Annotated in this window: 20 protein-coding genes and 3 pseudogenes (2 of these 23 cut by a window edge); 9 read left to right on the top strand and 14 right to left on the bottom strand. The window is 68.4% G+C overall.

All coding sequences use genetic code 11. The features are described from left to right. Together ACIA5C_RS45140 and ACIA5C_RS45135 are read right to left on the bottom strand one after the other, a co-directional pair. Window positions 1-67: pseudogene (locus ACIA5C_RS45140) on the bottom strand (transposase family protein) (its annotated part extends 503 nt beyond the left edge of the window); the annotation flags it as partial. Between the two features lie 128 nt (window positions 68-195). Continuing rightward, the gene (locus ACIA5C_RS45135) at window positions 196-1,428 is read right to left on the bottom strand and encodes a cytochrome c biogenesis protein/redoxin (RefSeq protein ID WP_396066799.1); all 1,233 of its coding nucleotides are present in this window, start codon (window positions 1,426-1,428) and stop codon (window positions 196-198) included. A 297-nt stretch (window positions 1,429-1,725) separates the two neighbouring features. Between ACIA5C_RS45135 and ACIA5C_RS45130 the strand changes: the two genes are divergently transcribed. Next, on the top strand, window positions 1,726-2,577 hold the full coding sequence (locus ACIA5C_RS45130) for a hypothetical protein (RefSeq protein WP_396066797.1): 852 nt from the start codon (window positions 1,726-1,728) through the stop codon (window positions 2,575-2,577). Window positions 2,578-2,930: 353 nt separating this feature from the next. Here the strand turns inward: ACIA5C_RS45130 and ACIA5C_RS45125 are convergent, their stop codons facing one another. The 3 genes from ACIA5C_RS45125 to ACIA5C_RS45115 all read right to left on the bottom strand — a co-directional run bounded on the left by ACIA5C_RS45125 (window position 2,931) and on the right by ACIA5C_RS45115 (window position 4,928). Continuing rightward, window positions 2,931-3,119: a hypothetical protein gene (locus ACIA5C_RS45125; RefSeq protein WP_396066795.1), complete on the bottom strand. Its 189-nt coding sequence runs from the start codon at window positions 3,117-3,119 to the stop codon at window positions 2,931-2,933. 426 nt (window positions 3,120-3,545) lie between these two features. Beyond that, complete coding sequence (locus tag ACIA5C_RS45120) at window positions 3,546-3,944, bottom strand: 6-pyruvoyl trahydropterin synthase family protein (protein WP_396066793.1); 399 nt, start codon at window positions 3,942-3,944, stop codon at window positions 3,546-3,548. A gap of 12 nt (window positions 3,945-3,956) precedes the next feature. Beyond that, window positions 3,957-4,928 (bottom strand): zinc-binding alcohol dehydrogenase, encoded by a 972-nt coding sequence (locus ACIA5C_RS45115; RefSeq protein WP_396066827.1) that lies wholly within the window; start codon window positions 4,926-4,928, stop codon window positions 3,957-3,959. Between the two features lie 355 nt (window positions 4,929-5,283). On the opposite strand from ACIA5C_RS45115, the gene ACIA5C_RS45110 reads away from it, so the two are divergent. After that, window positions 5,284-6,183: a PfkB family carbohydrate kinase gene (locus ACIA5C_RS45110; protein WP_396066791.1), complete on the top strand. Its 900-nt coding sequence runs from the start codon at window positions 5,284-5,286 to the stop codon at window positions 6,181-6,183. 72 nt (window positions 6,184-6,255) lie between these two features. Here the strand turns inward: ACIA5C_RS45110 and ACIA5C_RS45105 are convergent, their stop codons facing one another. After that, entirely contained in the window at window positions 6,256-6,843 is a 588-nt protein-coding gene (locus ACIA5C_RS45105; RefSeq protein ID WP_396066789.1) for a VOC family protein, read from the bottom strand. Window positions 6,844-9,203: 2,360 nt separating this feature from the next. On the opposite strand from ACIA5C_RS45105, the pseudogene ACIA5C_RS45100 reads away from it, so the two are divergent. Together ACIA5C_RS45100 and ACIA5C_RS45095 are read left to right on the top strand one after the other, a co-directional pair. Continuing rightward, window positions 9,204-9,602: pseudogene (locus ACIA5C_RS45100) on the top strand (hypothetical protein); the annotation flags it as partial. 63 nt (window positions 9,603-9,665) lie between these two features. Further along, window positions 9,666-10,883 (top strand): cytochrome P450, encoded by a 1,218-nt coding sequence (locus ACIA5C_RS45095; RefSeq protein ID WP_396066787.1) that lies wholly within the window; start codon window positions 9,666-9,668, stop codon window positions 10,881-10,883. Between the two features lie 1,540 nt (window positions 10,884-12,423). Here ACIA5C_RS45095 and ACIA5C_RS45090 read toward each other — a convergent pair. Further along, window positions 12,424-13,419 (bottom strand): PLP-dependent cysteine synthase family protein, encoded by a 996-nt coding sequence (locus tag ACIA5C_RS45090; protein WP_396066785.1) that lies wholly within the window; start codon window positions 13,417-13,419, stop codon window positions 12,424-12,426. On the opposite strand from ACIA5C_RS45090, the pseudogene ACIA5C_RS45085 reads away from it, so the two are divergent. From ACIA5C_RS45085 to ACIA5C_RS45065, 5 genes and pseudogenes are all read left to right on the top strand, one after another. Then, window positions 13,418-13,603 (top strand): annotated as a pseudogene (locus ACIA5C_RS45085) (GntR family transcriptional regulator); the annotation flags it as partial. The gene ACIA5C_RS45090 and the pseudogene ACIA5C_RS45085 sit on opposite strands and share 2 nt — an antisense overlap. A 159-nt stretch (window positions 13,604-13,762) precedes the next feature. Next, window positions 13,763-14,479 carry a PLP-dependent aminotransferase family protein gene (locus ACIA5C_RS45080; protein ID WP_396066825.1) on the top strand — a complete coding sequence of 239 codons (717 nt, stop codon included), beginning with the start codon at window positions 13,763-13,765 and terminating at the stop codon, window positions 14,477-14,479. 977 nt (window positions 14,480-15,456) lie between these two features. Then, window positions 15,457-16,458: an alpha/beta hydrolase gene (locus ACIA5C_RS45075; protein ID WP_396066783.1), complete on the top strand. Its 1,002-nt coding sequence runs from the start codon at window positions 15,457-15,459 to the stop codon at window positions 16,456-16,458. Between the two features lie 343 nt (window positions 16,459-16,801). Next, a complete protein-coding gene (locus ACIA5C_RS45070) occupies window positions 16,802-17,491 on the top strand; it encodes a hemerythrin domain-containing protein (RefSeq protein WP_396066781.1) in 690 nt (229 codons plus the stop codon). Window positions 17,492-17,898: 407 nt separating this feature from the next. Continuing rightward, a complete protein-coding gene (locus tag ACIA5C_RS45065; RefSeq protein ID WP_396066779.1) occupies window positions 17,899-18,750 on the top strand; it encodes a MerR family transcriptional regulator in 852 nt (283 codons plus the stop codon). Here ACIA5C_RS45065 and ACIA5C_RS45060 read toward each other — a convergent pair. From ACIA5C_RS45060 to ACIA5C_RS45030, 7 genes are all read right to left on the bottom strand, one after another. After that, the gene (locus tag ACIA5C_RS45060; RefSeq protein ID WP_396066777.1) at window positions 18,731-19,441 is read right to left on the bottom strand and encodes a transposase; all 711 of its coding nucleotides are present in this window, start codon (window positions 19,439-19,441) and stop codon (window positions 18,731-18,733) included. The two genes, ACIA5C_RS45065 and ACIA5C_RS45060, sit on opposite strands and share 20 nt — an antisense overlap. 711 nt (window positions 19,442-20,152) lie before the next feature. Then, window positions 20,153-23,422 carry an AAA family ATPase gene (locus ACIA5C_RS45055; RefSeq protein WP_396066775.1) on the bottom strand — a complete coding sequence of 1,090 codons (3,270 nt, stop codon included), beginning with the start codon at window positions 23,420-23,422 and terminating at the stop codon, window positions 20,153-20,155. Next, window positions 23,419-25,155, bottom strand: coding sequence for a hypothetical protein (locus ACIA5C_RS45050; RefSeq protein ID WP_396066773.1), 1,737 nt, complete (start codon window positions 25,153-25,155; stop codon window positions 23,419-23,421). Before ACIA5C_RS45050 ends, ACIA5C_RS45055 begins: the two co-directional genes overlap by 4 nt. 289 nt (window positions 25,156-25,444) lie before the next feature. Then, complete coding sequence (locus ACIA5C_RS45045) at window positions 25,445-26,428, bottom strand: hypothetical protein (protein WP_396066771.1); 984 nt, start codon at window positions 26,426-26,428, stop codon at window positions 25,445-25,447. A 113-nt stretch (window positions 26,429-26,541) separates the two neighbouring features. After that, window positions 26,542-26,871, bottom strand: a complete 330-nt coding sequence (locus ACIA5C_RS45040) for a hypothetical protein (protein WP_396066769.1) — start codon at window positions 26,869-26,871, stop codon at window positions 26,542-26,544. Between the two features lie 17 nt (window positions 26,872-26,888). Beyond that, window positions 26,889-57,443 carry a hypothetical protein gene (locus ACIA5C_RS45035; RefSeq protein WP_396066767.1) on the bottom strand — a complete coding sequence of 10,185 codons (30,555 nt, stop codon included), beginning with the start codon at window positions 57,441-57,443 and terminating at the stop codon, window positions 26,889-26,891. Window positions 57,444-57,452: 9 nt separating this feature from the next. Beyond that, window positions 57,453-57,671, bottom strand: partial view of a hypothetical protein gene (locus ACIA5C_RS45030; RefSeq protein WP_396066765.1) — the 3' portion only. 120 nt of this gene lie beyond the right edge of the window; 219 of the gene's 339 nt are visible here — the last part of the coding sequence; its start codon lies off the right edge, out of view — the gene reads right to left on this strand; the stop codon is at window positions 57,453-57,455.

Raw genomic sequence — 57,671 nt, 5'->3', positions numbered from 1 at the left:
GGATGCGGTCGGCGAGGTGGTTCAGGGTTCGGCTGGACAACGGGATCGTGGCGGGGTGGGACAGCATGGCGAGGCTCCCGGTCGGGGCTTCGGGTCCTGGTCGACAGCTGTCCTATCTGGAGCCTCGCGTCTATCGATCACCGGGTCCGCCGCACCCGCCCTGAGCTGCAAGATCAGCCTGGAAAAGGCTCAATGTTAAGGATTTGCAAGTTTAGGAAGCAGCGAACGGATCAGGCCTTCGGTTTTGTCGTAGCCTCCCTCTCCGATCGTGATATGTCGAATGTCACCTGCGCTGTCGATCAGATACGTCGTGGGCCATGCTTCAACCCCATACTTCGACCAGTTGACGTAGCCGTTGTCCACCGCAACAGGGTAGTTGATGCCGAAGCGGGTGATGGCGTTTACAACGCCGCTGATCTCGTGTTCGAACCCGTACTCGGGCGTGTGGACACCGACTACTTCGAATCCGGCTGCCCGGTATTTGCGGTACCAGTCGTTGACGTGGGGAATGACGTTCTGGCAGTTGACGCAGTCGAACGTCCAAAAGTCGACGAGCACGACTCTGCCGCGAAGCGAGGCGAGGTCGACCGGCTGATGTGCCGGAGTGTTCAGCCACTGAGTGACATCGGCAAATGCCGGCGCCGGCCCGCAATCGCCGCTGCCGACCGCTCCGTACAAGGCTTGCTGCACGCACACAGCGAGCTGCGGGCTGGCCTGTGATCTGATCGAAGGCTCGGTGCTTACAAGCCGTTGGAATTCGTGACTGAGGGCGGCGGTGTAGTCGGGTACCGCGCGTTGTACAGCGCCGACGGCATCGAAGGCCAGGCCGACGGCGAGTGCGACGACCACGATTCCGGAGACGATCCTGATGTGGCGCTGGCGTCGCCGGAAGGCCTTGACCCGGCTGCCGATCGCCTTACCCGCCAAAGCGAAGACCAACAGGGTCACTGCGGTGCCAGATGCGAATCCTGCGGTTAGTTCAATGGTCCCGAATCCGATCGTGCCGCTCGCACCGGCCACGGTGATCGCGGCCAACACCGGCCCAGCACACGGCACATAGACCGTGCCGAGCACAAGCCCGAGCAGGAAGCCGCCTCGATCTGGGTTGACATTGCGTTGCGGGATCCGTGTGAACGGAGCCTGCAGGAACTCGCCGAAGCGGGGCACCATGAGGCCGAACCCGAGAAGCAGCAACGCGACCAGTCCGGCCCAACGAATCGTGCCCGACGGGACTGGCAGTGCGGCCAGCACTGCGGCTCCAGCTAAGGTAAGCAGGCTGAAACTGGCCACCAGGCCTGCCACAACGAGGTACGGGCGACGGTGCCCGCTGCCAGACAAGAAAATTACCGGTAACACTGGCAGAATGCAGGGTGACAAGCCGGTGATTGCACCGCCGACAAGCCCAATTAGGAGCAGGGTCAGATCCACCGGGCGGATCTCCTTTCACACCTCAATTCTGATACGACGGATAGAAGAAGCCTTGCCCTCAGAGATGTGATCGGACATACACGTTGTGCGCGGCGAGCGGTCGTCACGCAGCAGCCACGCACCGGACAAGAAAGCGGGAAACCGGCCTGCCCCTTCTCCGGCGATCCGGTCCGCACCTGGGCACATAATGCGGCGCGTGGATCACCCCGCTGTGCCAGGCCTGAAGCGCAGCACTAACCACATCCACGCCGTTCGAGGCGACGCAAAGATCGGCCTGCCCCTGGGTCGCCTCTGGCCGTGAGCGCTCTGCCGTGCTTCACCGACAGGCCGACAGGCTTCAACGTGCGCCGCGATCTGCCAAGGAGCGCGACCGCCGCCCGCAATGTGAGGTGGACCGCAGGCATGAACCGCAGAAGGGGACGCCCGTTAATAGAGTTTGTGCTTGCCATCGCGCGCTCCCGCCAGCGTCAGCTGCTGATTCTGCTGGCCGCCCAGTCGACACTGATCGTGTTGCTGTCGATCAACAGGCTCAGCCCTCTCACCGATGGTTTCGTCGCCAGCAACCAATTCCTGCGGTGGGTTGATCTGCTGAACCTCCTGCTATCGCTAGCCAGCGTCGTGCTCACCTACCTGCTGTTGCGCGCAGTACGGCAGGGTTTACAGCCGGCACGGGCGATCGCCGATCGTGTGTTCGACGCGGCCTTTGCCGTCGGTGCGTGGTTGTATGCGGCCGGGTACGGTGACCACGAAACGACGAATTACCTACATGAACGGTTCTGCCCCACGACGGCGGCCGACCTGTGCCGGATAATTGCCTTCCACGACGACACGTTCTCGCACCTGCTATTCTTCGCCGGCTTCATCATCCTGGCCATCGTGGTCATGGCGGCGCAGACGACATATCCTGACCCGCGGCCGCTTGGGATCACGGACCACATCTCGGTGCTGGTGAATGGCCTTATCTCGGCCGCCGGTGTGGTCGCCAATCTGGCATTCGAGGACATCGGCCTCGACCTTTATGTGGTCGCCGTCGTCGCGGCGACAGCGATCACCTTGCTGATTCTGCGGCCAACCCAGGTAATCCTGCGCTACTACACGATCGCTTTCGTGGCTGGCCTGTTAGTCACCGGGGCCATCAAAGCGACCTGACCCCAGGCCATGGACGCAATAGCCGGTGCCGGCGACGTATGACTGGGACCCTCGCCGACGAGGGCTGGCTATCTCCACACGCCGGGTCACCGATGCCCAGGCAACTATCACGTTGCGACGGGCCGAAGGCAGACCCTGAGAACCACCTCGTATCGCAGCAGCTTTCACAAAACGCCAGTCATTCATAACGTGACCCGCTGAGCCCGGACACTCATGTGGGACCCGTCGCACTCGGAGGCCGCAGCTGCTCTGACCCCACGTGCTCATGTTGTTCCTCCCTGATCAGAATAGCCGGTTCCGGTGCTGCTGGACCGCACTACGCTCGTCCTCGTTGCCGCAGACAAGTGGATGACTCAGTCCTGGTCAAGGCGACCGACGATGTCGTCGAACATCTCGCGGACGGTCGCGTCATCTGCATCGAACACGGCTGGTGTCGGTTCTTCCCTCCACCCCGGATACGTCGGAATCAAGCCCCAGTCATCGGCCATCCCCGCATCCGCCAAAGCGGCGATCACGCAATTTATGAACGACTTCCAGGTCATCGCAACACCTCCCTCGAACGGGCAAGCGTTGCCCTTAATTGTTACCGCTGTCGGGGCCTGTCGACCCAGGGATTCTCCCTGGGGGCGTTGACTGGTTGACCGATTCCGCCCGCTGAGTCGCGAATGCTGCGCTGCCACCGCGGCCGGCCAGGCCTCCGTGACGGGCATGACCCAGCCATACGGGTTTTCAACCGCAATTCGCTACTTGCCGCGCCGAGAAGTTCCCACATGCTTATTCGCCGGACATGCTTCGCGGGAGCCGCTTAGCACACTTTCTTCATCCGCGAGACCGTGGATTCCGGGGTCCAGACCGCGGCGAAGCCCCTCGGTGCAATCGCCTCGCATCTGCAGCGGCAGTGTGGCAGCGCCTTGCCTGCCAGTCGGTCGCCCGCACCGTTCAAGCGCAGGCGACCTTAACAAGATGGCTCAGAGGGTGCGTTCGTACGTAGCCCAGGCGATGTGCGACTCGCGCAGCGTGATAGAGATCCCAGTAATTTCGGCAGCACTCGCGCCCATGTCGCCTCCGGTGATCGCCTGCGCCAGTCGATCGGCGATCACCTTCGCCAGGTACTCGGTCGAGGTGTTGACACCTTTGAAATCCGGTTCGTCGTCGAGGTTGCGGTAGCTGAGGGCACCACAGATCGACTTCAACTTCGCACCGGCCAAGCCGATGTCAATTACGATGTTGTCGCCGTCCAACTCGGTTCGCCGGAACGTAGCGTCCACGACGAAGGTGGCTCCATGCAGCCGCTGAGCGGGACCGAAAACCTCACCCGTGAAGCTGTGGGCGACCATGAAGTGGTCGCGCACGGTGATGCTGAACATTGGGTACTCCTGTCAGTAGTCGATGACATTGCAGATGGTCTTGCTTTCCTGTCCGGCCAGTCGACTCAGGACATCGGGAAGCTCTTCGAACGCGCTATGACCGGTGATCAGCGCCTCAAATCGATCGCTCTTAAGCAGTTCAAATGCGATACGCATCCGATCGCCGTACGACCGGCGGGGCCGGCGGGCCGGCGCCACCTGACCCACCTGGCTTCCCTGGATCCGCAGGCGCCGGGAGTGGAAGAACTCGCCCAACGGCACCTCGACCCGACGATCGCCGTACCAGCTGAGTTCCACGATCGTCGCCTCGTTGCCGGCCAGCTCGAGCGCACGGGTAAGCCCGCTTGACGTGGCGCTAGCGTGAACGACTACGTCCCGGTCGCTGTCGGCCTGGTCCGGCAACGCGAACTCGACACCCAGCGCGGCCGCGGTCCGCGCCCGGTCAGGATTGACGTCGACGAGCTGCACGCGCGCCGCTGGCAGCCCTGCCAGGACGCCAGCGACCGCGCAGCCCACCATGCCAGCACCAATCACGGTGATCCTGTCACCAACCGCGGGAATCGCGTCCCACACCGCGTTAACAGCAGTCTCTACAGTGCCGGCCAACACCGCACGATGAGCCGGTACACCGGCCGGAACGACTGTCACAGCAGCAGCGGGCACGACATAGGCGCTCTGATGAGGAACGAGCGAGAAGACCGTACGTCCGATCAACTCGGCAGGTCCGGCCTCAACCAACCCGACGTTGAGATACCCGTACTTCACAGGGGCCGGGAAGTCCCCGTCCTGAAAGGGGGCACGCATCAACTGGTGCTGAGCCACCGGCACACGACCGTTGAACACCAGCGTCTCCGTGCCCCGGCTCACACCGGTGTGCAGAGTCCGAACAAAGACATCACCGGTTTGTCGGGCGGGTAGCTCCTCGGTACGGATCTCCCCACGGCCGGGCTCAGCAAGCCAAAATGCGCGTATCTGCTCCGACAAGAAAGTGTCCTCCGCTCGTATCTGACGTTCAGACAACGGCACCGACACAGCCGAAGTTCACCGATCGACCGCAGAGAACGGGGACGAGTCGCCAGGCTCAGCAGTCGTCGCACCGTGGCGCTCCGCGCAACGGTGCACAGCGGCTATCTTCCTCGCAAGGCGGCGCACCCACCGTCAGGCGGCTTGCACCGCGCTGCAGACTCTGTCACCACCGCAACCTGTTCGGCGTCGCCCTCGAGGTCACTGATCGACGAGAGCTCCGACGACAAGCAACGGCTCATGATCAAATAGCGAGGATCCACTCTGATCGAGCCAGCCCTCGGCCGGGACAGTCAAAGAACAAAGGCGGGAAAGGTTGGGCAAGCAGCAAGACGTCGTCACCGTACTGGGACGAGCAAACGTCGATCTCGTTATCCATGTCCGACGCCTGCCGTCAGCCGGTCGAGCCGCGTTCGGCTCGCCACTGACCACTACCGCCGGGGGCAAGGCCCTCAATCAAGCCGTTACCGTCGCCCGGCTCGGCGGTGTGGCACGGCTCGTCGCCAACGTAGGCGGTGACGTCTGGGGCCACCTTCTGGCCGGCGCGCTGAGTGAGGCAGGAGTTGACACCGCCGGGTTCCGACTCATCGCGAACGCCACCACGGGCGCCGCCATCATCGCAGTAACGCCGGACGGCGAGTCATACGTCTGTATGGCTCTCTCGCCCGAGACCGAACTGACACCAGCTGACGTTGCCCAGGTGCTCGCCGGGCCTGCGCCGTCCGCAATGGTGACGCAGTTGGACTTGGCGCCCGACGTGGTCCACAGCGTGCTCCAAGCCCCTCGACCGCGATTGCTCGTCGGTAACCTCGAACCACATCCCGAAATCGACCGACAACTCCTCGGCGAGTTGGACCTCTACATTGTCAATGAGGAGGAGGCCGCGGCGGTGCTGGGCGCCGAGCATGTCGAGGCCGCCGAGGCGGTAGCTGAGCTCCAGAAGCTAGGCCCTCGTGCGGTCGTCGTAACGGCTGGTGCTCGAGGCGCCTTCTACAGTCGGGGAACTGGTATCGGCGCCGTTGTTGCCGACGCCGTCGAAGTGGTCGACACCACTGGTGCCGGTGACGCCTTCCTCGGCGCACTCGTGCTCTCAATGACTCGTGGCAGCGACCTCGAAGAAGCGGTCGCCGTGGCGGTACGCGCCGGCGGCCTAGCGGCCCAACACAGCGGAGCACTGCTTCCTCCGCTATCACCAACACAGAGATTCGTAAGGTAGAACGCGATGTATCAGACCTCGAGTGCTTTGCGCCTGCTCGAAAGGGGCGCCCCTGTCGCCCAGGATGCCAGCTCAGAGAGGCAATTCAGTGCCGGCCTGCTCAGCAACTATGTAGGCTGCAATCCAGCCCGGCCAGTTGAGGTCGGGTTCTCCGGTCAGCCTTTCGTGTTCGCCGTGTGCTGTCGCGGCCCGGCGTAGCGCCGCCTCCAGGTCGCCGGTCGAGCCGAACGAATTGACAAGGGAAGAGTCGACTCTTCCCGGTAGGCGGGTTGTGACCTCCTGAAGCAGCCACAAGTTGCCGTCGGGGTCGGTGAAAGACGCACGCGAGCGATAGCTGCGCCGCTCCGGATCGAGCCCCCCGACAGGGCCGTCGGGCGTAACATGAAAGATCTCGTTGACCTCCACGCCAGCAGCAATAAGGGCGTCCCGGCTCGCCACCAGGTCCGACACGACTAAGTATTGCTTTGCGGAGCCTGGCACGGCCTCGCTAAGTCCGGTACCGAACTGCACCGAGCACCATGATCCGCTCGGTGTGAACTGGACAACCCCCGGCGGCGTAACGTCTTTCCGCCAGCCCAGCCGCTGGTAAAAATCGGTGGCGCGTCGCACGTCGGACACCGAGATGACGACCACTTCCAGCTTCATATCCATCTCCCGCATCGCAGCTCCTCTTCTCCTCGGATGTGTTCGCTCTCAGCATGTGGTTTTGGGCCCCCGATCGAGCCAGGGACACACCCTGGTCGGGCCTAGGCGGGTGCCCGGGTCAACCGAGCGGCGTCGCCCCAATCCGCAGAGCGTCCCCGTCTCGGCGGCATCAAGGCCGCGCGGCCCGTGCCCGCGGCAGTTACGCTTCGGGCTATACCGAAAAGCGCACGACATGCGATCGCCTTGGTTTGCAGCAGTTTGGCACCGCGGTGTCTGGCCACCGCTAAGTTGATGCGATCACCAAACGAACCATGCGGCTTTGCCAGCCGTTGTGCAGGCAACGGGTCCGAGCAAGTGACCTGGATAGCCAGCGGTCATTCGAGAACGGGCGAATCCCCCGAGTCGCGACAGGAACGCCGCCTGCGCATCGCTGCTGGCGATGGGTGGCGTCGGCTGCACGACCGAGATAGCCAAGGACCCAGCCTTATATGGTGGAACCGCACCTCATGAAGACGGTTGTGATTGGGGCCGGCGCGGCAGGTCGATCAATGGGCTGGCATCTGCTCCGGCAAGACGACAGCGATTTTGTGATCCTGGACGATCAAAAGGCGGCTCGGTGACCCGTGGCGAAAACGCCACGCCAGACTGCGACTCTTCTCCCGGAGGCATTCCTCGACGGGATGTCCACCGATGCCGTAACCGTCGCCACACATCTCTGCGTCCCGCAAGAGTGAGGCCCTGAAAGGCGTGTGTAGCGGAAGCCGCACGCACCATCCGCGCCCCGCGGAGCGTGAGTTGCTATCACGTAACGGCAACAGATCTGCCGCCCTCTGTTCCGGCAGCCGGCGGCTGCACAGCGGTCCGTCAAGGCAGCGATGCTGACCACAGCGGCTCTGGGTATCGCTTAAGAGGCAAGACGATAAGGCCGAAACGAGGCAATGTGGCAACGAAGAAAGACAGAGCTGCCTGAACCCCAGCCATTGGGGCTACCAACCTTCGCCCTGCGGATGGCAGAGTTGGCAGGCAGGCGGACTCATCTGTTGAGCCGCACGGGTCGCTGAACGCAAGCGCCTTCCTGTAGCCGGCACCAGAACGGCTCTCGGACGTCAATCGTACTGCTCGACCATGAGGACTATGATCCTCGGAAGAATGCCTCCGCCCCAGCTGGCAGTCTAGCCGTCAGCGGAGGTAACCCGTCCCGCCAACGCGTCCGCTGGCCCAGTCTGCGGCTAACTGTATTGACCGGCTTCGGCAGAGTTCAGATTGCGCCGCTATCGGACCTCAAGCCGATCTGCGCTGTTTTTAAGCCGAGCTGCCGCTATCAGGCTGCCTGCTTGCCCAATCGGCCGGTGCCGCGCCGGCTGGAGGGTTCGGTGGAGTCGCGTGCGTCCAGCCACTGTGGCGGGCCAGTCGGCGCGGGATCGGGACCCCCGTAGGGGACAGTTGCCGTTGCCGCGTCCCCGATCGTGCTCTCGGCGCCGCATTGCGATGTGAACGCCAGCCCGAACGCCGCGATGAGCGTCAGCGGTGCCATCCGTAGAGAACCCATGAAACTCCTTAATGTTGGAGGAGGCTTCGTCAAACCGCCGTGGCTTGGATACCCTCACCCGCTGCTTCTTGCCGACCCGGCGGGTGATGCAAGCCCCTGACGGCCTGCGCGGGCCGTTAGCGTACGTCGCGGTCTTCTCCACGCCCTTCCGCCAGCGCTGGGCGCAAGGCGGTCCAGGCCCGATTGAGCATCCCGCAGTTACCTACGAACCGACGGGACGCATGGTTCAGGTACTGATCGTTTCTCCGCTAAAGGTACGCGGCCGCGCCTGGCGTAAGAACAGGACCCGGTTGATGGACACCTCCTTTTCGGATCTGCTGGGACATCCGGTCCCTCTTTCAGCAGCCCAGGCGTCCAAGCAATTGCGGCGCATCGCTCAATCTCGACCGGCATACGTCCACCGGACCGCATGGCAGATACGTCTCACTGTGCTCCATAGAGCTGCCCCACCAGCCACCGGCCTCTTGTCCCTCACGGACTACAACGGGTCCGCACGACACAGGTTCATGCTGGTGACGGGGACCACACCTTTGGTGATCTCTCTGCGGCGCGGGCACGTTCTCCGGCTTCGCGTCCACCCGTATCTCATGTCCGCCGTCGACGGCTCTTGGCGAATCCCACGCGAACTACGCAACTCATTGAAGGGATCCACCAAGGGCCGAGGGCGTCAGCATGGTCAGCTGCAGCATCCACAACAACTGCGGCCGCCAGGAAGGGTGACCCCCAGCCGTGGCTGGTCGATGACGACCTCTAGGTCCGGATCGAGCCGCTGATCCCTAAGCAGCCCCCTTCTTCGGGCCCTGGTCGCTGACCCGTCGATGACCGCGAAGTCCTGTGCGGCATCTTGTTCGTCCTGTTCACCGACATCCGCTGGGAATGGCTCCCCCACAAACTCGGCTTCGGCTGCGGCATGACGTGCCGGCGACGGCTACGGGACTGCAACAACTCTACCGCCTGGCAACGCCCGCACGCTCTAGAGGTCGCCGAGCGCTTCCCGTCACGGCTGACGAAGGCCAGCCGTTGTTCCCGGCATTGTCATCCCCGATCCCTCGCCCTGGCTGCGAGGAGGACGGGCCCGCTGGTGACACGGACGCCGGTAGCGAGGACGCCTGAGTCACCAACAATGTCGCGGCTACCTGCTCTGCCAATTGCCGTAGCCGTACCTGCAAACCCAGGACTCCGCGGTCGTGTCCCGGTAAAGGTCCGCCTATGGGTGTCGCCGTGACTAGACCCACACCTCGAACCTGGGCTGCTTCGGACGCGTCGTTGCAGAAAGAGACTCGGAGGCATGATGTCGCACAGCCGCGAAGTATTCACCGCTGCCCCGGAGGGGATGCGACGCAGATTGTTACTCGACCTCGCCGCCAGCGGACCTGTGCACCGCGTGACACTACCCAGCGGCGCGGGGGCGTGGTTGGTCACTGGGCATACCGAAGCTCGCGCCGCGCTTATTGACCGTCGGTTGGTACGGGGAACGGGCGGTGGCGCATATGTTGAGGAACTGCCCGAGCTGGCTGCCGCGACGCGCCAGCACATGCTTCTGCAGAACCCACCGGGACACACTCGCCTGCGCAAGCTGGTGGCGGCGGCCTTCACTCGTCGGCGTGTCGAGCAGCTAGAGCCCACCGTTGAGAAAATTTCCGCGCACCTGATCGACATGACATTGACGTCCTTGCATGCCGGCGAGACGGTGGACATCGTCACCGGGTACGCATATCCCTTTTCGTTCAGGGTCCTGTGCGTTCTACTGGGGATCCCCGCAGCGGATGAGAAGGCTCTCGGTCAACTCTTCGCCACGGTTACGCAGGGCGCCGCAGCTCCAGTCAACAAGTATGGGCGTGCCGGCACTACGTTGGTGGATTATGTTCGCGGCTTGATCGCTGAGAAGCGGCGGCAGCCGGGCGACGACTTGGTGTCTTCGCTCGTCGCGGCGCAGGACGGCGATGACCGGCTGAGCCCAGACGAGCTCACCTCAATGGTGTTTCTCCTCATGGTCGCCGGCCATGAGACCACGGAAAGCATGATCGCCAATGGCTTGCTACTCCTGCTCCACCATCCGGAGCAGCTCGGCGTGCTACGCACCGACCCGGAGCGGTTGACCGGCGCGGTGGAGGAGATCCTGCGCTATGACGGTCCTGTTCAGTCGACCTTCCCAGCGGTAGCCGTCGAGAACTTCCAGCTGGGTGGGCAAGCGATCCTGGTCGGTGATGTCGTCGTTGTGTCGCCGTTGGCTGCCAGCCTCGACACGAGCAATAGCGGCCAATCCGTCGGCTTCGATGTCCATCGTGAGGTTCCTGCCCACCTGGCATTCGGGCATGGTATTCACCATTGCCTCGGCGCCCCGTTGGCTCGTATGGAGGGCCGGATCGCCTTCCGCGACCTGATCGGTTCGCTCCCTGATCTGGAGTTGACCGACGATCAGAATCTGTCGCGGAGCCCGTCGGTGTTGTTCAACGGGATCGCTGCCCTGCGAGTCCGTCTGGCTGGACAGAAGACGTGGGTATAGAAGCAGGAATCACTGCGGTCATCGGTTCTCGACAGCTCGCAGCCGGGTACCCGGTTTCCGCTGGCCTGCGCCGCTGGCACATGATTCGGCGAGGCCGCCTGTGCAGGAGATCGGGGAACTTCGCGTGCAGCTGGTCGTGTGCCTCAGCCCCGTCTCGGATCACGGTTTCTGACGACTGCCAGCAGGCGACCCCGTACGGCCTCTGTATACGGCCCATTGGTTAGGTCAGTATCGATGGATCGCATCGGCGATGAAGGAGCCTCATGACCCTAAGGAGCAGGTTGTCCCGCCCGGATCCGTTACTGCGGTTCGCGATCCGATTGGACGGCGTCATCATCATGGTGTCCGGCATTGCGTTGCTCATAGCCGCTCGATCCCTCGCCAGGACTCTCGCCGTGTCGGCCTCTGACCTGTATTTGATAGGCGCAGCGAACGTCGCCTACCTTTTCATCGCCTTCTTCCTGGCATCCTTGAGAAGGGTCGGGATTGGCGGCGTCGTGACGGCAACCGCCAATCTTGCCAGCGCAGTCGCGCTCATCAACGATCTTGCGTCCAGTCCCCCAGCCCTCGGTGTCGCCCTGGATGTCGCCGCGACCGGATATTGCCTTGCGATCGGCGGACTGCAGTTAGGCGCATTTTGCCGCTTGCCCAGGGGTCACAGTTCTCAAAGAACTCCGGCCGGGATTTCGTCCATCAGACGGGCTTTGCGGAGCAGGTCCAGACCCATGTAACGGCGACCTTCAACCGTTCGTCGGCCTGTTCGACAAGCGCCGCGCCAGCCGGGCGGATGATCCCAGCGCGTCGGGAGATCCAGACGCCGTGGGCGCGCCGCTGGATTGCTTGTTATTCTTGTGGGTTTTTTGACCAGATCTGGGCATCGTCGAGGTGCTGGGCGCGACCAACTTTCTCGGCGATCGTGTCGAGCACTCCGTTGAGCTGGGTTTCGATTACTGCGTTGTAGGGCTGATCAAAGTCCGCGCGGCCCAGGGTGGCAACCCAACGCTGCGCTCTTGAGCCTCTTGGCGAGCAGGTCGCACAGCTATAGGTCCCGCAGCGCTGCCAGCCGGTGCGGGGCGACTCCGATCCGGCGAGACTTGTCCACGCTGAACATCGGAGACGACCTGGCGCGTGGACAGCTACTTGGTCTCGAGTTGTTCGACCAGTTTCGCCACCCACTGTGTCGAGACCCGAGCGGACAGCTCGTCGCGACGACCGAGATGGGGGCCTTGTTCGCCGCGACGGGGCCGCTGCAGGAGCCGATCCGGAAAGTAGCTGCCGCACGCAATCTCGGAATCGTCAACTCCACGGCGCCGGCGCAGGTGTCTCCGCCGCGAGGCCGGTAGCCATTAGCGTTTGGTTCGTCTGTAGCTGCGCACGCCGTACTCGGTACTGCAGACGAAGTCGACCTCGGCGGCCGTCAGGACCTCGGAGAAGGCTTTACCATCGCCCGTAAATCTTGAACTCCGTTCGGCGGAAATCGCGCTTCCTCCTTCGTGATCTAGACAATCTGGAGAATCTGCGATGGCTGCCCCTGTGCACGCTAGCTGACCTTCGGATACTCCCACAGGTCAGTGGAGAGATATTTCAGACCGGAGTCAGGAATGATAGCCAGGACTGTTGCTCCCTTTAGATCCCCTTCCAGCAGATGTAGAGCCGCAGCGACGTTGGCGCCCGCTGAGAGGCCGGCGAAGATGCCTTCTCGCGCGGCAAGCAGGCGGGCGGTTGCCCTAACTTCCTCCTCCGTGACCTGGACGTAGCCGTCAACGGGAATGTCGCGCAGGTGCGCAAGATCCGCGCGCGAGAAACCACCCCCCTGGATGGGATGGTTCGGTTTGGTCACCGGGCGGCCCGCTAACACCGCCGCGCCTGCCGGTTCCACGGCGAAGCATTTGATCGACGCCTGACGCTCCTTCAGTGCTCGCGTGACGCCGGCAAGGCAGCCTCCTGTCCCGACGAAATCCACGTAAGCGTCGATACGGCCGCCTGTTTGTACCCAGATCTCTTGGGCGGTACCACGGTAGTGGGAGTCTACGTTGCTGAGGTTCGCGAATTGATCCGAGCGGAAGGCCTGCCGTTGCTGGGCGATCCGCTCGGCCTCCACCTCAACTCGGACCATGTCAGCGCCGGAGATACAGCCGGGCACCGATTCAGGCGCCTGATCGACGAGCACGACTTCGGCACCGAGCGCAGCGATCATCCGAACAGGTTCGGCCGAGCTGCCTTTGGAGAGTACGGCAGTAAACGGATGACCGGTCAGTGCGCAGGCGATGGCGAGGCTCGCACCCATGTTCCCACTAGTCGATTCAACGACGGCTTGGCCAGGCGCGAGGCGGCCTAGAATCTCGGCATCTTCGATGATGCGCTTCGCTACCCGATCTTCCTTGGAACCGCCCGGGTTGAGGTATTCGAGCTTCGCGACGATCGAGCCAGCGAGACCGTGGGTCAAGCGGGAGAGCCGCACCATCGGTGTGGCGCCGATGACGTCGATTGCCGAGCCCAGGACGGCAGAACCCATAGCGCTATCATCATAGCTCATGAGGAATGGTAGCAGCTCGAAGTCCTTAACCGACACTCTTCGACGGGAATTCGACCGCTATGTCTCAGGCGAGAGGCTGCCTTCCAGCCGAGCTCTGGTCGAGCGCTTTGGCGTGAGTCCGGTCACGGTCTCACAGGCGCTTGCCGCGCTGGCTGCCGAAGGGCTAGTCGTTACCCGACCCGGTGCTGGCGCATACCGAGCCGATAGCGGTAAAAACCGCCCAACGATTGACACATCTTGGCAGCAGATCGCCCTTACAGCTGACGAGCAACAATCCGAGCCCGCGCCCCGGGTAGTCGACGCCGCTGAGGTCGTCGCAGCTCTTGCTGTACCACTGGCTGGAGTGATCGCGTTCAACGGCGGCTATCTGCATCCGTCTTTGCAACCGGATAGGGCCCTCGGTTCCGCTCTCGGCAGGGCCGCACGACGCCCCGGCGCCTGGGAACGGCCGCCTTTAGAAGGGGTGACGACCTTACGGTCCTGGTTCGCCAGGCAAGCCGGCGAGGGCCTGACGGCCGCGAATGCGCTGATCACGGCTGGCGGACAGGCCGCTTTGAATACCGCGTTGCACGCATTGGTCGCGCCTGGCGCTCCCCTGCTCGTCGAATCGCCGACCTATCCCGGAGCCCTGGCCGCAGCCCGTGCCAGCGGGATCCGTCCCATTCCGGTACCGACCGACGATGACGGTGTCCGCGCCGATCTACTCGAGGAAGCCTTCGCAGCCACCAACGCCCGAGCTTTCTACTGCCAGCCGCTGTTCCACAACCCGACCGGCGCCGTCCTCGCCGCAGAGCGGCGCCGGCAGATCATGGAGATCTCGCACAACGCAGGTGCCTTCATCATCGAGGACGACTACGCTCGCCACCTCGGGCACGGAGGACCGGTCGCAGCACCGCTCATAGCCGATGATCCGTTTGGCGTGGTCGTACACATCAATTCCCTGACCAAGCCCAACTCACCGAGCTTGCGCGTCGCTGCACTGATCGCCCGCGGCCCAGTCATGGAGCGTCTGCGGGCCATCCAAGTCGTGACCAGTTTCTTCGTCTCCCGCCCATTGTAAGAGGCAACCCTCGACTTCGTCAGCGACCCCGCCTGGCCGCGACACCTGCGCTTGACCTCAGCCGCACTGCGCGAACGTCGCGAGACGATGGTCGATGCTGTGCGCACGAGTCTGCCGTCGCTTGTCATGCGCCCACCGGCAGGCGGCTACCAACTGTGGCTCCGCCTGCCGGAAGGTACCGACGAGACCGTGCTCACCACAGCCGCCCTACACGCCGGCGTTGCCGTGTCTGCCGGGCGGCCCTTCTTTGCCGCTGAGGCCCAAGCTGCGCACCTTCGCGTCAGCTTCGCAGACACCGCTGGACCTGCCGAGATCACCGAGGGCGTTCGCCGACTGGCCAGCGTTCTTTCCGAGCGCTCCTGACGTGCGAGAAACGTCACCAGTCCTGGTGGGGCCTCACCTGCCGCAAGGAACGACCGTGTGACTCCGCCGTGGCGGGGGTTTCAGATTCGCGAGGGCGGGCGACTACAAGCGCTACTGACGTCGTTTCGATAGCGGTACTCTGAATCTTCATGCGTCATGGTACCGGTTTAACCACCCGTGCCGCAGCACTGGGCTGCTCGCCGTCCGGCAAAGGTCCACCGGCGCAGAACGGCTCCCCGGGGCGGCAAGCGCTTGCCCCCTGCACCGGGTGCTTTGCGTCCTTTCGTTGCGCGGCTGACATGAACGGAAGCCAGCGGTGAGCACAAACAATCGGGGCGCTCAAAGGTACGCGTCGCCGGACCTCGCCCAGCGGGCGCCGCAGCAAGCACTGCGGTGTGCCGCATAGTGCAGGTTGCCAGTCCTCATACTCCGAGGCTGTCCACCCTGCGGACGAACCCCGTTCAGTTGTGAATGTCGCCACCGTTAAGAACCTGAATCGGCTGGGCTCCGTCGTGTCAGAGAATCGCTCAATCGGCGCGACTCAGACATGCCGCACTTACCGCCAGCCGACCGGCCACGCCGGTGTCTCGACACACCACTCAGGAGCGAACTCGATGATCAGCAGGAGAGAGTTCAGCGCAGCCGTCGCAGGGGCTGCGGCCGCTGGTCCGCTACTGAACGGGATGGCTGCATCAGCAGCCAACAGCACCAGCCGTCCACGTTTCGGGTCCGCCGCCATCAAACAGGTGAAGGCCGGCCCATTGAACGTCGGCTACGCCGAGCTTGGCCCCAGGCGCGGTCGGCCGTGCATCCTTTTACACGGATGGCCCTACGACATTCACAGCTATGTTGATGTCGCCCCACGCCTAGCAGCGCAGGGATACCGGGTACTCGCGCCCTACCTTCGCGGCTTCGGCAACACCTCATTCCGGTCTGCCGCCACCATGCGCAACGGCCAGCAGGCCGCCACAGCATCCGACCTACTAGGATTCATGGACGCGTTGGACATCGACCAGGCCGTCTTAGGCGGCTACGACTGGGGCGGCCGGACCGCAACCTGCTTCAACATCCTCTGGCCGCAGCGGGTCACGGCGAACGTCTTGGTCAGCGGCTACCTGATCAACAATTTGGCAGCCAACCAGACGCCCCTGACGCCGGAAGCCGAACACGGCTGGTGGTATCAGTTCCACTTCGCCACCGAACGCGGTAAGACTGGGTACACCCTTAACCTCAACGCGTTCGACAAGCTGACGTGGGCTCTTGCCTCACCGATGTGGAAGTTCAGCGACGCCACGTACCAGAGATCCGCCCAGGCCTTCAACAATCCGGATCACGTCGCCATCGTCGTCCACAACTATCGCTGGATGCTCGGCCTAGCCGACGGTGAACGGCAACACGACCACCTTGAACAGATCCTACAGGCAGAGCCACCGATCGGCAGACCCACGATCACCATCGGCAGCGAATTCGACGGTGACAACATTGACGGTCACGCTTATCGCAAGTTGTTCATAGACCCTTACCACCATCGCGAGCTGAGAGGCATCGGGCACAACGTGCCTCAGGAAGCCCCTCAGGCTTTCACCCAGGCCATCATTGATGCCGATCATCTCTGATTTGGTCCGCCGAATCCCACAAGGCCATCCTGAGCAACTATTTCCCTCTGCCTCGCCCTATCGAGCCAGGCTCTCGCCTTTGCGACAGAGCGTTCGGAGTGTCAACAACGGAACATTGCAGAGCTCGGACGGCGTATTGCCGCACGACGCTCAAGAAGGGTGTTCTGCTTTACTCTTCGTATTCAAACCGCGTCTGTGGGCATGACAAGGCCGATCACGCTGAATCGTCACCGCAGGAGCAGACGATCGACGTCACGAATTACTGGCGAGCAGCAATCGAAAACAACTATGTCCACCCTCAGACAACAATTTTACACATGAATAATCCGACGAAGGGATTTTGATGGGAAACACGACGACGACAGTCCTGGCTGACAGTCGTGACATGATCGGGGCACATGTGAACTTCCGGCGTGAGTTCGCCGCGTTGCCCGCTGCCATCCGGCGGGTGGTAGCCGGCGACACGGCACAAGCTGCCACCGTCGGCGCGCATGCCGAGTTCCTCGTGGACCTGTTGCATCACCACCACCACGGCGAGGACGCCGGCGTCTGGCCACGGCTGCGTGAACGCTGTCCCGGACAGGTGCAGGAACTCGTAGAGATCATGGAGGAGCAACACGCCGGTCTCGACCAGGCGCTCGAGAACATCAAGGCCAGAACGCAACGTTGGGTCGTCACGGCCAACGTCGACGACGGCCGTGCGCTCGCTAAGGTGTGTGAAGATCTGCTCGGCCCACTGACTGAGCACCTCGACCTTGAGGAAGCGGAAGTCCTGCCACTCATCGACCGCTACCTCACCGACGCCGAGTGGAAGGGCATCGTCCGCGGCGAAGCGGCGACCATTCCCAAGGCGCAGCTGCCGCTGGTATTCGGCATGATGCTCTACGACGCCGACGACGTCACACAGAGCATGATGAAGACAAACGTTCCTGCCCTGATCTGGCCGTTCTTCTCCCGCATCGCGCGGCGGCGCTACGCCAAGCACGCTCAAGCCATCCACGGCACGCCGACTCCACCGCACTTCTCCAGGTGAATCAACCCGGCCGGCTCGCCGACAAAAGCGAGCCGGCCGACTACCGGGGCAGAGCATGAGACGCTGGAATACGTCAGCAGCGGCGATCGGTTCTCCCTTGGCGTCTCGCTGCGCCCACCTTCGCCAGTCTTGATACAGCGGAGCACTTGCACCGTGGCCCACGCCGCGCGGTCACCACCGGGGCCAAAGCCCCGCCGCTTTCCTCGTTTCGTGATCAACGGTGAACGTCTGGGACGAATGCGCCGAGCGGAGATGGAGGCAACGGGGCGGCAAATCCATGGTCCGGGGCCTGGTTAGCCACAGCAAGCGTGCGCCATGACCAGCGACCGCGCCCTCACTGACTAGTACTTCGGGGTTGTTCAACAAGTTGACTCTCACACAGCGTCAGACCCCATAGTAAGAGCATTATGTTTACTATCGGAGACTTCGCCGGCCTCGGCCGGGTGTCGGTACGGATGCTGCGCCACTACGACGCCATCGGCCTGATCCGCCCCGCCCACGTCGACCCGCACAGCGGCTACCGCTACTACACCGCGGCCCAGCTGCGCGTACTCAACCGGGTGATCGCCCTCAAGGACCTCGGCTTCACCCTCCAGCAGGTCAAGTCGATGATCGAGGACAAGATCGAGCCGTCCGAGCTGCGCGGCATGCTGCGGCTACGGCGATCCGAGCTAGCCACCCAGGTCGAAGCCGATGCAGCCCGCCTCACCCAGGTCGACGCTCGTCTGCGCCTGATCGAAATCGAAGGCCACATGGATACCGGCGACGTCATCGTCAAACACGTACCGGCTTTGCGAGTTGCTCGGCTCTCAGGCACAGCAGCAAGCTACGAGGACACTGCATCGATTGAGGAAAATCTAAGTCCGCTTTACCCGCGACTACTGGACCTGATGCGGGAGCACGGCGTCTTCATAGCTGGGGCGCCAATGGCCTACTACGAACCTGCGCCGACCGAGCCAGGCGATGAGACCGTTGCAGTGCACGCGGCATTCCCCATCGCAACCGAAGTCGACCCCTACAGCCTCGGCTTCGACGTCGTGGACCTACCGCCACTCGGACCGGCAGCAACATTACTTCACGAAGGCAACATGATGCAGGCCATGGGCACTGTGCAGAAGCTTGCCAGCTGGATCGACGACAACGGCTACCGGCCGACCGAACCGGGCTTCCCCCGAGAAATCTTCCTCGAATGCCCGCCTTACGAGTTTGACAAGTGGATCACCGAGCTGCAAATACCCGTCACGCCCACCGAAAACTAGGCGAATTGGCGCCGAAGCGTGCGGTGACATGACGATGGCGGTCACGGCGGCCAGCTGTGGCCGCGTCGTACCGGTTCGCCGCCTTCGGTGAGGTACCGGCGAACGGAGGTTCCCGCAAGGACGATGGGTGAACGACTACGGCGGCGTGATGTCCATCGGCCACGACGCGGACCGAGCCCCGCCGCCGGCCACCGTCTCGGAACTGCTGAAACAGGCGGAGCAGGTCGAGGTTGGCGCGACCGTACATCTGGCGTTTGATCATCTTGATGCGATTGACGTGTCCTTCGACTACGCCTGAGCTATAGGTCATGGTCAGCCCGTTGACGACGGCGTCGTGGTCACGGCGCAAGCCGGCGGTGAAGGATCGCAGGTCGGGCTGGTCGTCGGCTTCGACCGCGGTGATCCAGCCGTTGAGCCGCTGTCCTTGCCGGGCGGTCAAGATCTCGGCGAATGCCGCGACGTGGGCGGCCAGGGCGTCGAGGTGCGGGCAGGTGGCACGCGCTCGTGCAAGTTGGTCGCGGTCGTCGTCGGCGAGCCGGTCCGGTCGGTGAGCAGCCAGCTGGTCAGCTGGCGGGTCTTCGGTGGCCGTCGTAGCGCCGGTAGTCGGCCGACTGCGGCCCGCAGCGGCCGCAGGTAAGTGCGGAGGGTCGTTGCGCTGCCTCGGTAGCCACGCTCGCGGAGCTCGGCGCACAACGTGACGGCGTTGGTGACGCCACCGGCCAGGCGTTGGCGCAGGAAATCGGCGTGTTGGTCCAGGACGCACGGACGTCCGGGATGGGGCTTCGCGAGCAGTGCGTCAACGCCGCTCCGCGGGTGAACCGGCGCACGGTTCCGCGGGCCAGGCCGAGTTCGCGGGCGATCGCCCGGATGGTGGCACCTTGCGCGAGTAGTTACTGGACCTGCCGATAACGCTGACGGGTGCGAGGTGCCAGCAGTCCCTGCTCGACCGGCGGCTACACCGCGGACACGCAGCCCGCCGAGACCGCACTCGCACACGTAACCGCAGCCCAGACGCCACTCGCTCGACCTTCTCGACAACCACACCTGCCAGGTGAGGCAGGATCACAGCAAGATCAGAAACTCGCACGGCGGCCGACCATACACAGTGGATCTGCGGGTGCCAGGGTCAGTCTCTGGTCACGAAAAGTGGGTCAGATCCAGTTTTCACGCGCCGCCGACAGCATTTCGTCCCGGACGTGAACGAGTCAATCGTTGGAAAATTGGTCATGCACCCGATGCGTACGCTGATCGACGCCCCAAACTTTCCTGTTGGATCTCGCACGCCATCGCCGTTCAGTACCAGCCGCAGACCCGGCAAGGCCCGGCGGCCACACCGTGCCTTGCGGGCATCGCTTCGCGCGCAGCTTCCGTTGATCGTGGATTCCCGAACGCGCACCGCCAGTTACCCGGACACATCGTCGACGAGCAGAGTGCGCAATTGCTCGACTGTAGGCGCAGCCTGAGTACGCAGCCGGCCGGCCTGCCGAGTTATCGACTCATCCAGCACCTGGCGCGCGTAACGGCCGTTACCAAATGTCCGACCGCGGCGCACGGTCTCGAAACGCTGCCGCAGAGCCGCAAGCGTCGCACCAGGGCACTCGTAGCCCGTGGACCCGGCCAGCCGTTGAAAGATCGCGACAAGCTCGTCGGCGGCATAGTTCTCGAAGCGGATGTGCCGGGAGAAACGCGAGGCGAGCCCAGCGTTGGCAGCCAGGAAGTTCTCCATTTCCCGCTCGTAGCCAGCCACGATGACCACGACCTCGTCGCGATGATCCTCCATCAGCTTCACCAGCGTATCGATTGCCTCCTTACCGAAGTCGTTCGGCGCCCCGGAGACCGCCAATGCGTACGCCTCATCGATGAACAACACACCGCCCCGAGCCCGCTCGAACGCCTCCTTGGTGCGCTGCGCCGTGTGCCCGATGTATTCGCCGACCAAGTCGGCCCGGGCCACCTCAACCACTTGTCCGCCGTTGAGCACGCCCAGCGCCGCGAGCAGATCACCGTAGAGACGCGCAACCGTGGTCTTACCGGTTCCGGGCGGCCCGGAGAAGACGAGGTGCCGCGACAGCGGTGGCGCGGGCAGACCGGCGGCGACCCGGGCCCGCACGGTGGCGAGTAGGTCGATCAACTGGGAGACCTCCCGTTTGACGCCGGCCAGCCCAATCATGTTGTGCAGTTTGGCCAACAGCTGGTCCACCTCGGATTTGCGCTCCTGGCTCCCGCCGCGCTGTTGGAAACCGAGGTCCTGCGGGAGCAGTTGGGCGAGCTGCGCACCGGTCGCGTCCGCGCTCTGCGAAAGCCGCAGTCCCTGCATGCCGACCATCTCCTCGAAGGTCTTACGCGCAACTCGGGCGTTGCCGAAGGAGGCGTCGCGCGGCAGGCCGTCGAAAATCTCGGCGAGCGCGGCTCGCGTCTCGTATTCAAGGACGTAATGGTGGGTGCTGCAGAGTTTCTCGACGATCTCAACCAACTCGACGGTCGAATAGCTCTCGAAGTCGACCGTCTTTGCGAATCGCGACGCGAGCCCGGGGTTGGACTGCAGAAACGCGCGCATCTCGGCGGAATAGCCGGCAACGATCACGACGACCTTGTCGCGCTGATCCTCCATCAACTTCACCAGCATGTCGATCGCCTCGCGACCGAAGTCGTGTCCGCCGCCACCATCGACCGGGGACAACGTGTACGCCTCATCGATGAACAACACACCGCCGAGGGCTTCCTCGAAGCGTTCCTGGGTCTTCACCGCGGTACCGCCAATGTGCTCGGCCACCAGGTCGGCGCGCGACACCTCAACGAGCTGGCCGGCGGGTAGGACGCCAAGCGCGGCCAGGATCCTGCCGTACAGGCGAGCGACGGTGGTCTTTCCCGTACCCGGCGCACCGGCGAACACCATGTGACGCGACATCGGCGGCGTCGGCAACCCGGCGGCCGCCCGGCGCTGGCTCACCCGCTGCAGACCGACCAGCGTGGCGACTTCCCGCTTGACTGCTGCCAGACCCGCCAACGCGTCCAGTTCGGCCAGTAGTGGAGTGGCCGCGTCGTCGGGCGTGCTGTCTTGCCGGGGTCCCGTGCGAAGCATTGGGCCGACGGTCGCCGACGGCATCAAGGACACTTCTTGGCCCGTATCGTGCCGGATCACCCTGGCGTCGGGCACCGTGCGGCGGATGCCGTCTCCGCCGTTGCCGCTCACCGTTCCCCCGGCCACCGTTACCGGCGCCGTCGTTTCCACCAGCAGGCTGTCCCGCGTGTTCTCGATGACCTCACAGCCGTCGAGGCGACCGCGCGAACCGGCGGTGAAGCGGATACCCGACGCGTTGCCGTGCACACGGCAGCGGAGCGCGCTGAACTCGGCCTGCCTGCCGACGAGAACACCGACGGTCGTGGTTTCGCTGATCGCGCCGGAGGACAACGTTGCGCGCGCACCGTCCTCGAGCAGCACGCCGATCTGGCCACCGCGGATCACTAACTCGCTGGCAGTCATCACGGCCTCCTCGCCGACCAGCACCGCGGTGGCCGCGCACTCGGTAAACGTGGCCCGTCGGACGTCGGCCTTCGTCCGGGGGGCCAAGCGCAGCCCGTATGCCGTGCCGCGTACGGAAAGGTCATGCACCGTAGGGGCGGCCGCACCAGCGACGACGACACCCGATCCGCCGCCGGTCACGTCGGCTGCCGCGAGGACTCCCCCGGATTCACCGTCGTAGAGCACTGCCGCCTGTTCGGCGGTCTCGACCACCACGCCGTCGAACTCCGGGCGAGCCGTGCCGCCGACCGCCACCGTGGCCGGCGCCGCCGCGCCCGACGCCCGTATCTCGGTAAACCTGCCCTGCGCCCGATCCAGCAGAAGTAACGCGTGCCCCTGGGTCTCGGTGATCGTCAGCTGATCAACCACCGGATCGGCGTCACCTTTGACGACCATGCCATGGTCCCCAGTCGCCCGTATCTCGCAGTCGGTCAGATGCGGGCGGCCACCAGCGACGAGCACACCGGGGCCGGGCGTGTCATGGATCAAGACGTTGGCGAGTCGGACCGCACCGTCCTCCTCGACCGCCACCGCCGGGCCGTCCACGCCGCTCAGATCGCAGCGCTCGAGAAGCCCACGACCACCTCGGATGACGAGCAGCCCTACCCCGCGGACGTCCGTAATGGTGCAGGCCCGCAGGATCGGGTCGGCGCCGCCGCCGATGGCGACGGCGGTCGTGCCGATGTCTCGCACCGCGGTGCCAGTGACCTCGACCACCCCGCCCGCCTCGACGAGTACGCCACCGCCGGCCGGGTTGCGGACCACACAGTCGGTGAGGTCGAGCCGACCGGCCGGCACATGCACGGCAACCACCCCACGGCCGGCGACCTCGGAATCGATCAATGTCAAGGTTCCCCGGCCGATCTGCAGGGCGGGTAGCACCGGGCTGCCGCCGGCGAGGATAAGCCCCCGCAGTGTCGCGGTCCCGGCAGCCGCGAGTACGGCCACGCCGCTGCCGCCGTCGATCGTCACCGTCCCACGCCCGTCCTCGGCGACGATCGTCACGTCAGTCGTCAGCCGCAGCTGCTCCCGGTAGGTACCTGGCTGCACTACTACGGTGGCGCCCGGCGTGGCGTCGGCCAGCGCGGCGGCGATCGTCGGCCGACTCTCCGCATCGGTCTGCGAGACGGTCACCAGGTCGTTGCTCACGCGGCTCCATTCTCCGGGTCGGGGTACATGTAACCTTCGTCGTCGAACCCGGGCAGGAAGGTCTGGGCGCCGGCTGCGCCCCAGGACTTCGCCCGGGGAGCGTCGCGCAGCCGGGCGACGATGCGCTCGGCTCCGTCCGCGTCGCGACGGACGCCGTTCAGGTCGCGCAACAGCAGCCGTGCCGGGATCGCACCGTCGGCCTCGTCGACGGCGAGCACCCGGAACCGGCTGCCGGGTATGAACAGCGCGGCGCCTTCGTCCTCGGCGAGCTCGCCGAGCCGGTGCGCGCTGGTGGACCAGATCGCGAGCTCGACCCGCTCCTCGGTCGCCGGTCCGGGCCGTGCGCGAGCGCCGACGAGGGCGGGCTCGACGAGGTCCTGCCCTGGGCGTAGGCCGGCGATCCGGTCTGGGCCGACGGCGGTACTTGTGTACACCGGCCCGAACACCGTGGGCAGTCGGCACAGGCCGTAGTGGATGTACCGCGCCAGCAGACGAACGCGATCGTCGGGCGCGACCTCGCCGCGCAACCCGCAGTTGACAAAATCGCTCTCGTCTTCCAGGAATGCGCGGACGGCGACGAGCCCGGCCGCGATCCCGTCGGCGGTGCCCGCGACCGCGCGCAGACCGGGCTGTTCGGCCAGAGTTTTGGTGATCAGGCGGGCGTGTGCGTCGTACCGGCTGCCGAGGATCTGCCGGAGCTCGGCCCGGCTGACCGTGTCGTCCCCGGTACCCGGTGCCTCGCTCGTCAGCCAGAGCGCGGTGCGCTTGCTGGTGATGGTCGGCGGATCGGCCGTCTGCGGGCCGGCGGCCGGCGGCTGGGCCACGGCGAGCACTTCGGCGGGTACATTGGCCGTCGGCTGCTGCTCGACCTCGTCGGCCGGTAGGGGCCGCGGCGCTGTGGGGACGGACATGACTTCGGGCGAGACCACTCTTTTGTCGAGCATGCGGGCGGCCTCGGCGCCGACGACGATGGGAGCCTGGAGCACAGCAGGCGAGGCGGCCGGCCGGATGCCTGCGAACGGGCGCGCTGTGGTGGCGGCGCCGGCCGCAGTTTCAGCCCGAGTCAGAACGCCGCCCGAAGCTGGTCGCCGGGGGCCGCCGCGGAGAGTATCCGCCGGTGCGTCGTTGGACAGATTCTCGTGCGGTGTCACCCAGTGTGGTTCAGCGATGGGCAACGCCGGCGGCTGCGTCTGTTTCGTCAGGTCCGGTACGGCAAGGCGTGCGTCGAGGCGTTGCGGCGCCGCCTGTGGAGACCTCGGCAAGCTAGGAGGGGCTTCCGGCTCAGCCAAATGAGTGTCCTGCCCGGCCTGCGATGCCGCGGATTCCTCCAACTGCGCTCCTGGGGCCAGGGCAGACCGCGGTAGGTGGCTTGCCGTCCTGAGTGGCGGGAGGACCAGTCCGAGCAATTCTAGGCGTCGGGACCGGCTCGCGCCCAAGGAACGGGGCCACCAGCGCCGAAACGGTTCCGGCGCGATCACGAGCCCGGTGGCGGTGACCGCTGCGTGTGCGGCGGTGACGATAGGGCGGCCCAGCGAGTCGGCGAGAGCACCAAGCAGCAGGTCGGCCGCCGGGCCGGCCGGTATCGTCCCCCGGGGCAGGAGAATCACCGGACGGTCGTCGCCGGGCAGCCCGGCCGACAGGTGGGCGGCGAGCACACGCGGGGTCAGCAGCGCACCAGCGGCATGGAAGCCAGCCGCGTCGAGTTCAATCTCCACGACGTGGCCGGCCAGCACCGTGACGGGCGGTCCTGGGTGGTCCACGAAGGACCATCCAGCGACCGTACGGACGCCCGGCACGCCCGTGGTGTCACCGAGACCGGGCGCGGCGTTAGGGGGACGCACGCGCCTGGTCGGCCGGTGGATCACGGGCGTCCAAGCGACCGGCGGTCGAGGAGGGGGAACCCTGGCCGTACTCACCGCCGACGCTGCTCCGAACTCCGCACCATGTGCCGGTCCTCCTCGTCTTTGTTGCCCGGGACATGGGTGCCGGACACCTCCTTGACGGCTCTCCGGACGGGAAGGTTCAAGACCGGCCGATGGAATCTGCGGCAAGTCCCGAATAGAGGGCCGAAAGTGCCCGGTGAAGGGTCACCGCGTCGAGTGCGGGCGGGGTCGGACCGGCCCGGCGGAGATGATCCAGCAGGTCGGAATCCGGGGCGAACCGATAACGACCCAGGTAGTACGCGACGGCCTCGGACCAGATCCAGTTGCCGTCGGTGCGAAAACCGGCCGGAACGGTGGCAGAGGCGCCCGAAGCGGCGACGTCCGGGCCGCGCTCCGGTGTGATCAGGAGCGGCACGCCCGCCTCCAGATAGGCCATCGCGCGGTCCGCCTCCTCGTCGTGGAGAAGAGAGTGGTCGGCGGAGAACACCGTCGGGGCAGCCGTCACCGGCATCGGGCCAGCCGGCGTGGAGGCCCATAGCAGGGCGGCGAAGCTGAGCGCGGTGCGCTGGAACACCGGCAAGGAACCGGGATCGGCGAACGCTTCGACCTGCGGATGGACTTCGCCGGCTTCGTCAAGCGCGGTCTGCACGACGGCCGCCGCGGTCCACGGTTCTTCGTTGGTCTGCACGAGATAGACCCGGCGCGGCGGCGGCCACGGGGTGTCGACCGCGGGGTAGCGCCAAGATCGCCAGAGGCCGAGCGTGCCGATGCCTTCGACGGCTGTCCGGGCCGCCTCGTCGACGGTGTCGAGCTTACCCGGCCCGTCGTACGCCACCGTCAGGTCCAGGGAGTACGGAACTTCGTCGATCTCCTCCGGACCGGCCGGCGCGAGGCCGAATGGCGGGATCGGCTCGGCCTCCGCTGTCTCAAGCACCGTGATCGCCTCGGCGTCTTCCCCCGCCTCGTCGAGTGTCGCGCGTAGCAGGTTGGCATCGGCCCGGCGCACGGCGACGTGCCCGGCAAGCGCAGCGAACGCGACCGCCTGCGCGACGTCGACGACACGGCCGCCGGCGAGCCAGTGGCGCGCTTCGGAGACCAGGTCGTCTGGTAGCCGGCCGGCCATGCGCTGCAGGAGGTCGTGATAGTCCTGCTGACGATCTTGTTCCGTCATTCTTGCGGCTCCCCAGGGTGGGCGGACAGGGTTCCCTTCCGCAACGGATTGCCGAGCGGAGATGTTCAGTCCTGGCCGGGCACCCTGGTCCAGAGCACCCCGGTGCCGGTGACCACCAGCATCGAAGCCGACGCGGCCGAGGCGAACCGAGCGGCCTCGTAGCCGCCTGACGGTTCCACCCACACCGGCCGGCCGGCCTCGTTTCGCAACGCGAGCGCGACTACCGGCCCAGGGGGCCGGCGGACCAGGATGTAGGCGACGGTTCCGGGACCCGCTTCGCGCACGGCGTTGTAGGCGTGGCGGAGGTCGGACAGTCGTGACCAGGTGATGCCCGGAGTGACTCGGGCCTCGGCGGCCGCGAGGGTGCCGTCCGTGCGCTGTCGCGCCTCGCCCACCCAGTCGGCCGGAGCGATCAGGGCCGGGTGGAGATTCGCTGCCAGTCGTTGATCTGCGGCACCGCCGCGACGGTGTCGGACGACCCGAACGGAAGCCGGGCAGCGCCGACAGCCGGCAGGTAGTGCGGCAGCGAACCGAGCGGCCGTGCCCCGCCGGTGCGGTCGTTCAGCGTCGGAGGCAGCACGGCGTCAAAGTGGTCGCCGGTGCGCAGCACCTCGATGTGGCGGGCGCCTTCGGGCCCGGCGGGTTGCGGCTTCGTGCCGCCCGCCAGGTGGATCTGCAGTTGCGCGCCCAGCGCGTGGCCCAGCAGGACCGCAAATGTCTCGCCGACCGGTCCGGCCCAGCTGCGGTCCCAATCTCGCACCGCCGCGCGCAGCCGATCGAACTCGTCGGGCCCGGCGGCCCGGTTGTCCTCCAGCAGGTAGGCGGAGAGCTGTTCGCGCAGCACGTCGATGGGGATGTCCTCGCGGTCCACTGGGAACGTCACTCCCTGGCCAACGAGGTAGTCGAACATCTGCCGTACGGTCAGCGACGAGTCGGCGAGGTCCCCGGTCGGCGCCCCGGTGCCCGGGTCCAATCGCAGCTCGACTTCGTCGATCGCTGTGTCGACGGCAGCGTCCTCGTCCTGTCCCCGCCCGACCAGCTCGTCAACGCGAGCGTCGAGGTACGCCGGCCGCAGGACGCCGAGCGGCAATACCTCGGGGTCACGGATCCTGTCCAGGCCCGCGTCGCGCAGGCGCTCGACGAGGCCGGACCGTGTCAGGTCGAACGTGTCCGCGAGGGCGGTCAGCCGGAGCTGGCGCAGCACCTGCCCCGGCACGCCGGCCACACCGCGGTCGTGGAGATAGCGAGAAACCAGGTCGCGCAGCGCGTCCGTCGCCCGACGCAGCGGCGCGTCGCCCGGCACCCCCTCGGACGACTGCTCCCACTGGCTCGTATCCCGGTGCACCCGGGCCGGGTCGCCCAGCCAGCTCAGCAGCGCAGCGTCGCCGATGCCCGCAGCCGTCAGCCGTCCCGCAACGTGCCCGGGGTCGGCGGCAACCACCGAGTACAGCTGGCAGCGCCCGTCTCGTGGGACATGCAGTATGCGCACCTCGGGCCGGACGTCCGGTGGTACCAAACGCCGCGGGACTGCGGACAGCGGGCGGGCGAGACGATAGGGACGCACCCCGCCGGTTACCGGCACGGCCTCTGGCGGCGCCGGTATGCGTACGGGACGGGTAAGCTCACCGTCCCGCCACTGGCCGTCGCCCTCGACGGCCTCGGTAAGACCAAGCCGCGCCCGTACGCTGTCCGGCAGCGCGACGGTACGCACCGTCGCCCGGCCGTCGGTTTCGAGGTTCAGCACGCCATCGGTGACCGTCCGCACCCGCTCAGCCAGTTCAGGTCGGCTGAGCACGAACTCGACCAGCGCCGCCCAGCCGCTGGCCGGGTCGGGCAGCGCCCGGATGACCGGCTCAACCATGGTCAGGTGTAGGTCCCCGTCGCGTTCGTCCAGGCTGCGGATCAGGCTGGCGGCCAGGCGCTGCATCGCCCGGGGCAGCTCCTGCTCCTGATAACCGGGTCCGGCCCGGTCCGGTCCGGTGCCGGCGCGGCCGTCCCGCGGGCCGATCCGGGTAAGCAGCGGAGCGTGCTCTGCGCCGCGGCCCGCCCGATCAGCAACCGCGCCGATGACCTGCGGCCCGGTGCGCAGCCGCCCGGGCTGGTGCCGGTCCCGGTACAGCGGATCGGTGAGCTGCGCCTCGGCCGTCGCCCGGTCGGTGTATGCCACGACCGGCTCGGCGCCCGCGTAACGTCGTGCGTACTCGCCGAGAAGCTCCTCGAAGAAGGGGTGCTCCCGGGCCGACAGCGCAGCGGACGTGTGCAGGGAACCGTCAGGGGCGCGGCGGAGGGCGAAGCCAGGACCGCGCAGAGCGCCGTCCAGTTCGTCGGTCCAGTGTTCGCCGAGCACGGTCCGGTCGTCGCCGAACAGACCGCCGAAGGCGTGCAGGACCTCGGCCCGCAGGATTGCGCCGGCCGCGCGAAGGCCGTCCGGGCTCTCCCGGTTGCGCTCGATGTTGAACTCCCGGGCCAGCCGCATCGGAGCGCCCTCATGGAACACCTCGTCGACGTTGATCAGCAGAATGCCGTTCTGCTGGGCCCAGGCCAGGGTGTCCCGCACCTCGTCGAGACGGTCCCGTTCGGCCGCCTTGTACGCGTCGCGCATCTCCGGCAGGGTGGACGCGGCTGCGAAGTCGGCTCGCGAGGTGTCGGTCCAGACGACCAGAGGCAGCCCGTGCCCGGCAAGCTGGGCCGCGAGCCGGCCGAGGCCGCGCCGCGTCTGCCTCCCGGTGGTCTGATAGGCCCGCGGGCCGCCCAGCCACGCCGCGTGCGCGATCAGCGGCAGCTCCTGCCGGACCGGCAGCCGGGTGTGCTCGCCGGTGGCCCGCGGCCCGGTCCAGATCCGTTCCCCGGGGTCGTGAGTCTCCCGCACGCGGACCGTGTCGGGTCCGCCGCGCAGTTCGGTCGGCCCGAACGTGGTCCGGTCGAGCCAACGCGGTTCGGTGAGATCGAGCCACCGGAAGAACTCGGCCAGCTGATCGCTGTGCAGGTCGGCCGGGGTGAAGTCGGTCAGGAAGCCTGGGCGCCCTCGGGGGGCCAGTAGGCCGAACAGGTCCTCTTCGGGCCGGGTGGCGGGCCGGACCCCGGCCCTCAGCTGATCGAGGAGCTGGTCGCGGGTTGGTGAGGGCGCCTGGTCCATGGAGCCCGGGCCGTCCTCGGCCTGGTCGGTGGATCCGTCGGTGGCCGGGTGAATGGCGATGGGTGGGACGGCGAACCGCCGGCGGCGTCGGCGATCGATGCCGGGGTCGCCCGGCTCGGCCGCCTGAGCAGGCCCCGTAGGCCGGCGATCCGGCGGAGCCGGTACGGCTTCGCGGATGCCCGCGCCCTGCAGCCTCGCCACGCGCTGCGCGACGCTGCGCGCTTCGCCGATCCCCGTCTGCCGGAGCGCGTACGCGGTGTCGATCACATCGGGCAGAGCATGCTGGCCCTCGTCCTCCGGTTCGGGCCGGTAGCCCGCTTCGCCCAGCAATATCTGAGCGCGCTCGATGAGGTCGTCCCGACGTTGCGGCTCGAGACTCCACAGCTCCGTGCGCTTGTGTTCAAGCGACGGCGGCTCAGCCGGCCACTGGGCCGGCGGCCCCGGCGGAGTCACCGGGGTGGTCCCGAGGGCAACGAACAGCAGTTGGGCCGGTTCCTCCGGCAGCGCCGGCTCGTGCGTCGTGAGGGTGCCCGGACGCAGCGGATCGCGGTAGGTGACCGTCCCGTTCTCGTTGGCCACGACGAAGACCCGGCCCCGCTGCCAGGCGGCCGATCGGCCGATGACAACTCCCCGCGCACCGGGACCGGCGCGACGCACCGCATCACCGACATCCGCCAGGGACGCGACGTCGACCGATTGCCCGGTGCCACCGGAGCGGCGGGCATGGGCGACCAGCTCGCGCAGCGCCGCCGCGTTCGTTGAGGGAGCGGCCGCAGCAGGCTCGCCGGGGGCATCAGGCTCGCCGAGGGCGGCGTGCACACCGTTCGTCAGCCATTCGCCGGCCGGGTTTCCCTCCCGCAAGTGGATGACCTCGCGGCCCCCCAGGGACCGGCGGGCGATCACCTCGAACGTCATGTCGGCCGGCAACGCGACCGCACCGGGGCGAAGCGCTCCGAGGTCTATCGCTACGGTCCGGTCGGCGGTCGCCAGCACGAGCAGGCTGCCGTGCATACCTTCCAGAGCCCGCAGATCGCTGTTCGCGATGAGCAGCCGGTGGGCCGCCTGAGAGGCGGTGCCGGTCAGGGAAGCGACCAGGCCGGGCACCGCGGTCGGATCGGCGATCAGGTACGCCATGCCGCGATGGGCCAACTGCTCGGGCACCGCCGGCAATGCCTCGGCGAGCCGCCGGGTCAGGGCCAGGTCGGTCACCGGGCGCCCGTCGCCGGGGACGCCGTCGGCCAGCAGGTTGCGCAACTCGATCGTCGCCTGGAAGCCGACCGTGGTGGCCTCGGGAGCGGCCTTGACGACGTGCCGCCGGACCACGGTGGCGCCGCGCCGGTCGAGGCGCACGATCGGCGGTGTGGTGGCGGACTGCTGGACCGACCAGATCCCCATCAGATAGCGGACCGCTATTCGCGAGTCTATCCACTGATTGTTCATTAACCCGGGCGCGGCGGTCCGCCGGGTGACGCGCATCGGATGATCGCCGCGGGGGGCCATACGGAAGATGGCGTAGTCGTTTCTGCCGAGATCGGCTCGCCCGTGCACCGCATATTCGTCGTTCAGACCCATTAGATGCATGATCTCGTGGCCGACCGTAGCGTTGATCTCTATCTCGGCCCTGTCCAGCAGGTGTATGGGCCAGGTGATATTGCTTATCGCCTCGTTGCCGGCCGGAACCGCGATCACGTGGTCGGACTTGTCGCGGGAGCCGAACTCGATGTGGACGTGGAACTGGTCGCCGCCGGGCAACCGGAGCCGTTCGTTGATATGACTGGCCAGGAAGCGCTGGGCGGCCTGCTGGAAACGTCCGACGGCCTCGTCCGACACGCCAGCGGCGGGGGCAAGATGAAGCCGGAGGCGGAAGATACGCACGGTGGTGGTGCGCTCGCGCCCGCCGGCGTCTCTGTCGACGACTGCGGCCCGGGTGACCTGGTAGTTCACCCTCGAGGAAGACCGATCGAAGGGCGCGCCTCCCGGCCCGAACGGATGGAGCGGCTCGCCGAGCCGGGTATCGACCCGGTTCCAGTCGCTGGGACCGAGGGAAGCCACAATCGGCGCCAGATCACGGACCGGCTGTTCCAGCGTCCACCAGCCGGGCGTCTCGACGGACACGTTCGCGGTGCGCCACACATTCAGATGGTCGGCGTAAGGCAGCGCGTGGCCCGGTTCGACGGACGCCGGGAGCCCGTCGCCGGAGAGGTCGGGGACCGCACTCAGGACGACCTTCACCGTCGGCGCGGCCCGGCCAGCCGACCGGTGCGGCGGCCTGATTTCACTGACGATCTCGTACCGACTTTTGACGGCCTCCGACCGGTCTAGATCGCCGCGAAGGCGCAGGAGAAGGTGCTGGGCCAGCCGCCTCCAAAGGACATCCTCAACGAGCCTGCCCAGTGCGTGCGACTCTTCCTCATCTGCCTTCTGACGAGGGGTTACCCGCACCTGGGCACGGATCTTGATTCGACTGTCAGCCGGGATGGTATCCGTCCGCTGGGCAAGAACACCGGCGAGCGCGGCAATCTGCGCGTTTCCTGCGCCGTCCAACATGTACCCGGCGGGGCTCGCGGCGGCGACAAGCGAGATGACCTCGACCCTGCGTGCCGATCGCACGGGCCGTGCCACACGCCCCTGGGCCGGTCCCCAGTCGCGGAATGCGACCTCCAGCATCTCTCGACCGACCGGATCATGCAGCAGGGACGTGTGGACGACGACCTGCGGCGAGGCGACACGGTGTTCGCTCGCCCATCTCGTGAGCACGGTGCCGAGACGGAACTCCAGTCCAAGCCGGATCCGGTCGACCAGGTTCCGTAGCGCCGGTGCCGCCAATCCATCGACATCGACGTCTGGGGTCCGCATCGTGAGTGTGAGGTGCACCGTGTCGGTCCGGACAGGCCTCCGGCCGGGAAGAGCCGGGGGACGGCGGTTGAACAACGCCCGGACGATGTCGTCCCGGCCCGCGCGATAGACCTGACCGACCAGCCACCGGGTCACCGCGAACAACGCAGCTGGATCGGCGATCGACGACGTGGCGCCGATCAGCCGTTGCGGCACCGTCCACAGCGACACCGGCGCCGCCGGCGCCGTCGCGTCGGACGTATGCTCCAGCAGTAATTCCGGCGTCTGATGCGCGGGCAACGTGGTCGTCACCGCGGTCAGCCGGAGCGTCCCCGGTCGGGGCAGCACGCCGCGGCCCTCAGCGAGTTGACGGGCGTCAGGGTGCCGGATCTCGATGTTATGGACGCCATCTCCGGCCTGCGCTCCCAGAACCACCGGCAGGGGCAGCCGCGGGCGTAGTCCACCGTCTCGGAGGACCCGGAATATCTCGTCACCGTGCAGGGACGCGCGTAGAACCGTACCGGGCGCGACCGGCGGGAGTTGACTTAGGCCCTGCTCGGTGAGAGCGGCCGCGGCGATGGCGTCGATACGCCCGCCGCCGACGGCGCCCAGCGGGCGGTCCCATTCCGGCGTCCAGAAGGCGGCCGCCGCAGCGGCGGGATCGGCGGCCAGCCGCCCGGCGCCGGTTCGCAGATACACCGCGGCCGACGGTGCCAGTGTTTCCGCCGCAAGCCGGGCCGCCCGCTCGACCGCGCCGCCGATCGCGGCATCGAGCGCATTCGATATAGCGGCAGCGGAGTGCTCCAGCCGGATCCTGTCATCGGCGTACTGCCGGTGCCACTGGTCGTGGTTGAGCTCGGCGAGGGCCGCCAGGGCCATGGATTGCGGCGCCCGTACGGCGGCCAGCAGCACGATCGCGGCGCCAACGCCGATAACGTCGCGCGGGGTGTCGGACGATACCGGCAGCAGTGGCCGCGCGATTTGCCAGGAGCGGGCCGCGAGCTCCGCCCGCAGCGCGTCGCTGTCCCGGTCTTCGATCGACAGCAGCGCGTTGGCCGCCGCGGCCATTTGAGCCTGCGTTTCGTTCCGATAGGCCGCGTTCGCCGCCGGGCCGTCGAGCGGGTGCAGGATTTCCGTGCGTAGGGCCACGTCTAGTGCAGCCGGGTGGCCGGACATCCGCCCCACCAGACGATCCAGGCCCAAGGTGAGTCGGTCGCGGGCCAGCGGCGTCAGGGCGCCCATCCGCCCGGGCAGCATGGCGCTGGCGGCATCGACCAGGTCGGTCCCGAGTCGCTCCGGGCGCGGGCCGTCGAGGATCCGGTCCCATTCCCCGCCGAGCTCTCGGTAGGCGCCAGCCCGCGCCGAGGGCTCCTGGGATTTCGCGCCGCTGTCGGCGGCATGTCGAGCAAGCGCTCGGGCGAGGCCGAGAACTCGGTGGATTTGCCGGTCGACAAGGGTGAGCCGGGCCGCCTCGTCGTCACCGTGCAGATTATCGAGGTGCATCTGAAGGTCCCGGGCGGTCCGGCCCGGTCCCAGCAGCCGTAGGGACACGACGTCGAGGACGTGCGGCAGACCGCGGTTGATGTTCTCGAGCGCCGCCTGGAGGGTCATGGCCTCACGAAGGAATTGCTCGCGCAAATCTTTACGGGAATCGAACGCGGAGACCTCCGCCCACTCCTCGGGTGTCATGTCCTCAATGAGCGTGTCGAGGTCGCGAACCCCCCCAGAGTGCCCGGCCGGCCCGGGCGCCCCGGCGCCGGAGCGATACGTGCGGATGGAATCGGTGGCCATCGCGGACGCAAGGCGGCCCAGGCCGACCGGGCGGAGGAGGACCGTTCCGTTCTCCTTCGTCGCGGTGGCCCCGACGCCGGCGTCGGCGGCGGTCAGCAGCGCCTCGTAGTGGGTTTCCGGCACCAGAAAGGAACGGACTTCCATCGGCACGCTGCCCACGGCGACCGACAGGCCGAGCAGCAGCATGGCGGTGCTCGGGTTCGCGGTGACAGTGATCATGTCGCCGGCGTCGCGTCCGGTCTCCACGCTGTCGCGTACGGCGTCGGCGTTCCACTGGTTGAGCCCGAGCACCGCGACCGCCGAACTGGAGGTGCCGCTTGTGCCTCGCACGGGCGCCACTGTGAAGAGCCGTACGTGATCGCGATCGGCGTGGATTTCGACGAGCGCTCCGTCATCGCGCCGGCGGACGGCGGGTGCCGGGCGAGCTGTTTCACGGGTGGTTCGAGGCGCCGGCGTCCATGGCAGCCGGGCAGTCACGGGCAGGCCGGCCGACAGTTCGGGTCGCACGATCGCCGCCGGCCGGGCCAGCTCGGTGCCGTGCCACCGACCGCCGGGCTCCTCGGACGGCGGCAGGTCGCCCAGGCCAAGCCTGCGGCTCGCGTACCGGGGCAGCGACACGACCTCGGCCCGGGCTAGGCCGCCCGGAAGATCCGGAGCCACCAGCCGGCGGTCGGTCACCGAGCGGACCAGGCTGCGCAGCGTCGGGTCGGAGGTCAGGAAGTCGACCGTCGCCGCCCAGCCGGCATCTGGGTCGGGCAGCCCGTTGATCACCGGGGCCACCTCGGTGAGGTGCAGGTCGCCGCCGCGGCGGTGCAGGCCTGCGATCAGGGTGCGGATCACGCCGGCGAGGGCCTCCGGCGCCTCGCCGTCGGTGTAGTGCCGGTGGGGCCGGAAGGGCCGCGAATCGGTTTCGTTCGTCGCCGGAGCATCTGGCCGGGCGTGCGTGCCGAGCTGGAGGTGTCGAATGGCGGGCACGGTGCCGGCGTCCGCGGTGATGTCCTGCAGGATCCCGTCGAGCACCGAGACCACCGGACGGGGGGCCGGCGGGCTCTGTCCGAGCGCGATGCGTTCGGCGTCCGCCCGGGTGGTGGCGGGTGGCCGCTGGTCTCCTGGCCGGTCGCGGTGTTCGGCCAGCCGGCGCAGGTAGAGGCGGATGAAGGGGTGCCCGCGGGCGGCGAGCAGCGCGCCGGGTCCGCCGTCCGGCCGGCGTGAGATCGCGTAGCCGTTGCCGCGACGGGCCTGTTCCACCTCATCGTGCAGCCCGGAGGCGAAGGAGGCCTCGTCGACAGGTGGCCCGGCGAGGTCGATCGCGAGGCCGCCGAAGCGTGCCGTCACCTCCAGGCGCAGGATGTCCGCCGCGGCCGACCAGCCGTCGGGGCTCTGCCGCTGCCTCTCCGCGTGGTAGTAGTCGCCGGCGATCATTGGGGCGTCGGCGTGGAACACCTCGTCGGCGTTGACCAGGTAAAGGGCTGGATTTCGGTCGCGCAGGCGCAGCACGAGGTCTCGCAGTTGTCCGGCCGGGCTGTCGGGCCGCTGGCCGGCGTCGGTGAAGGCGGACCTCGGGAGATCGGTCCAGACCGCCATGGCGTACCTCTTTGCTGCGGCGCGCGCCAGCGACTCGAGATGGCCGGCGGCGGCGCTCCGGTCGGCGGAGCCGCCGGGCCAGACCACATGCACCAGGCGCGGCCACTCCAGGGTGTCAGGAAGCCAGCGCAAGTCGGCCGGGATGGTGGCGTTGGTTCGGGCCCAGTACCGGGTCGGTCGCGGGTCTGAGCGGACCAGGTTCCTGAAGGGCCGCAGGCGATCCGGGCCGATCGGCCGTCGCGTGAAGCCGGGCGCGCGGGCGGGGTCGGTGAGGTCGAGCAGCGTCAACATCGTCGCGAGTCGGTCGACCGGCACGCGGTCGTGGTCGAAGGCCGACAGGAAGTCCGGCCGGGCGGGCCGTGGTGTGTCGAGCCCGGGCTGCCTCATGCGGTGGAGTAGCCCGCCGGCGGCGGTCGGCAGCGCGGTGTTGGAGGAGTGCGTGGAGTGGCTGCCGGGGTCCAGCGGACCGGCCGTTGGCACGCGCAGCGTGAGGCCGAGAGCGGCGGCCCGGGAGCGCACCCGGTTCGGTTCGGTCTGCGCCCCGGAGGGGTTGGCCGCCGCCTCGGAATGGCGGACGTTCTCGTCCCACAGCAGGACGTTGTCGGTGCTGACAGGTATCCCGACCGCTGGGACGCGGGCCGGGCCCACCGGCAGAAACAGGATCTGCGCCGGGTTGAGGGGCAGGGAGGCCGGCGACGAAGGCGGCAGCGGGTCTACGAACTGGACGCCGCGGTGATCGCGCTGGACCACCAGAACCCGGCCGGTTTGCACGTGGCCTCCGGGCACCCGTTCGCGCACGCCCACGATCACCAGGCCGGCGGCGTCTTCGGGAGCCGTGGACAAGGCGACCGCAAGGTTCCGGAACGCGTCGACGTGGGTCAGACTACGACCGCCGGGCCTGCCGCCGTTCGCGTACACGTGCAGGCTCTGGATCATTTCGGCCTGCGTCCCGCTGTGCCAGGGCGGCCCGGCGGGACCAGGCCCGGCCTGGCGCGAGGCGAACCATGTCGCCGCTGCGGTCAGGCCGGGCAACAGCCAGTTGGCGGTCACGTCGTGCGTGGCGGAATCGCTGGTGTGGTGCCACCACGGCGTGCCGTCGGCCCGGCCGGGCGGCACCGGGTGGGCGACCGTGGCTGCCCAGTCTGGGACGAACTCGCCGCGGTCGTCGACGACTGCAGCGTAGGCCCGGGAGTCGGCGGGGTCGGCGGTGTGGGGCACCGGCAGGACCTGCCGTCCGGCGGGTGCGTCCGGGTTGATCCAGACGACCGTGTCGTCCGAGGTGCGGTAGGCGAAACGCGCGCCGGTGAACCCGCCGTTCGGGCTGCCGATCAGGACCACGGCCGCGGCGCCCGTCTGCTGGTGCCGCATTATCGGATCCAGGTCCGGCCAGGACACGGCGTGCCAGCCGGGCGCGAGGGCCGGCCGGCCCCCCAAGCCGAAGTCGGCGGCCGACACCCCCAGGGCCGCGCCGTTGGGGAACAACCGATTGGTCAATTCGTGGAACACGCGGAACGGGCGCGCCGCCTCCGGCGAACCGGCTGCCGCGGCGAGCGCCTGGGCGGTGACGGTGGCGATCTGCTCCGGGCCAAGCTGCTGCCCCAGCGGGAATGGCCGTACCTGTCCCCGAGGCTGAGGGTTCAGAGCGCCGACGTCGGGCACCCGGGGCGGATCCAGCAGTGCCATGGCGGCCGACCGGGACTCCGGCGGGAAGGCGCCGTCGATGGCTGTGCCGGTCGCGTCGACCAGGACGGCCGACAGGTAGGCGCCGGCCCAGGGTTCGTCCGGTGTGGCGCCGGACGGCCTGACCCGCTCGGCGGGGTCCGCCGCCTGCAGTTCTACCCAGCACACGCCGTCGGTGGTGTGGTGGGCGGCGAACGCGTGCCCGGGGGCGTCGCGGTACCGGCGGATGATGAACACGGTGCTGCCCAAGCCGGCGTCGCGTACCGCCCGCTCGGCCTCGCTCAGCGACCACGGCCGGCCCCAGCCTGCGGCCGCGAGGAGACGGGTCTCAGGCCGCGCCGACACGGCAAGGTCGGCGGCCGTACCCCGGTAGAGACGGCGCCGCAACTCCCGTACCAGGGTCAGGCATTCGGCCGGGTCCGCGGTACGGCCGTAGGTGGCCGCCACGTGCTCGACGATCTGTCTCAACTCGTCCGGTGTGCGGTTGGGCCGGCCGGTCGAGGCGACCCCGAACGGGATCCACGTCACGCCGGCCGCCGGATAGTACGGCAGCTGGAGGGCACGGTTCGGCGCGCCGAAGGCGCGCGAGGGCGACGGACTAACCCGGACGAACTCGGTGGTGCCGATGTGGTCGCGATGCACGACGTCGACCTGGCGGCCGAGGGATTCGGCGGTGGCTTGCACGAGGGTCCGGATCGCCGGATCCGTCCAGGACACCGTCCAGGCCCGGGTGGTGCCCGCTGTCCGCAGGCGGTCGGCCAGCTCGCTGGCCCGAGCGCTCGGGGTCCGACCGGCGGCGGCGATGGCGTCCACGTCGACGGGGGGCGCCTCGAATTCCGCGGGTTCCTGCCGGTGCAGCTCGGCAGTCTTGGTGGCCGGCAGGATTGCCTTGAATCCGTTCTCCAGCCTGGCCTCGACGGTGACGCCGTGCGGCCCGGCCAGCACATAGGTGACGTCGAAGACGTAGTAGTCGAACTCGCCCCGGCGCTCCTGATTGTGCTCGACGTAGTCACCCTGCGACGACGCCTGCGACGTCTCCCGATTCCGCCGGCCCGAGGTCAGCATGCCCTCGCCGCTGAGCAGGGTCGGCTCGTCCGATGTGCCGATCGGGCGGCCCGCGTTGTGCCCGCCGTCGAGCCCGAGCCCGAACGAGGTGCCGGCGCCGGACTCGTACTCCGCGTCCGGTTCGATGCTGCTCTGCGGGAAGTTCGAGACGCTCTGGTACGGCCCGCGCGTGATGAACCGGCCGCGAGCGGGAACGACCTGCAGGAGTACGCCGTCACGGTGGTCCGACAGCGGGGCCCGGTACTCGCCGCGCAGCATCTTCGCGATGTTCGCGGGCAGGTTCAGTCCGTACATGCCCAGGGCCATCATCTGACCGGACATGTCCCCCGGGGCCAGCCGCGAGCTGAAGACCGGTCGAGTCGGATCGGGATCGGGCGCCTCGGCGAACCGGGCGTGACTCCACGGACTGCCCGCCACCTGCAACCACGGGATGACCAGGTGGACACCCGGGAACGCCAGCGCCTGCGCATGGGTGGCGAGACCGTGGGCCAGACCGGTCGGTGCGGGCGGGACCTGGGCTTGCTGCACCTTCAGTTCCAGGCTGATCGGCGCGGCGGCGATCTCCGGGCGCAGGCCCGCGACGGTGAGATGGGTGGGCACGGTGTACTGGGCACGGCCGCTCAGCGGGCCCAGCACCGTGCCGACGTCGGAGCCGGTCGGCCGGTGATCCTGCCACCACCGCCAGCTCTTGCCGTCGGTCAGCACCTCGATTCCGCGGGCCGCGAGCGCGACGCCGGCCGCGGCGAGGCGGACCGGCTCGAGATCTTTGCGGGTTTGGAAGATCTCGACGTAGAAGTCGTAGTCCTCCGCGAACTCCTGGGAGCTGTCCTGAGCCGTGGAGCGGCGGAAGTCGCGATCGGTCCACTTTGCGCCCTGCTTGCTGCGCCACTCCCGTTGTGTGCTGGCCTCGGCGGTGAACGGCACGCGCAGCCCGTCGGCGCCGCCGTACCGGGCGCCGGCGTGCGCGTGGGCGGAGATCTCGGTCTCGCGCACCTGGAACTCGCTGCTCTGGCTGAAGCCCTGCCCGCCGCTGGTGCCCTTCACGTCGGGGCGCGGCCGCACGTACGAGCTCCCTTCGGCCGCCGGCGTGGCGAACACCCGGATCGCGGTCCGCTTCACCCGTACGCCGCTGCTCCAAGTGTCCATGACTTGGATCAGCCCGGTGGTGACCAGGGCACCGAAGTGGGCGCGCAGCGACTCGTCGCGGAATGCGACCCGCACCGCGCTGAGAACGTCCACCGGCAGCTGTTCGCGGCCGTCATGCAGCACACCATGCTCGGTGAGCCACGCGACGATCTGGGGGAGCACGCCCCCGGAGCGAAACCGGGTGACCTGCGACATGCCGTGGGCCAGATCTGCGTCGATCAACGCCGGCGGCCGCGCAGGCATGGGCAGGGTGGCCACCCCGCCGGTCACCGGCAGTGCCAGATCGAGGGCGAGCACGTGCGGCACGCTCAGCTCGACGCCGCTGAGCACCCGTACGAGGGTCGGCTCGCGTTCGGACGACCGGAACCGGTGCCATCGGGACTCGTGCCAATCCACGATCCGGATCTCGTAGAGCGCGTCGGCCCGGTACAGGTGGGTCGGATAGTCGTCGGTGCTTGCGTAGGTGGCCAGGTTGGTGTGCAGGGTGCCACCGATCGTGGTCCGCTCCACCCCAGACGTCCACGAGACCCCGGCGCCGGTGCCGGCGCTGACCTGGTCGCCGGTCCGCCGGTTCGCCACCGGCGCGTTCGGCCCTTCCGATGGGCCGCTCTGCGAGGGCACGTGATGCGCGTCCGGTGACAGCACGACGCCCACGCCGACTCCGGTCGAGGTCCGCCAGCCGCGATCGGTGGTCCGCTGGTGCCGAGCGTCGGCCTCGGTGTACTGCTCCAGCGGTGCGCTGCTGTGCGCGGCCCGGGCGTCCACATTGTACAGCCGCAATTTGATTACCACCGCCCAGTCGCGCCGGTCCGGAAAGCGCTCGTCGCGGTTGCGGTCCTTCTGCGGAGGCAGGCGCACGACCAGCCCGTCCTGGTCGAGCAGCCAACGAAGATTCGCCTCGAGGAAGGTCCGCGTGAAGCCCCGCTGCAACTGTTCCGGGGCGTCGTTGCGGGCCGCCGTCGAGGTGGTCGCGGCGAGCATCTGCTTGAAGAAGTCGCTGCCGGTCCCCCGCCAGCGTCCACCGGTCGCGCGCTCGACCATCGCTGCGGCGATGTCAGCGATCTCGCTGGTGCCCTCCAGGCTGACGAACAACCCGGTGTAATCGTCAGCGGCCAGGTGCACCTCGGCGCCGGCAGTACCGTCTGGCAGGCTCATCCATCCGGGCAGGTCGCTCACCCGGCCGGTGCGGGCCTCTACGGCACCGAACGTGCGTATCGCATCGGCGGTCAGCGGCTCCAGTGGCCGAAAGATCTCGGCCACGTTGACCCGGGTGCGATATTCGTCGCCGGTCATGGTCCGCGAGGCCGCGGCGACCACGTCACCGGAACGCGCGCGGCTCGTCACGGTGACGACGTACGCCGACCGGTATTCGAATGCGACGTGTTCCCCAGTGGTGCGTCGGCGGTGGTATTCCTTCGCGCCGATGCTCGCCATCAGCTCGGTGCTGTGCTCCCACTCCCTTTCCAGGCTGGGCCCGTTGATGTCGAGGCTGAACGTGCCGTCGATGTGCGCCCGGGTGTTCAGGTCGACGCCGGCGCCGATGCCTTGCTTGTGCTTCTCGCCGATGTCGAGCATGGCCGTGCCCTTGGTCTGCACGTCGAGGTTGAGGCCGGCCTGCGGCGCCGCGCTGTCGAGCAGCTCGTGCAGCTCGGCGGCGACCGCGACGGTGAAGACTACGTCGCCGATCGTCTCCTCGTACTGCAGGCTGCTCCCGGCGGCCAGGTCGGGGTATCCGGCCCGGATGCCCGGCACGCCGAACCGGGCGGCCAGCGCCCGGTCCACGCCGCCCCAGTCCGTGTCGGTCATCCGCGGCCCGGCGCCGCTCGCCGCTACCTGGTGCCGCAGCAGGTCGCGGGCCACCGCGAAGACGTTCTCGGCGCCCGGCACCTCCCGGACCACGCCGGGGCCGAGCCCGGTCCGGGCCGCGAGCGCAGGTGGTTCCAGGGCGGCGGGATCGAACCGGTGCCGCCACACCCGGCCGGGTCCGAACTCGACCGGAACCTGCCCGTCGCCGGTGCGGCGCACGTCGAGCACGAACCGGCTGGTGGGCGCCGGACCGGCCGACGCCTCTAGCCCGGCCAGCGCGCGGTGGAGCGCGGCCAGGGCAGCCGAGTCAGGTGCCGCCTTCAGCCGGTCTGTCACATCGATCTGGGGCACGCCCCCCTCGATCAGGAAGGCGCGCAGGTTCGGCAACCCGGCTTCATCGAGGTCGGCGAGCACGGGTTCGTACCAGGCCGCAATGGGGTCGGCAGTGACGGGCGCCGCGGGGTTGCGCACCCACTCCAACGGCCGGTACTGCGACTCCGGCAGGTCGGGTGACACGGCCAACCGCAGCGCGCCGGTGATCGTGCCGCGCTCGTCCACGACGTACCGGAAGATCGTGCCGGTGACCAGGTCGGCGCCGTCGTCGTCGACCAGGTGGACGTTGGGGTGTGCGAGCACTGCCGCCCAGACACGGACCACCTCCGGCCGGCCAGCAGCGGCCCCGATGTGCTCCGGCGCGGTGGTTCCGGGCGGCAGCAGTAACTGCAGCGGCCGCGCCCCGGCCAGCCGCAGCAGCGCCCCGGGGGTGTTGATGCCGTGTCGGGGGAACGGCGGCGGCAGCGGACGGACGGGCGCGTGGAAGCCGCTCTCGACCACGCCGTCCGGCCGGACCCGATAGCGGAACTCGGCTGGCTCGCGCAGCGGATCGATACGGGCGCCGGGGCCGGTCCACCGGACGTTCGGCTGGGCGACCAGGCGCCGCCAGGTGGCGCTGTCGACCGGCCCGTTGAGCGTTACCACGTCGATCCGGACCGGGTTCTTTCGTATGCGTGGCCCGGTGAGCGCCGCCAGGAGCCGGTGCTTTCCATGGCGCGGGGCCGCGGGGTCGGGATGGTCAGCTCGGCTAGCCCGCAGAAGGTCACGCAGATTCCGTACGCGCCGGGGAATGGGCAATCTCGGCACCAGTTTGGGGCGTACGCGGCCCGGCGAGGCCGGCTCGACCCCCGGGGTCAGAGCGTCGCGCCGGAACAGCCGGTCGTACTGCCGGCCAATGCCGAGTTCGCCGTACAGCCCGGTGGTCAGCGTGTGGCGGCCGTGGGTGGTGGACTCGATCGTCGCGGTGAACCGGAATCTGGTCCGGTAGCGCACTGTCGGCTCCTTGCGCATCAGCGCGATCTTTGATTGCCCCTGGGCGCCGATTGTCCGGATGTGCGTCGACGTCGACCGGGCACCGACCTCGGCGCCCGGCGTGATCAGATGATCGTTGTCCAGCAGGGCGAACTCGGAGACGACCCTGACTGATGCCCCCTCGCTCAGGTTCTCTCCGTAGCGCGCGGTGTAGGTGTCCGCGATGTCGTTGCGCAGGAAGATCGGTTCGGTGGTGCCCAGCTCGGCGACCTCGATCGGCTCCCCGCTCAGCATGAGATGGCCGGCGAAGGCCCGGTCGCGGGAGGTGAACGTCCGCGAGACGAAGCTGCCGCTGAGCCAGTACTGGCTGCGGTCCTTCAGCGTCCGCTCGTTGACCGCCCCGTCGATGTCGCTCATCAGCTCCTCGACGATCGCCGCGTCGTGCAGCAGAGCCGTCAGCCGCTCACGCACAGCCGTCATCAGCGGACGGGGATCGAGAGAATTGATGGTGAAGTCGATGTTGTGGAGGACCCGGCTGTCGAGAACCCTCGTGGTGGTCCTGGACAGGATCTGAGCGCTCCGTTCGTCAGCGGGCACCTGCACGGCGCCTTGGGCGACCGAGAACGCCTGCGGGAAGGCGATCGTCAAGGGGTCGGGAAGGGTGATGTCGCGTGGCTGATCCGCCTCGTCGAGTGGGCGGCCGCGGTCGGTGATCCGGGTGGACAGCGTCACTCGGGCGCCGAACTGGTGCCGGGCGTTGACGAGCGCCCGGTTGCCGGACTGGACCTCGTTCGTCGTGCCGTGGTGTTCGGTCAGGTCCCGGCTCAGCGAGGTCTGGAGGCGCAGGCCGAGGTGCGATAGGCCGGCCCCGGTGAACAGCGAGGCGAGAAACAAGGCCGCGTCCAGGCCGAGGCTCAGACCCAGCGGCCGCCGGAAGCTTGAGCCACGCGCGATCGTGACGTCACCGTACTTGCTCTGATAGGTCGTGAGGTCGGCCTCGTGGCCGGTCGGCTCCTGGTAGCGAAGGTCGTCCAGCCGCAGGGTCACGTCCACCCGCACGTTGCCGTGCACCTGGTGGATCCCGTGCCGGAGCAGCATCTCCCAGTGCTCCGGGCCGGTCTGGCGAAGTGCCCGGACGAGCTGTTCGCGGAGGTGGTCGAGCTCGCCGTCGTCCGCTCGCAGGAGCGACCGTCCCGTCGGGGTCCGGGTCCGCATCTGGTTACGGATGTCGGCGGCCCAGGCGTCGACCACGTGCGCGGTCGGCGGCACCGACACCACCCCGCCGTCGCCGAACGATGCCAGCTCGGTGAAGTACCACGGTGGTTGCGGGTGAACGCCGCCATCGGGCGGGGTAACGACGATCAGCGGAAGGCCCAGCGGGCTCAGGTGCGCGCGCTCGGCCGTCGCGTCGTGCGCCCGGCCGAGCCGGGGGGCCGGCCGTGCCGACGCAGCCGGGATGTCGAAACGGGTCGGGCGTGGTGTGACAGCCAACTCCCAGCGCGAACGCGGGGCGCGCCGCATCGCCGGGACACGGCGGACGCGGGCCGGCGGCCGCCGGACGCTCGACGCGACGGCCGGGGCCTGCGCGGGGCTCACTCGGGAGTGGCCGGTGAACCGCAGGCTGCGCAGCCGGCGGACCAGCGCGACCGCCCAGCGCCGCAGTCGGGCCAGAACAGAGCGGGGAATCGGCCGGTCGGACAGGGCCGGGCGACTGCCGTCGACGGTTCGTGTGCCGTAGGAGTTCCCGAGCTCGACCGGCCGGACGCTAGCGAGGTAGGGCAGCAGGGGGCGGGCCGACGGGCTCGTGCGGGGGCGGAAAGCGAGCCATTCCCCGGGCGCACCGGCGGAGTCCCGGACCAGGCCCATGTTCACCTCGCCGTCGTCGAGCACGACCACAGCGGTGGTGGGCGCCCACACCACCCGCCCCGTGACGTCGGCAACCTGCTGGGCGACGGTGTCACCGTTGGACTGCCGGCCGGCCTCACACACCGCCAGTACCACCTGCGCCGACGGGCCTAGCTTGTGCAGGCTTGGCCGGCGGCGCAGGTGCGTACCGAGACGGGTGCCGGAAGGCGGCACCGGGTGGGGCGCGCCGAACCGGGCGCGTTCGGCCGGTGTGGCCGGCAGTCTCAGCTCACCGTCCCGTCCATGAGCCACCACGCCGTAAAGGAGCGCTTCGGCCGCCCACGGGACCTCGGCGACGTCCTGGTGGCTCCACTGCCAGTCGTCGTCGGCATTGCGGCTTACCGACGCGTAATGCTGCGCTTGGAGATTCAGCCGGTCGGCGTGCGCGGCGGCCACGGCGGCCCCGCTGAGGTAGGCCCGGCCACCGTTGGCAAGTTCAACACTGACCGGATCCTCGGCCTCCCGCAGTTTGGTCACGGGGGCTTCTGCCGACGCGCCTTCCTCGAGGCGAAACACCACGCCGGGCCGGATCGCGACCATTCCGGTGGCGAACGGGCCCAGGTTCCATGCGGACGTCGGGCTGTCCACGTGCAGTTCGACAAGGGGCATGTCCGAGTCGGGTATCGGCGCCCGAGACGTACGGCCGATGACCACCGGTCGCGTGGACGCGGTTTCGGCAGTGGTGAGCGCGTCGATCTGGCTCTGGCGGGACTCCGGGAGGGTTGGGACGAAGACTGTCCCGGTGTACGGGTCGGGGTCGGGCAGCGCGGTGAGGGCCTGGCCGACTTGCTCGGGGTCGGGGAAGTCGCCGGCGGCGAGCAGGAGCCGTAGGGCGTAGGCGGCGCGGAACGCGCCAGTCAAGTTTGGAACGCCGTCCGGCTCCGGGTCGAGCAGCCGGACGATGCGCCGTTCGATCGGGAGGTCCTCCGGCACCTGAAGGATGCTCGGGGAACCTTGTTGAAGGACCGGACCCCACGAACGTAGCTCGTCGACGTCAACGCCCACGACCGTGTCGCCGTCCCTGATCGTGCGCACGAACCTCGCCGGCATCCGGACCTGAACGTAATGCTCGGTGTCATTGCCGGGCTGCGTCACGCCGAGGATGAGCCCGGGACCGCCCGACCGCACCATGTCGCCCAAATAGTCTGGGTTGAGCCAGACATCAAGATTCGGCTGGTTTGCGCCGCCCGGCCGGTCCCGCAGGCCTCGGCGGACGGCGAGCACGACCGGGTGAGCGGAATCGGTGATGCTGGCGCTCGACATATTTTCCAACGACTGCAGGTACGTCCGGGGGGCGGGCGTGCCGGGCAGCACCTCGAGCAGGGTGACGAGATGGTCCGAGCCGTTCGACATCGTCTCCGGGGAGTAGCGAGCACGCCACTCGTGACCTTCCTCGCCGTGCCGCACCGCGAAGATGACGGTGGCATGCCGGGACAGTCTCTCGATGAAGGAACCCTCGCTGTCCCGGATTTCCTGCCGGCTGGCCTGTGCATCCGGATCGGCGGAGACTGCGGCCTCGATCGGATCGGTCAACACGACCACCGGCCGCTCGGCATCTGCCGCCGCGCCTGGATCCACCCCGATCAACCGCAGATACTCTTCGGCGGTGATCGACGGCTCTCCCCTGACCGTCAACCGCAGCTGCGACAAACCGTCGACCAACCCGCCCGGCTCCACCGTCACCCGCTCGACCAGCTCCGGCGGAAACGCCGCCTCCAACGTCAACTGATCCTGCGGAATACCCTGAAAGCCCCATCCCAGCGGCACCGCCACCAAACCCGGCCCGTCGGACCGCCGATAGTGGTTGACCCAGATCCCCGCCGATCCGATCAGGCCGGCCGTTTCGTGGCGTACCACGGTGGCCTGCGTCGCGGGTCCCAAGTGAGTGGCCGGCAGGTCCAGGTGGTAAGCAGCCAGGCTGCTGCCGAGCTCGACCGGGACCGTCGGCGCCGACGGCGCGGCCGGCCCGCGCAACATGCCCACGTCGAGCCAGCGCCGGGCCGCCTCCATCTGCTCGGCCGTGGTAGCCCCTGGCCGCACCGGAACCGCGACGGTGTGCGACGCCCCGCCGGGCAGCGTTCCGGGCGATTCCTCAGCCCAGGCCGGCAGCCCACCGTCATTGCCCTGGCGCATTTCGATGGCCCGATTCAGCCGCTCCCCGTTGATCTGCAGCGTGAGTCCGTCGAGGACCCGACGAACCTGGATCTCGAACAGGTCGGCGGGCGTCTTCTCCCGAACGAATGCCACCGCTGACTTGAGAGTCGTCACGGACCACGCGCCGCTGTGCCCCGCAAGCCAGGCCGACCAGTTGACCGCCGGGCCAGCCACGCCGACCACCACTCCCAGCGGGCCCGGCTGACCATTTAGCAAGCGCTGCTCCGTCTCCGCCCGCAACGCCCGCGCCAGGACCCGCCAGTCGCCGCCCGCGACGTGCAGATAGACCACGAGGACCAGCCGGTCACCGCCAGCGGGAGCGGCAGCGAGGTCGAGAAGCCGGCCGGCCGTCACGAAACCCCACTGCCGGCTGCGAACCGTCCCCCCGTCCTCAGCCGAGAAGAACCCCGTGACCAGCACCGCGCGATCCGGCAACATCACATGGTCGACCGCACGCGCCAACACGTCGGCCGGCGCCGGCCGGCCCCCTACCTCCGCCGGTGGCGCCACCACCCACCGGCTGTGGCCAAGATCGCGCACCGCAGCCGTTGGCTGTTCCACTGCGGCTGTTATGGGCTCGGCCGCCGTCGGCCGCACCGGCAGGCTGCGCCGATTCGTCGGCGTTCCGGACGCCCACCGTTGCCGGGCGTGCAGCTCAACCTGTGCGAGAGCCAGCGGGCTCACCAGGAGTCCGTTGCCGGTCGCGGAGACGGCATTGTTCGCCCGTACCCCCAGCACGGACAGCACCTCGCGGAGAACCTCGGCGGGCGCCACGTCGCGCTGCGGGGCCGCCTCCGGCTCCAGAACCAGGTGCAGCTCCGCGCCGCTCGGCAGCGCGAGCCGCCCGTTGATCGATGCGATCACGTCGTCCACCACCGCCGCCGGGGCCGCGACCGGCAGCCGGAACACCCACGCGTCTTCGGCCGCCGCGAGTTCCACAACCGAACCATCGTCGATGGCGACCCGCCGGAATCGCCCGACAGCCGCCACCTCCGCACCCCGGCCGGGACGGTCGAGCCACCACCAGCCCGGATCCTGGGAGTCGCCGTCGAACCCGGCGCCGTCCGGCAGGCGGGAGACCGACCGGTGGCTACCGGGATATTGGATCTGGCCGGTGCGGCCGTGCCCCTCGCGCACCTCGGTTATGACGATGAACGGCCGCACGCCCTCGCGGGCGAGCGTGGCGATGAACGGATCGGCTTGGATGGCCGGGTCGTCCGGCCAGTTGTTCTCCTGGTCGAGAAGGTCGTGCAGAATCGCGACGGCCTCCTCTGGGCCGGTGACGATGACCTCCACGGGAGTCATGTGGGCGCGCAACCGTGCTGCGGCCTCCGATCGCAGGTCGCGGAGGAGTCCGCGGAACCGCCGGTCGATGGCTCTTGAAGCCGCGCCGTTGGAGGGCGGCACCGTCACCGACACCCCGTCGTCGTCCGGCATCACCTGAAGGGAGGTGTAGTGGAGAGTCTGCAGGGGTGCGGTCAGGTGATACTGCTGGCCGAGCCAGATCGTGGCCAGCGCCGGTTCCGGCAGATCCAGGGCGCCGGCATGACTGGACGGTAGCCCGTCAGCTGGCAGATCGAGGGCCTCGAGCCGCGACAGCAGCCGGGCCGCGATCGCACCCGGCCGCTCGTCGAGGTGCACAGGCCAGGATCCGGCTACCTCCGGCGTCTCGCCGGTGGTCGCGTCGACCTGCCATGCCTGCGGGTCGGAGGTGAAACGCAGGTCGAGGTGGAACAGGGTCCGATCGGGCAGCAGGTAACGTGCGTTCAGCATGCCGGCCGCCCGTTCGGCTGCATCTCGCAGTGCGGTGACAGCAGCGTCGGTGACACCCGCGCCGGCGCGAAGGTCCACGTCGATGCGGTACGCCGACACGGCGGGCGTGCCGGGCCCCCCGCTCTGCAATCGTGCCGCCCAATAGGCCGGTGATGCGCCGCCGCCGTCCTGAGCCGGGGTGACCGGCCGCCAGTCGATGTCCAGGTCGCCGACCTCCGCGGCGATACCGACCACCGCGTCCCGTGGTTGCGACCAGCCGGGCTGGGCCATCCTGGACAGGGTCGTGTCGAGGTCACCGAGCCAGTACCGCGACCTGCTGGCACCGGCGCGGAGCCAGACCTCGGCGCCGCTGGACAACGGTCGCGGAATCCACCTGTCCAGCTGCCTGGAGACGGCGGCGACCACGTCCCCCGGAGCGGGCAGACGGCCAAAGCCGGCCGCCGCCATCCGGGCCAGCAGCGCGCCGGCTCGGTCCTCGAGGAGCCCGTCGAAGATCTGCTCCTGAGCTTCAATGCGCCAGTGCTCCCGCGGTACCTGCCGGCCGCCGTCGAGAACGCCGATACCGATGTCCACCGCGTCGCCGCCGAGGTACCGCCCCAGCATGGCGTCGCGGGCGACGTCGGTGATGAGTGAAGTCAACGCGGGGTCGTCGTCCGACACGTCACCGAGCCGTGCGTGATAGATGGGCTGTTCCCGCAGGTCATAGACCGCCGGCCGTCCGAGCAGTGCCTCGCGCACCGCCCAAGCCGTGTCCATGTTCAGGAGCATGTCTTCCTGCGGGTCATCGACGCCGAGCATCCGTAGGAGGCGGCCGGTGAGGTGTTCGGGCACCGAGTCGGCGCTCCACGAGCCGCTGCTGCCCGGCGAGCCGGGTGCCGACACGGTGATCCGCCATCCGCCGGGCAGGTCCTCGCCGAAAGCCAGGTCGAGGTGGAAGAGCGCCCCGCCGGGAAGCGTGTACCGCCCGTTGAGCTGATCGGCGACCTGCGACACCCGGGCGCGTAACTGGTCGAGTTGCTGCCCGGTGACGCCGGTGCCGGGCTGCAGGTCGAGGGAGATCCGGTAGGCGTCGATCCGTGCATCACCCGTGGTCAGCGCCGCGAAGTCGTAGGAGACCGCGTATCCGCTGTGCGCGCGGCGGATACGGGCGGGCTGCCAGAGCGCGGGGCGCCGCGCACGGTGATCAGCCGACCATCCGATCAACCCAGTGTCGCGCGGCGCCGTCCGGGTCCACTGGAGGCGGCCGCTCTCTTGGGGATACGAGCCGGGTCGCTCGATCCAGTCGGGAACCACGTCGTTGACGGCGTAGATAGCGACGTTCCAGCCATCGGGGGTGTGCTCATCCGGCCGGGCGCCCGAGAACCCCAACACCCGCGCCTGCGGCCGGTCGAGCCCGGTCCGTTCGATGAGCCCTGCCTGCGAGTCGAAGCCCGCCCTGAAGCCGCGCATGAGGTCCTCGTGGATGCTTTGGAGCAACTCGTGCGTCGGCCACTCCCGGGCCGGGACGTACTGCCCGTCGTGGGAGGCGACCAGCCGGACACCGACCCTGCGCATACCGAGTGCCTCCGCGAACGCGGAGATCACCCCCAAGCGGTAGGCCCTACGCCGTAGGGTATCGGCCATTTCCTCGGTCAGCCATCCATCGCCGTATGGGTCCGAGTAGCGGAACAGCGGTTGCGGAGAGACCTCGAAACGCTCTCCGATACTGCCGTGATGGTGCCGTGCGGGTGGCGGCGCGTCCGCGGCGCGCTCAAATCTGAAGCTGTCGCCCTCGGCTCGGTCAAGCTCAGAACCGTCCTCGCCGGCCTCCGACGGTGGCTGCACCTCCAGCGACGGGACCCACCGCTCGTCTGCCGCCCAGTCGTCGCGGACGGGTTCGGAATCCACGGCAGGTGTTTCGAGCGTGTGACCTTCTCTCGCCGGGGCAGGCTGGGGTAGCCTCGAGAGCACCGTTAGCCTCTCGAAGAGGTAACCGTCGCGGATGATCACGTAAACCCGGGGCGGCACGCTGAGCCCGGCCGCGGCCCGTGCGCGAAACTCTTGCACGAGACTCGAGGTGTACAACTCGGCATCGGCCGGCGTGGCGTCAGCTAGGTAGAGCGACAGATCGGCCTCGGACGGAAGACTGGGCAGCAGCGCCTCGACGACCCGCTCCAGCTGCGCCGACCCAGACCCCGTGACAGCATCCGCGCGAGTCAGCAACAGCGGCCCGGCCCGCAGCGGATCAGGCGTGGCGACGGCGCCGAAGACGGGGCCGCTGGCGAGAACCGGGATAGTCCGGATCTCGTCTCGCAAGCCGTCCCCGGCGAGCGGATGGCCGCCCGGCGCCGGCAGGATCACAAGCGGGCGGTCCCCGGACTCACGGATGAGGGAAACCGGGGCGAGACCGGGAACCGGCAGCGCGCGCGGCATCGCGAGCTGATCGAACAACAACAGCCGGCTGCCCGGCCTGGAGGCCGCCTCGATGAACTCGGCGGCGCGGGCCGCACGATCGAAACGGCCGGCCGCCGCCGTGTCGATCCAGCGAAGCACCGTCCGCCCAGGACCGCCGCGGCCGTCGGAGACCAGCCACCGGAGTCGTTCCGAGCCGTCCGGCGGCGCCTCGTGCAGCAGCAGCATCACGTCCGGCCGGCTGTTGAGCATGTGCCAGAGCGTGCCCAAGTCGGCCAGCTCGGCCGGCACCACTTCCACCACGCCCAGCAGGGCGTAGAACGCATCCGGTCCGGGAGCGGCGATGAACGCGTCGAAACGGCGAAGACCAATGCGCGGTTTGGCGAACGAGCCGATGGCACCGAACGGGTCCGGCATACCGCCATGCAGCGCCGCGAAGGCTCCGGCCGCGCGGATCAGATGGTCGGCCAACCGGTCGAGGGCCATCGTTCCCGCCGGCGGCTCCACCCGGGCGACCCAGCCGGCGAGGCGTGCCATCGAAGGGCCGGTGTCGCCGGCCAGGAGAATCTCCCGCGCCTCGGTGATGGCCCGGTACGGTCCGGCCGCCGACACCGGCACGCCGTCGGGGCCAACCAGCAACACCTGCGTCTGCGGTGCTCCGAGGCGCTGCACGGCACGGTCCTGCTGAACCGGAGGCCCCATCACCCCACTCTCCACCCAGCGCACCAACGGGCCCCCGGTGCGGTCGTCGGAGACCAGCCAGGAGACTCGCTCCCTGCCCCCCTCGGGGCGTTCGATTACGAGCAGCATGGCGCCCGGCCGGTGGGTCAGAACCCGCCACAGCTCGCCGAGATGCACCTCGCTGGCCGGCACGAGATCTCCGCCCAGCCAGTCGAGCAGCTCGTCGGCTCCGGCGCGGGCCGGCAACGCGCCGACCGGCCAGCCGTGCATCGCGGAATAGGCGCCGAAGGCCAGCTGCACGTCGAGCCGCGGCGACCGACCCGGCACCGCACTCATCCGGGCCGACCAATCCGCTAACCGCTCGATCGAGGCGGCGCCGCCGCGTGCCGGCTGGGCCGCCGCGACCGTGTCGTCGAACGGCACCGGCCGCCCGGACGGGTCGATCAGCATTAGGCGCGTCTGGCTCCGTGACAGTTCAGCCGGTGTCACCCGTTCCTCGAAACGCCCGGCCATCTGGGTGTCGACCCGGCGGACCCGGACGCCGTGCTCCCTGTCGCGCCCGTCGGCGACCAGCCAGGACACGTGCACCGTGCCGGCCGACCGCTGCTCGTGTACCAGCAGCATGGTGTCCGGCACGCTGGTCAGGACGGCCCAGACCTCGTCGAGATCGACGTCGCGCGCCGCGGTGGTGCGGTCGCCTAGCAGTTCGAGCAGGCGGCCAAGCCTGGGCGTCGTGGCGAACGTGTCGTCCGCTGTCGTGCGCCCCAGGCGGCCGTGCAGGGCCACATAGGCACCGGCCGCCCGAACGACGCAGTCGGTGAACGCGTGATCGGGATCGACGGCTGTGGTGGGCTCCACGGAACCGATCCATTCAGCCAACGCCGCCATCGACGTCGATCCCGGCGGCACACGGTCCCGAATCCGCCACGCGGTCGTGACCAGGTCGGCGAGCTTGTGAGAGGCCTCGGCGGCGGGCAGGCCGGCGCCACCGCCCACGGTCGCCTGCGGCTCGCGGCTCCAGAGCGGCGGGTCGAGCAGCGCCTCGGCCGTCGCGGCCGGCTCGGCACGGCCGCTGTCGAGCGATCGGAGCGCCCCGGCGATCGCCTGGACGGCGGGGCGGGATCCCGGCGACGTCGCCATGGTCGCGGCCATCGTTCGGAGAGCGCCGGCCACCACGCTGCGAGCGGCGCGGTCGCCGCCGCTGAGGTCGGCCAGGCTGGACCAGGCTCGCATGAAGGTTGCGAAGTTGCGCCGATGGCCGCCCGCGCTGTGCACTGCCTGAAGTGCGGTCAGGGCCTGCCCGGCGGCCGGCGAATCGTCGAGCTCGGTCGGCAACCTGATATCGATCTCGTCGGCGGCCGCGCGTGCATCGGGTTCGCCAGCCGAGATCTCGACGATCCGGTCGTACTCCTCGCGGACCTCGCCGGCCATTCGGTCGTGGTGTGCGCGGGCTTCCGGGACGGTCACGAGGCTGTTGTCGTAGGTGCGCACCTCGACGACGACCAGGGGGACCGTCAGCCTGCCACCGTGGTCGTCGGGGCCCTCGAGGGTGGTCGAGATGCCCAGCGCTGTGGCCTGCGAGGCACCGTAGCCGGGGCCGAAGAGACCGCCGTCAAGATAGTCGGCGATCGTCTCAGCCGTCCCGGGCGCGCGGTAGGCCAGTATGTCCGAGGCACCCCCAAGGTCGGCCTCCAGCCGCGGAATCCGCCGGACGATGGCGTCCCGGAAGATTTGGTGGATCTCGTCGCGGTCGACGACGAGATACTCGCGGACCCCGGCGGAGAGTCCGGGGTTGAGGTCGGCCATCGAGATGCGCGACACCACCGGGACGTTGTTCTTTACCAGGCCCGGCCGATCGGGGTAGCTGGCGATCGCGGCGGCGTTGAGGTACAGCAGGGCACCGAAGCCCCGCAGTTCGGCGTGACTGCGGACGTCGACACCTTGGCGCCATGAGTCGTTGATCGTCTCGGCCAAATCCGAGGGGTGGACGATGTGCTCGGGAACGCGCGACCACACGTGGAAACGGGTCGCCAGGATGCCACCGAAGTCCAGGGCGTCCTCGACGTGGGACCGGGCGAGGTAGCGATGGTCGGGCCAGTCCCGATTGTGGCCGGCGATGTGTTCCAGGAACGCGCCCAGTCCAGTCATCGGGACGCCGAAGGTGTGGTAGACCAAAAGACCCGGTGTCCGCGCCCGGGTGTGCGAGAACACGTGGACTTGTTCGGTGCCGGGTGCGCCCTGGAAGCCGTCGTGACCCTCGATGAGGCTGGACAGCGCCGTGCCCTTCTCGTCCTCGGTGACGGTCGACAGGATCGCGTCGAACTCCTCCAGGCGGCGAAAGACCTCGTCCGGATCGAACCGGTCCGCGTCACCCGTGTCGGCGCCGCCTTCCTCGTCGACCACCCGCATAACACCGCTGACGAACTCCGGGATCTTGGCGTCCACCACGGGCAGTCCCGCCGGGCGCCCCTCGGCGTCCGCCTCGTAGAAAACCTGCTCCTCGCCGTCGTAGTGCAGCCGCCGCAGGTCGACGCTGACCTCGAAGGAGCCGTCCACGGAGGTGACCAGGGAATCCCGGAGGACGAGCCGTCGGCCGTCCTCGCGGAAGAGGGCATGATTGAACTCGGCCTCGATGCCAGCCCCGGCATAACGGTTATCGGTTGGGGCGTCCAGCAGTGCTCGTGCGGTCGAGCCCGACTCGGCGATGTCGCCGAGCAGCCCGGGCCGGACGTGACCGCCGGCGTCGACCACCAGCGCACGCGTACGGTGTGGCGCCTCGGCCGGCCCGATGCGGGGCAGCACGCTGTCGGGTGTCTCACTGACGTCGGACAGCCAACGGCTGGCGGTCGCCGGATCGGCTCGCAGGTCGATCCACACGATGGCGCCGTCGGCCAGGTGATGCATCGCGAAAGCGTGGCCGGGTCCGCTGAGTCGGCTCAGATGAACGAACGCCGTGCTGCCCGGCCCCGCCGAGACGACCGCCTCACGTACCTCGGCCCACGTGTCGACCCGCGACCATGAGTCGTTGCCGCCAAGGCGGCCGCGGCTCGGCCCCAGACCGATCGCGTCGTCGTCGCGGGTGGTCGCCGACCGGATCCCGCCGGGGTAGAGCCGTCGTCCCAGCGTGTCCAATAGCACCAGGCAGAGCTGGTCGTCGGGGATGTCGTGCCGGCGGCCCGCCACGTCGGTTACCGCACCGCGAGACAGGTAGGTAATCTGCTCATGGTCGGCCGGCAGCGGCCGGTGGCTGGCGGCAGGCCAGCCGAGTGGCTCGAAGTGGTGCGCGAGCATCGGATGCGGTCCCACGCTCAGCGGACCGCCCGTCGCCTGGATGTGGCGCTCCAAGGTCACGGAGACCGGACTCGGGCCCCTCGGGTCTGCCGTGGGTGGGGCTGTGGCCCTGGCCGCCTCAGCCAGGAACGCCGAGCCGGGTGGGGCGGCGATCAGGCTCGGGTGGCCGGTGCTGAGGGCGTAGCCGTACACCGTATGCATGTCGTCGGGCGAGGAGCGCAGCACAGCGGGGTCGGTGCTGGACAGTGCGATGCCGGCGTGCCGTGCCTGCTCGGCGGCGGCTCGCAGGGCGGTGTCGTCATGCAGGATTGCGCCGAGGTAGGGAACGCTGCCAGGGCCGGCGTCCATCGTGATCTCGCGGTCCGGGAGGGTGATCCCGGCCGGAGAGAGGTTGTGGTCGACCAGCACACCGCCCTGCTGATGCAGGATCGCAAGCCCGCCGGGGTTGGACGCCCCGGCGTCCGTGGAAAGGACGGTCACCCGGCCGGGAAGGGTGGACTCAAGGCCGGGCGCCGCAGTAGCCGCGCCGGGGGTCATCCAGATTCTGGTTTCCCAACCCTGGCCGGAGGCGTGGGCCGTCCAAGCCTCGATGTTTTGCAGCTGACCGCCGGTGGGCGCACCGTCAAGTACGATGTGGACCGTTCGCGGCACCGGCCGGGGGTCCGCACCGGTCGCGCCGACCGTGACGTCGGCCGGCCGACTCGGGGGAATCGGCGCCGGGCCGGTTCCCAGTAAGGCCGCGGGACCGGCCCTGACGGGCACGGGCTCGGGGGTGACCGGCGTGGACCCCGGGCCGACCGCTGCGGGGTCCGAGATCGCACGGGCGGGTGACGGCGCTGCCGACTGGGGTCCGCTCGCGGCCCAGGGTTCAGCCTGCTGACCGGATTCGGCCCAACTGCCCGGCGTCGGCCGCACTGTCTTGTCCGGCACGACCGGGTCAGTCGACGGCGCACCACCTGGCGCCGGCGCGGTCACGGCATTATCCGGCGCCGGTGCGGTCGCTGCCGGCTGCGGCGCAACCGGTCCGGCCGAGGGGGAATCGGCCGGACCGGCTGTCTGCGCCGGCTCGGTGGGCGCCGGTGCGGGCGCACCACCGGAGTCCTGTGCCGGCTGGGTCTGATCGGACTGGGCCGGATCGGACTGGGCTGGTGAGACCGCGAGCAGCGTCTCGCCCACGCCCGGACTGGGTGTGTACGTCGGAACCGGGTCAGAGTCCGAGGGTGGGACGTAGGGCGGCGGCAGGTTGGTGCCGTCATCGTGCAGGTGGTCGCCGCCGGTGTAGCCCCACCCGGTCGTCCGGTGAAGGTGGGCGCCGATCTGGGAGCCGCTGAACTCGGCGGTGCCGGAGACGAAGCCGGACGATGCGCCGCCCAGCGACGAGCCCCATTGCCAGCCCTGCCCTGTCGCGGTGCCGTAAAGGCCTTCGGTGAAGAATTCGGTGGCCGCCTCGTGCGCGATGTTCTCCAGGTATCTGTGGTACCAAGCCTCGGTGGCGTGCCCTCCCGTGGTCAGCAAGGTAGTAGGTGCGGAGGGACCGTCCCTCTCCGGCTTCGGCGACAATTCGGGCCCGGTTCCGTCCAGCGCTTTGTCCGGCAGCGGCTCGACTTCCGGGGCCGGCCCCTTGCCGGGCGTCGGCTTGGGCCCGGGGAGATCGTCAGCAGCGCTGAGGACGGCGTCTTTCAGGTCCGTCGGCAGGGTATCCCCGAGCATCTTCATGCCGAGCCGGAACGCGGCGCCGCCGACCGACTTCAGCAGACTGCCCAGCATCGGCATGATCGCGCCCAGTGCCAGGCCGATGCCCGCACCGAACGCTCCCACCTTGACCGCCTCGAACATCTGGTGGAAGTCGAATTTCGGCCGGACGCCCAGCTTGATCTGCACCAGCTGCACGATCGCGTCCATCAGCACCTGCATCGCGATGCCGATAGCCGCCGCCATCGCGATGTGCACCAGGATTTTGATCATTTCGGCCAGAATGCGGAGTAGGCCCTTGACGAGGCTGGCCAGGAAAGCTTCAATCAGGCCGGGGGCCAGCCAGGCCCAAGTAAGCGCGAACATCAGTTCTACCCACAGTTCGGCGACCGTGGCGAAGATCATCGCTTTGGAGTAGTTCACCTGGGTCGCCAGGTCGTGCATGGCGCCGCCCATGCGGGTCACGTATTTCGAGCCCACCGAGATGTAGCCGTTCTCGCCCACGTAGTCGCGGGCGACGTTCAGGAACGCCTTCTCGGTCTCCCCGATCACCCCGCTGCTCATCGAGTTGATCGCGGCCGACACCAGCGGGAGAACTTGATCCAGGCCGTTGCCGGCCGCGATGTGGACATCGCCTAGCGCGCGCAACTTGTCCTCGTCGGTGTTGGGGAACTGCTCCCCCGACATCCAGATGAGGAAGCCGTTGAGCTCGTCGGAGATCTCGATGCCCATGAGTGACGCTCAGGCGTGCGGCGGGCGGGCGGTATTGGACTTGATGTTCCGGACGATGTCGTCCTCGACGCCGAGGAACACATTGCGCGCCTTGTCGGCGTTGCCGGCGTCGCCATGGACGAGCCCGGTGACGCCATCCAGCATCGCCGCGGTGGTGTCGGTGGTGGTGCGGTAAAGGTTCTCGGCCTGCTTGTCGATGTCACCGCGCGGGTGCCGCCCACCCAGCGG

The organism is Actinoplanes sp. NPDC051343, assembly GCF_044455125.1.
In the GTDB taxonomy this organism is placed as follows: Bacteria; Actinomycetota; Actinomycetes; order Mycobacteriales; family Micromonosporaceae; genus Actinoplanes.
This window is presented reverse-complemented; position numbering and strand designations above follow the sequence as displayed.

Coding starts and splice junctions, on each gene's coding strand:
- ACIA5C_RS45125 (WP_396066795.1), bottom strand. CDS start 3,119: ATGACCTGGAAGTCGTTCATAAATTGCGTGATCGCCGCTTTGGCGGAT.
- ACIA5C_RS45120 (WP_396066793.1), bottom strand. CDS start 3,944: ATGTTCAGCATCACCGTGCGCGACCACTTCATGGTCGCCCACAGCTTC.
- ACIA5C_RS45105 (WP_396066789.1), bottom strand. CDS start 6,843: ATGCGGGAGATGGATATGAAGCTGGAAGTGGTCGTCATCTCGGTGTCC.
- ACIA5C_RS45095 (WP_396066787.1), top strand. CDS start 9,666: ATGATGTCGCACAGCCGCGAAGTATTCACCGCTGCCCCGGAGGGGATG.
- ACIA5C_RS45090 (WP_396066785.1), bottom strand. CDS start 13,419: ATGAGCTATGATGATAGCGCTATGGGTTCTGCCGTCCTGGGCTCGGCA.
- ACIA5C_RS45075 (WP_396066783.1), top strand. CDS start 15,457: ATGATCAGCAGGAGAGAGTTCAGCGCAGCCGTCGCAGGGGCTGCGGCC.
- ACIA5C_RS45070 (WP_396066781.1), top strand. CDS start 16,802: ATGGGAAACACGACGACGACAGTCCTGGCTGACAGTCGTGACATGATC.
- ACIA5C_RS45065 (WP_396066779.1), top strand. CDS start 17,899: ATGTTTACTATCGGAGACTTCGCCGGCCTCGGCCGGGTGTCGGTACGG.
- ACIA5C_RS45045 (WP_396066771.1), bottom strand. CDS start 26,428: ATGGCCGGCCGGCTACCAGACGACCTGGTCTCCGAAGCGCGCCACTGG.
- ACIA5C_RS45035 (WP_396066767.1), bottom strand. CDS start 57,443: ATGGGCATCGAGATCTCCGACGAGCTCAACGGCTTCCTCATCTGGATG.